The sequence below is a fragment of the Bradyrhizobium sp. ISRA442 genome (assembly GCF_038085055.1).
In the GTDB taxonomy this organism is placed as follows: Bacteria; Pseudomonadota; Alphaproteobacteria; order Rhizobiales; family Xanthobacteraceae; genus Bradyrhizobium.
This window is the reverse complement of sequence record NZ_JALGCN010000003.1, coordinates 265001-321489: the sequence shown is the minus strand read 5'-3', so window position 1 is coordinate 321489 and position 56489 is coordinate 265001. Positions and strand designations below refer to the sequence as shown.

Below are 56489 nucleotides of genomic sequence, written 5' to 3'. Positions count from 1 at the left end.
AAGAGACGCGAGATGCGTTCCCTCCCCCCTTGCGGGGGAGGGCTAGGGAGAGGGTGCCACACGGCACGCTCTCTCTGTTGGACGAATTACGCTGCGTTTTTCGGGAAGACGACGGATACCTTTTGCCGGGCCACCCCTCTCCCCGGCAAGGGGGAAGGAGCGCAGCCGGACGCGCGGCGATAGCGTTCGGCTACGGCAGCTAACTGCCCAGCCCCTGCAGCACCAGCCGGTTCAACCGGGTGGCGAAGGCGGCTGGGTCTTCCGGTAGTTCGCCGTCGAGGATCTGTGCCTGCTCGAGCAGCAGCAGGCTGAGGTCGTCGACCAGCTTGGAGCCGGCCTGGGCCCGGGTGATCGCCGCAACCATCGGATGGCGCAGGTTGATCTCGAGGATCGGCTTGGTACGCATGCCGCGGTTCTGCTGCGCCAGGATACGCTCGAGCTCGCGGCTCGGGCCCTCGGTGCTGGCGACGAGGCAAGAGGCGGAGGCGGTCAGGCGCGTGGACGCCTTGACGTCGCTGACGCGCTCGCCGAGCGAAGCCTTGATCACGGCGATGGTGGCAGCCTCATCGGCGGCCGGCTCGTCCTTCTTGGCCTCGTCTTTCTCGTCGACGCGCGGGATCAGGTCGAGGTTGAGATCGCCCTGGCTCAGCGACTTTAGCGGCTTGCCGTCGAACTCCATCGGCATCGAGGTCCAGAAGGCATCGACAGGATCGGAGAGCAGCAGCACCTCGATGCCCCGCGCAGTCGCCGCCTCGAGCCGCGGACTGGACTTCAGCCGCTCGATGCTGTCGCCGACGAGATAGTAGATCTCGGTCTGGTTGGGCTTGAAGGCGGCGACGACGTCCTTGAGCGAGCGCTTCTCGCCGGAGGTGGTGGTGAAGCGCGACAACGCGAGCAGCTTTTCGCGGCGCTCGAAGTCCTCGTAGATGCCCTCTTTCAACACCGCGCCGAAGGCGTCCCAGATCTTGGTGAAGTTCTCCGCGTCCTTCTCGGCGAGGCTTTCGAGCTCGTTGACGACGCGGGTCGCCACCGCCTTCCGGATCTGCGCGAGCTGCGGATTGTTCTGGAGCATCTCTCGGGAGATGTTGAGCGGCAAATCCTCGCTGTCGACGACGCCGCGGATAAACCGCAGATAGCCGGGCAACAGGTCGGCATCATCGGTGATGAAGACGCGGCGGACATAGAGCTTGACGCGGCCCTTGCGTGAGGGCTCGAACAGGTCGAATGGCTTTGTCGACGGCGCGAACAGCAGTACCGCGTAGGAATAGCGGCCCTCAGCGCGATAGTGCAGCGTCATCGCGGGATCGTCGAAAGCGGGCGCGATTTGCTGATAGGCCTTCTTGTAGTCTTCCGCCGTCAGCTCGGATTTCGATCGCTGCCACAGCGCGCTCGCCGAATTAATCTGGCGCGGCTCGCCCTCTTCCGGCACGAGCTCGATCGGAAAGAGGATGTTGTCGGAATAGGCGCCGACGACGCGCTCGATCTCGTAGGTCTCGAGGTATTTCTTGGCATCGTCCTTCAGGTGCAGGACGATCTCGGTGCCGCGCCTCACGCGGGCGGCGTCCTCCTCGCCCGCACGGGCGATCTCGAAGCCGGAGCCGCCGGAGGACGTCCAGGTCCAGACGTCGCTCTCGCCGGCACGGTGGCTGATGACGACGATCTTCTCGGCCACCATGAAGGCTGAATAGAAGCCGACGCCGAACTGACCGATCAGCCCGAGGCCGTCCTTGGCCTCTTTCAGCTTCGCTACGAAGGCCTTGGTGCCGGAGCGGGCGATGGTGCCGAGATGGTCGATCAGCTCCTGCCGCTCCATGCCGATGCCGTTGTCGGCGATCGTGAGCGTCCTGGCGGTCTTGTTCGGAACAATGCGGATCTTGAGGGCGTCGCCCTCGCCCAGGAGCGCCGGATTGGCAATCGCCTCGTAGCGGAGCTTGTCGCAGGCGTCCGAGGCGTTGGAGACGAGCTCGCGCAGGAAGATGTCGGTCTCCGAATAGACGGAGTGCACCATCAGGTGCAGGAGCTCGGAAACCTCGGCCTGGAAGGGCTGCGTATGCGCAGCCGTATCTGTGGTCGTCATGCGTTTACCCGGTCAAATCGAAGAGGAGAAAACCGGGATATAGCGCGAGGGGACGGGGGATCAAGAGGATGTGATGAGGAAGCTGCCCCTCCCCCGCCCCCGGCCGGCGGCGCCCGCCCATAGAGGACCGCGGCCGGGCCATGTAGCGCAGGCGACAGGACGCCTGCGCGGTCGTATCGCAAGCCGGACGATCACGCCGGCTGAAGTAGCCGCTCCTCGCGTCGCGGCGAGAACACCAGCGCCACCAGCACGGCCGCGAGCGCGACGCCGGAGGCACCGAGATAGAGCCAGGCATAGCTATTGTTGGCATCGAAGATGCGCCCGCCGGCCCAGGGGCCGAAAGCCATCCCGATCGCCGAGACCATGGTCATGGCGCCGAACACGGTGCCCATGATGCGCTGGCCGAAAGATTCCCGCGCCAGCACCGCATAGAGCGGCATCACGCCGCCATAGGCCGTGCCGAACACGACGGCGATCGCATAGAACGCCTCGAGCCGGTTCACGAACAGATAGGCCGCGATGCATAGGGATTGCACCAGGAGCCCCGAGATCAGCACGGGCTTTGCACCGAAACGATCGGCGAGCAGACCAAGCAGCAGGCGCCCGCCGAGTCCGGACAGGCCTTCGACGCTGTAGATCGACACCGCCGCGAGCGGAGCGATGCCGCAGCCGATCGCGTAGCTCACCATGTGGAAGATCGGACCCGAATGCGCGCCGCAGCACAGGAAGAAGGTGAGCGCGAGCACGATGAACTGCGGCGAGCGCAGCGCCTCTCCGACGCTGAGCTTGGGCTCGTCGACGGCGCGCGCTGGACCTGATGCTCGCTCCACCGGTGCGCGCCGCACGAGCAGCGCGGTTGGGATCAGCAGGACCCACGCGGCGATGCCGATCGTCATCATCGCCGTGCGCCAATCATAAGTCGAGATCAAGTAGCGTGCGAACGGCGAAATCGTCATCGGCGCAACGCCCATACCGGCGGAAACCAGCGACACCGCAAGGCTCCTGCGCTTGGGCTCGAACCAGCCGGTGGCGGCTGCGATCATCGGCGCGAAGAAGGCGCCGGCCGCAAGCCCGACCAGCACGCCATAGGTGAGCTGAAACGAGATCAGCGACGTCGTCCCGCTCGCCAGCACGAGGCCGAGCCCGAGCAGGCACGCGCCGGCCAGCGTCACCGCGCGCGGGCCGATGCGATCCGACAGCGCGCCCCAGCCGAAGCCGGCGGCGCCCATCACCAGGAAGTCGATCGTCATGGCACTCGAAATGCCGGTCCGCGACCAGCCGGTGTCGACCGACATCGGTTGAAGATAGACCGCGAGCGAGAACATCGCGCCGATGCCGACGCAGGTCATCAGGGCCCCGCAGGCCACGATCACCCAACGATAGGAGCTCATGTCGTTTCCCCTTTTGCAGAAGTTGCGCTGGCTGCAAGACGAACGGGGTTGCGGGAAATCGACAGGTCGATGCGCGAAATTTTTCGTCCCCGAACGAGCCGGGCCTGCGTTCACGCAATCGCTACTCGGATAGGGCGATCGTTGCCGCTAAAAGCAGCGCCCCTGATTCCAAACGCCATTTTTTGCGATGAAACCGTCGGTCAAGGCGAACCTCGCCGCATTTCAGCACGATGCCCGGCTCTATTTGACGCTCGGGATTGCCAACTGGTCGATTTTCATCGACCACATCCCGAACAATGTTGCCAACCTGCTGACATTGCGTAATTTCGGCTTCAGCGGCGCCGCCGACCTTTTTGTGTTCGTGGTCGGCTATGGCGTTGCCATCATCCACGCCAAGATGGCAGTGGAACGCGGCTACGTCGTCGCGGTGACGCGGATCTTCCGCCGCGTCTGGCGGCTCTATGCCGCCTATGTCGTGCTGTTCGTGATCTACATCGACGCCATCGCCTATGTCGCCTCGCAATCGATGGCGCCGGAGATCATCCACGAATACAACATCTCCGGCATCCTTGAGCATCCGCTGCGAATCCTGGTGCGCGGGCTGGTGCTGCAGGAGGAACCGCTGAACCTCGACCTCTTGCAACTGATGATCCCGCTGATGGCATTCTTTCCGCTCGCGTTGTGGGGTCTGTTGCGGCGCCCGAACCTGATGCTTGCCGCTTCGGTCGCCTTGTATGTCGCCGCGCGCTGGTTCGACTGGAGCTTTCGCCTCTATCCGGACCAGGAATGGACCTTCAATCCGTTCTGCTGGCAGATGCTGATGGTGCTGGGCGGCTGGTTCGCCGTGACCGGCGCGCCCAGCCGCGCACTGCACGGCATGGCCTGGTTGCGCGTGCTCGCGGGCGCCTATCTCCTGTTCGCGATGGCGGTAATGCTGATGCGGCATTCGCCGGCGCTTGCCGCATACCTGCCGGATGTCTTGCTCAACGGCATCACGCTGACCGACCGGGAGAACCTCGCGCCTTACCGCGTGGTGCATTTCCTCGCACTCGCCTTCCTCGCCGCGCATCTGGTGCGGGCCGACCATCCGGCCTTGCAATGGAAGTCGCTGCAGCCGGTCATCAGATGCGGCGAGGAGTGGCTCGCGGTGTTCTGCGTCGGCGTGTTCCTGTCGTTTGCCGGCCACCTCGTCCTGATCACCGGGCCCAATCTGGTGGTGATGCAGATCGTGGTGAGCCTCGCCGGCTTCGCCGCCATGACCGCGGTCGCCTATTACATCTCCTGGTCGAAGCGGCAGGACCTGCCCGCAGCCTTGCGGCAGCGCGCCTAGCCGCAAGGCTTCGCGATTTCCGCTAGGCCGGGCGCAGCGGCTGCGCTATGCCGAGCGGAGCGGCCGCAGCGCGACGGCGGCGCCGCGCAACAGGACCGGGCGAGGCCATGGCGAAAGGCACGAGTGAAGCGGCTGACACGGCGCCGCGGCGTGGCCGCCCCCGCTCGGTCGAGACCACCAATGCCATCCTCGAAAGCGCCTACACGCTGATGGCGGCGACGGGCCTTGCTGCCACCACCATCGACGCGGTCGCGCGCCGCTCCAACGTCTCCAAGATGACGATCTACAAATGGTGGCCGTCGCGCGAAGCGCTCCTGATCGACGCCTTCCTTCACCACGCCGCGCAAATGCTGCCACTGCCGCCGGCGACTTCCGGCACGCACGCGGCGCGAGCCCGTCGCCATGCTTCGGCCTATGCCGAGGCGTTGCAAGGCGAGTTCGGCAAGGTGCAGCTCGCGGTGATCTCCGAATGCATCTCGAAGACCGGATCGGCGGAGCTGTTCTATGCACGCTATCTGCAGTTCCGCCGCGATGCGTTGGTGGAGATGATCGCCGCAGGCCAGGTGGACGGCAGCATCATGGCCGAAGGTCCGGCCGAAGACCTCTACGATGCCATCTACGGCAGCCTGTTCTACCGCTACGTCTTCGGCATCGCCCCGATCACGCCGGCCTATGCGCGGAGCCTGGTCGATCTGGTGTTGAGGCCGCGTTAGGCCGCCCCCTGTGAAAATCTGAAAAACAACCCCATGCAAAGTAGCTTGGCAGAGCGGAACGATGCCTCGCGCGCCCGCAAAACCGTTTGACACGTCGGGCAAAACAGCGGCAACGGGTATTCGTCGCGCAATCCCGCCTCACCCCTGCCGCTGCCCGCGAAACCAGGCCCAGGTCTCGCGCGTCGTCCTGATGTAGCCGCGGCCGCGATAGATGATCTCGTCGTCGACGATGCCATTGAGCTTCGGCAGCGCGTGAAACGGGATCGTGGGATAGGCGTGGTGCTCGACGTGGTAGGGCATGTTCCACGCGAACCATTTGACGATGGCGCCGGTATAGGTGGTGCGGGTGTTGTGGAAGGCGCTGCGGGTGCGCTCGCACCCGGTATGCTCGGCATAGAGATACGGCCGCAGGAAGAATTGCCCGATGAGCAGCGGGATAATCCAGACCCGGAGCAGCAGCGCAGAGGAGAACCACAGCGACATCGCGAGCAGCGCGATATAGAGCGCGAGATAGGCGCGCGCTTCGAGAACGATGATGGCGCGCTTGTTCGCTGGGATCCAGGGCACGGTGACCTTGCCGGTGACGGCATGGCCGAGCATCAGCCGGAGACGGCCGGCGACCTGGAGCAGGCCGCTATAGGCGATCGCGAGCTGCGTATCGGATGTCGGCTTTACGCCGACGATCAGCTCCGGATCCTTCTCCGGATCCTGGGTGTAGCGATGGTGGTCCCAGTGAAACAGGCAGTAATATTCGTAAGGCAATCCGATCGTGAAGGCCGAGAGATAGCCGACCGCGAGGTTGAGGCCGCGACTCCTGAAAGCCGTCTTATGCGCGGTCTCGTGCACCGCCATGAACAGGAAGGCGACGAAGTAACCCTGCACCGCCATCAGCGGCAGCGCCCGCAGCACACCATAGCTTGAATCGACCTTCCAGATCAGCGCGCCGACCAGCACGATCACGCCATAATGGCCGAGGCTGCGCACAGAACCCTTGAGGTTGGAGCGGACCGACAATTCACGCAGCATCGCCGGCGTCAGCGGCTTCAGGCGGTGGCCGGGCTTTGAGACGGTTGCGTCAGTCATGATCGGCGCCTCGCGTTACTTGCGGAGAAGCTCGGCAATCTCCGCCTTGATGAAGGCGTGATCGCGCGGATTGTTGACCGGATTGCCGGCGCGATGGCCGTGGATCGACGGGATCGGATGCAGCACCGCGGAGCGGGCGCCCGCGAGCCGGCCGAGTTCGTCCTCATTGTCGCGCACATCGAAGTAGCCATCGGTCGCGCCCGGCATCAGCAGTATATGCGCCTTGATCGCCGCGAGCGCGCGGTCGAAATCGTCGCCGAAGGCGGCGCAGCGGCCGATGTCGCCGTTCTGCCAGATATCGATCTGCGCCAGGAGATCGTTAGCGTCGCGCCGCGCGAAGGTGCCGTCCCAGGCGCGGACGAGATAGTCTTCCAGCGAGGTGAAGCCGGCCTCGCGCCAGACCTCGTCGCGATAGAAGCCGTGCGACATCGCCCAGCCGGCATAGACCCGCCCCATCGCGCGGAAGCCGGCGACGGGTCTTTCGACGAAGCGGCCATCGCGGAAGGCGGGATCGGCGGTCAGCGCGGCCTTCACGCCTTCGAGAAAAACATGATTATAGGGCGCGCAGCGGGCGCTGCCGCAGACCACCGCGGCGCGCTCGACCATATCAGGATGAGAAGCTGCCCAATGATAGGCCTGCATCGCACCCATGGACCAGCCATAGACCAGCGCGAGCTTTGAGATGCCGAAGCGCTCGGTGAGCAGACGGTGCTGGACCGCGATCGCATCGTGATAGGTCAGTTTCGGGAACGGCGCGGCGGAGTTCGACGGCGAGGACGACAGGCCGTTGCCGAACAGGTTCGGAATGATGATGAAGTAGCGCTCGGGATCGAGCGCGCCGCCCACCTGGATCAGCCACTCGGTGTCGTAGTGCTGCGCGCTGAACGAGGTCGGATAGAGGATGACGTTGTCCCTCGCCGGGCTCAACGTGCCATAGGTCTTGTAGGCGAGCCTCATCGCGGGGAAGACTGTGCCCGACTGAAGCGTGACGTCGCCGGCCTCGAATATCTCGTAGTCGCGCTGCGTCATCATGCGCCCAACTCCCGCTCGCGCGGCCACAGAACGCGCCGCTGAAACGACGATGCATCGATCATGCCTAACCAGCAAACGCATCGTTGCGCCGCGCTTAATAACTGTACTATTAGTACAGTTATTTGGCGAAGGCAAGACGCATTCTGATCCACGCGCGGCTTTAGGCGATGGCCGCGATATATCGCTCCACCGATGCCACGAACGCGGCCTTGGCGCCTTCAGCGATGTTGCGTCCCCACCAGGCGCCGTAGATGCGGTCGAAGGTGAGCGGCGCGACCGCGGCAGCGATGCGGTGCACCGCGGCGGCATTGAGCGGCATGTAGTTCGGATAGGAATACATGAAGCTGACGAAGCGGCGGTCCATCGTCACCTGCGCGATGTCGCCGGTAAGCAGCGCGCCTTTGCCCTCCGCGCCGCGTGACCAATGCAGCATGGTGGCGCCTGCGAAGTGGCCGCCGGTGCGCAGGAGCAGCACGTCGTCCGAGATGCGATTGCTATTCCCGGTCCAGTGCACGATCGAGGCATGGGGGCGCGTCACCCATTGGCGATCATCCGCGTGCAGATAGACCGGAATGCCGCCGAACGCCTCGCTCCAATCGGCAAGCGCGCCATAGTAATGCGGATGCGATATCGCGATCGCCTTCAGCCCGCCGAGGGTGCGCACCTGCGCGATCGCCTCCGGCGTTGCCAGCGGCACGCAGTCCCACATCACACAGCCGTCGCCGAGCGGCACCAACAGCGCGCGCTGGCCAATCGCAAAGCTCGGCTCGAGCGCGAGGCCGGTGAGGCCGAGATCGTCGCGCCAGACCAGGCGATGGCGCTCGGCCAGCGTCTCTCGGGTGAGGAAGGTCTGTCCGTTCCAGTTCACGAACTGCCGCTCATCTTCGCAGATCGGACAGGAGGTCGGCGGCGTCCCGCCGTTCGGGAATTGCGCGCCGCAGGTTTCGCAGGTCCAGAGGGGCATGGCGTGATCCGAAAGAGACGACGGGATAGCAATGAGGTGACACCGCGACGCCGTGACCGCAAGGGGGACGGAACCAACGCGATCACCGCCGGTTAGGTCTTCGTCCGCGCCGGCGCGATCAACTGAAGCTCGTTATCACCATTGCACGAGACCAAATTCGATTTGACAGTATCACGTTCAGCGTTTCGATGACATCGCGCTCCCCCTCCCCGCTACGCCTCTGGCCGCTGTTCGCGCTCAACTTCTTCATGGCCGACATGCAGTCGGGCATCGGGCCGTTCATCGGCGTGTTCCTGCAGGAGCGCGGTTGGGCGAGCGGACTGATCGGCACGGCGATGACGATCGGAAATGTCGCGGGAATGCTGATCACGACGCCGGTCGGCGGCTTCATCGATGCCAGCCGCAACAAGCGGCTGTGGGTCGTCATTCCCGGCATCTGCGTGGTCGCCGCTTCGGCGATCATCCTGATCTCCCAGAATTTCTGGGCGGTCACGTTCTCGCAAGTCGCACAATCGCTGGCAAGCGCCGCCATCGTTCCGGCGGTGACCGGCATCACGCTCGGCATCGCCAAGCAGAAGGGCTTCAATGCGCTGAATGGACGCAACCAGGCGTTCAACCACGCCGGCAACATGGTCGGCGCGGCCTTGTCGGGCTATCTCGGCTACAAATTCGGCTACGGCGCCGTGTTCGTGCTGGCGGCCGCGTTCGGCGCCATCGCGATTGCGTGCATGCTGATGATTCCGGCCAAGGCGATCGACAACCACGCCGCGCGCGGTTGTCGGGAAGACGACCCCGACAGCCCGCCGAGCGGCATGTCGGTGCTCCTCAAGCACAAGCCGCCGCTCGTCCTGGCACTGGCGCTCGCCCTGTTCCATCTCGGTAACGCCGCGATCGTGCCGCTCTACGGACTTGCGGCGGTGGCCGAGAGCCAGGCCAACGGGCCGAGCTTCGTCGCCACCACCATCGTGGTCGCGCAAGGCGTGATGATCCCCACCTCGCTGATCGCCATGCACGTGGCGGGCAAGCGAAACTACTGGCCGGTGATCCTGGTCTCGTTCATGTTCCTGCCCATCCGCGGCGTGCTCGCGTTCTTCGTCACGGGATGGTGGGGCGTCGTGCCGATGCAGGTGCTCGACGGCATCGGCACCGGACTTCAGACGGTCGCCGTCCCCGGCATGGTCGCGCGATCGCTCAGCGGCACCGGCCGCGTCAATCTCGGCCAAGGCGCCGTCATCACCGTGCAGGGCGTCGGCGCGAGCTTAAGCCCTGCACTCGGCGGCTGGATCGCGCAATGGGTCGGCTACGGTCCCACATTTCTGCTACTCGGCGGCTTTGGGCTGGCATCGGTGGCGCTGTGGCTGGCGTTCGGGGCTGCGGTGAAGAAGTATTGAGTTCTTCCTCCTCTCCCCGCTTGCGGGGAGAGGCGAACGATACCGCGACCTCGGAACAGGCGCATCACGTTCCGAAATTCTTCTGGATCGCCTTGTCGAGCGTCTCGCCGCCGACGAAGCGTTGGCGTAGCTCGCGCTTGAGCAGCTTGCCGCTGGGGTTCTTCGGCAGGCTGTCGACGAAAATGACACGCTTGGGCACCTTGAAATGTGCCATCTGGCCGGCGCAGTGCCTGATGACGGCGTCCTCATCGAGCGTCTCACCGGCCTTCACCACGACGATCGCGGTCACCGCCTCGATCCAGCGCGGATCGGGCAGGCCGACCACGGCAACCTCCGAGACCGCCGGAATGCGGTAGACCATCTCCTCGACCTCGCGGCTCGCGACATTCTCGCCGCCGGTCTTGATCATGTCCTTGACGCGGTCGACCACGGTGATGTGGCCCTCGGCATCGACGGTGGCGAGATCGCCGGAGTGAAACCAGCCGCCCGCGAACGCCGCGGCGGTCTTCACGGGATCATTGTAATAGCCGGACAGCAGATGCGGCGAGCGGTGCACGATCTCGCCGACCTCGCCGACCTTGACGTCCTCCATCGAGGTATTGACCACCCGCGTCTCGACATTGAGCACGGGCTTGCCGGCCGAGCCGGCCTTGCGAAGCTGGTCCTCGGGCCGGAGCACGGTCGCCAGCGGCGCGATCTCGGTCTGGCCGTAGAAATTCCAGAACTTGACGTTCGGCAGCCGGCGCTGAAGCTCGAGCAGCACCTCGACCGGCATGATGGAGGCGCCGTAATAGCCCTTCTGCAGCGTCGACAGATCGGTCTTGTCGAAATTCGGCGAGCGCAGCATCGCGATCCAGATCGTCGGCGGCGCGAAAAAGGAGGTGATCCCGTGCGCCTGGATCAGGGCCAGGATGTTGTCGGCGGTCGGCTTGCCCGTGATCACGCCGGAGGCGCCAAGATAGATTTGCGGGCCGAGGAAGACGTCGAGCTGGGCGCAGTGATAGAGCGGCAGCGCGTGCAGATATTTGTCCTCGGCGTTCATGCCGCCATCGATGATGCAGCTCACATACTGCCACATCACCGCCTCATGGGTCAGCATCGCGCCCTTGGGCAAAGACTCCGTGCCGCTGGTGTAGACGATCTGCGCGAGGTCGCGGCCGTCGATGGAGGCCTCCAGGAACGCGCTGTCGGCATGCAGGAGATCGTCGAAGGTGGTCAGGCCCGCGGGCGCCGTGGCGGGATCCTCGCCCGGCAGCCAGATCAGCTTTTCGACCGAGCAATCCCTGGCGCTTGCGGCCCGCGCGGGCTCGACGAAATCCGGACCGGTCGCGAGCAGCTTTGCGCCGGAGCTCTTCAGGATGAAATTGATCTCGTCCGGATTGAGCATGAAGTTGATCGGCACCAGCACCGCGCCGATCCGTGCCGCCGCAAAGCGGAGCGCCGCGAACGCGTGCGAATTGCGCGAGAGCACGGCGAGGCGGTCGCCCTTCTTCACCCCGAGGCCGAGCAGGCCGCGGCCGAGCCGGTTGCAGATCGCGTCCAGCTCGGCAAAGCTCCAGCTCACATTGCCGCAGCTCACCGCGAGCTTGTTCGGCTCGCGGCCCGCCGAGCGGCGCAGGAGATCGCCGATGGAATGCTCGCGGGCTTTCGAGATGGTCGCTGCGATGTCGCCGGTCATGTGTCCCTCCGTTACTTTGTTTATTTGTTGAAATTCCAGGGGCGCTATCTGCGCCGCGCCGCCTGCGCATGCTCCATGTACATGTGCTCGACCGAGCGATCGAGCGACGCGATCTTCTCGAAACCGCGCCGCCAATCCTGCAAGTGACGACGAGCCCAGAGCACGCCGGCCTCGCGGTCGCGGCGGCGGATCGCATCGATGAGATGGCGGTGGGCGGCGACCAGGCGTGGGCCGCCCTCGGCAACGCCGGTCACGATCATCTCGGTCGTCGGATAGAATAATTGTGCCGCCGGCTCGCGCGCGAGCTGGAGCACGCGGTTCTGCGATGCTTTTGCGACCAGGACGTGGAATTCGGCGTCGCATTCGGCCAGCGCTGCGGGATGGCCGACCACCGCCTCGCTGCGCACGAGATTGTCGGTGAGCTCGGCGATATTCTCTTCCGTCGCCCGCTCCACCGCGCCTTCGATGCTGGCGACTTCGAGCGTCATCGAGGCCTCGTAGAGTTCTCGGAACGTCACCTCGTGCAGGACCAGCGCTCGGCTGAGGCGACTCGCGAGCTTGCTGTAGCGCGGCAGACAGGCGTGCAGGCGGCGCGAGGAATCGCGCTTGATCAGTCCGCCCTCCTCGAGCACGCGAATGCCTTCGCGAATGGTCGAGCGATTGACGCCGAACTGCCGCACCAGATCGTGCTCGGTGCCGATGGGATCGCCGGGCTTGATCCGGCCATTGACGATCTCGCGTTCGATGGCGTCGGCGACCTTCTGATAGGCCGGCGCAACATCGATCGGACGAAACAGCGGCGCGACGGGCAAGACCTGCCTCCAATGGCGATTGTCCGACAAAGTATAGGGGCCGACCGGAATGCGCGTCAAATGGCGAATGCTATGCCGCAGGCCCAGCAAATTGACTCTGTCGGAACCCGACCCTAACTTTGTCGGACAAAGGGGGCAGGATAGTCCCGCGCAAGAGGAAATGCTTCAATGAGACCTATCGCAGCACTCGTTTCTGCGGCCGGCCTGCTGTCGGCCGCCCTGATCACCCCCGCGTCCGCCCAGCAGGCCCCGCTCAAGATCGGTGTGCTCTCCGACTTCTCCTCGGTCTATTCCGACATCGGCGGCATGGGCAATGTCGAGGCCACCAAGATGGCGATCGAAGATTTTGGCGGGCAGATGTTCGGCAAGCCGATCGACATGGTCAGCGCCGACGTGCTGAACAAGCCGGACGTCGCCGCCTCGATCGCGCGCAAATGGTGGGAGACCGAGGGCGTCGACATGATCATCGACCTGCCGACCTCGGCCACGGCGCTGGCCGTGATGGAGCTGTCGAAGCAATATGAGAAGGTGATGATCGTGACGGATGCGGCGAGCTCCGACATCACCGGCAAATCCTGCTCGCCTTACACCGCGCACTGGACCTACGACACCTATTCCAACGCCCACACCGTCGGCAGCGCCATCGTCAAGAATGGCGGCGACACCTGGTTCTTCCTCACCGCGGACTATGTCTTTGGCCACTCGATCGAGCGCGACACCGGCGAGGTGGTGAAGGCCGCCGGCGGCAAGGTGCTCGGCAGCGTCAAGCATCCGCTCAACACCGCGGATTTCTCCTCGTTCCTGCTCCAGGCCCAGGCCTCCAAGGCCAAGATCATCGGGCTTGCTAATGGCGGCGGCGACACCATCAATGCGATCAAGCAGGCCGGCGAGTTCGGCATCGTCGCCGGCGGCCAGAACCTCGCGGCGATCGTGATGTTTATTTCTGACGTGCACAGCCTGGGGCTGAAGCTCGCGCAGGGGTTGATCGTCACCGAGGCCTATTACTGGGATCTCAACGATAAGACACGCGCCTTCGGCAAGCGCTTCATGGAGCGCGTCAAGCGCATGCCGACGATGAACCAGGCCGCGACCTACAGCGCGACGCTGCATTATCTCAAGGCGGTGCAGGCCGCCGGCACCAAGGACACCAAGACGGTGATGGCCAAGATGCGCGAGCTGCCGGTGCGCGACGCCTTCACCGACAACGGCACACTCCGCGAGGACGGCCGCATGGTGCACAGCATGTACCTGTTCCAGGTCAAGAAGCCCGAGGAATCGAAAGGGCCGTGGGACTATTACAAGCTGCTCGCCGAGGTTCCCGCCGACCAGGCGTTCCGGCCGCTGAAGGACGGCGGCTGTCCGCTGGTGAAGTGAGGTCGCGGGCACGCGAGGCAACGTCCCGCGTGCCTGAACCCACGCGGGATCGATCTCGGAGCTTGTGCCCTTTCTGGCGCAGCGCCTCGATCAGGCGCTGCTTCAATTCGTCGGCGGCCTTCTGGCTTACGTCCTGGCCGATCTGCGCGCTCGCTTGCGTCAGCGCATCCGACTTCGCCAGGAATTTCTGCCCGGCCGGCTGGGCATAGAACGCCTCGATCTGGCGCAGCTCGTCGACGGTGAAATTGGCGGCGTAAAGGGCGGCTATCTGATCGATCATCGAGGCGAAGAACGGGGAGTAGATTCCGGCGCCCGGCGCCGTCATCGCATCGTAGTCGCGCTCGATCTCCAGTCTGCCCTGCGCGACCACCGGCCTGAGCTTCAGCAGGAGCTGCGGCAGGAGCGCACGATACTGATCCGCGATCCTCAAGGTCACGACGAGCTTGCGCGCCGCCCCTCGAAATCAACAACGATCCGGCCTTCGATCTCGCCATCCCGCATACGCGCGAACACGTCATTGATGTCGTCGAGCGATGCCGTCGATACAGTCGCCCGCACCGTGCCGGCGCTGGCGAAGCCAAGCGCTTCCTGCAAGTCGAGCCGTGTACCAACGATCGAACCGCGCACGGTGATCCCATTCAGGACGGTAGCGAAGATCGAGAGCGGAAAGTCGCCGGGTGGCAAGCCCGTGAGCGATACGGTACCGCCGCGGCGGACCATCCCCAAGGCCTGCTGGAATGCCTTGGGCGAGACCGCGGTCACGAGTACGCCCTGCGCGCCGCCTATCTCCTTCTTGATGACGCCGGCCGGATCTGCCTTCAGTGCATTTACAGTAAATGCCGCACCGAGCTTGTCCGCCAATTTCAATTTGGCATCGTCGATATCGACTGCCACCACGTTGAGTCCCATGGCTTTGGCGTACTGCACGGCCATATGTCCCAATCCGCCGATGCCGGAGATCACCATCCAGTCGCCCGGTTTGGTGTCCGTCACTTTCAAGCCCTTGTAGACGGTCACGCCGGCGCAAAGCACCGGCGCGATCTCCACGAAGCCAACGTTGGCCGGCAGGTGACCAACGTAGTTGGGATCGGCCACCACATATTCCGCAAAACTCCCATTCACGGAATAGCCCGTGTTCTGCTGCTGCTCGCAAAGGGTTTCCCATCCCCCCAGGCAATGAACACAATGACCACAGGCCGTGTAAAGCCACGGCACGCCAACGCGATCACCTTCCTTTACGTTCGTAACGCCGCTCCCGACGGCCGCAACTTCCCCAACGCCTTCATGTCCGGGGATGAAGGGCGGCTTTGGCTTGACTGGCCAGTCCCCGTTTGCGGCATGAAGATCGGTGTGACAGACGCCCGTAGCGGCAATCTTGACGGTGACCTGCCCCGGCCCGGGTCGCGGAACTGGCACTTCCTCGATAACAAGGGGCTTGCCGAGCTCGCGGACGAGCGCTGCCTTCATGGTATTCTGCATGACCAACTCCAGCTCAGTTCGCTGCATAAAGAACGGAAGCTCCTGGGACCCGTTTTGCCGATCCGGAAATCTCAAGGAGCAACCAATTTCTTGCGGATGGCATACCGGACCAGCTCAGCCGTCGATGACATCCCGAGCTTGCGCATGGCCGACGCACGATGGGTCTCCACGGTCTTCACGCTCAGCTTCAGTATGGAGCTTATGGACCGGTTGGTGTGCCCTTCCGCAATCAACTGAACCACGCTTTGCTCGCGCGACGTCAGCAGCATGCCCGATCTATTCTGCTTGTTGACCTGGTATTCGTGGAGCAGTTTCTCCAGCAAGACGCTGGTGAAATAGGGTCTTCCGTCGAGCAACGCCTCGATCGCGGAAATCAGGTGTTTTCGGGCATCCGATTTGAACAAAAACCCGCGGACGCCCGCCAGAATGGCTTCAGTCAGCAGTTCCTCGTTTTCGTGCATCGTCAGGATCAACACCTCGGTCCGCAAGTGCAGCGCCCGGAGGCGCCGGCTGACCTCCAGCCCGTTCATGATCGGCATGGAATAGTCGACGATCACAATGTCCGGCCTGGTCTCCAAGGCCAATGCGACGGCCTGCTCGCCGTTGGTCGCCTCTCCGCTCACGATCCAGTTGGAGCGCGTTTCGACGATCGCACGAAGCCCGGAACGTACGACTTCATGATCATCCGCAATCACGATGCGTTTCACGGCGTCGTTCCCATATGCGGCTCTGACCTGTCGCGATCGACGGTAATACGGTCAGTCAAGTCGAATGATCATACTGATCGCAGTTGGAAGGGTTATCCCACAAAACCCTGAGAGACCCCGGCGAATGTACTGACGTGGCTGTCGCGGTCCACCCCGGTCATTGTCATGCCTCCACCAGCCCGGCCCGAACCGCGTATCGGACCAGGCCCGCCGTTGAATTTACGTCCAGCTTGCGCATCGCGGCCGCCCGATGTGCCTCAGTCGTCTTGATGCTAAGATTCAGGATCGCGCTGATGCCCTTATTGCTGTAACCCTCCGCGACCAGCTTGACGACGAGCTGCTCGCGCGGCGTGAGCCCGTGGTGCCGATCTCCATCAACCGATCCCGGATCCAGTTCATTCAACCAGTTTCTGATGCCGAACGGCCTGTGCAGCAGGAGCGACTCGACGGCGGCCAGCAGCAGCTTGTTCGCGTCCGACTTGAGCAGGAACGCGCGCGCGCCAGCCTCAAACGCCTGCTGGGCAAGCAGGCTGGAGTTGTGCACCGTAAAGATCAGTACTTCCGTTTGGAGCGGATAATCCCTGATCCGTCGTGCAACCTCGACTCCGGTCATCCGCGGCATGGAGAAATCGACAATGGCCACATGAGGCCGGCTCTCGATTGCGGCAGTCACCGCTTTGCTACCGTCGGTCGCCTCTGCGACGACCTCCCAATCCGCGCGCTGCGTGAGCACCGCGCGCAGACCTGAACGCACCGCTTCGTGATCGTCGGCGATAAGGATACGCTTCATGACAGAGCACTCCAGGTTCGTTGACGCGGTGGCACGCGACGAGCCCGCGGACGATGTCCGCTCGCCACCGGTGTCAGTGTTTTTCCTTTAGTGTGCGCCTGCGTGGGCCCTCATGATGGTCGTAACCTTTCGCCGGTTGCGCCTGCTCGCCGCACGACCATGCGGGAACACTGCGCACAGAACAGTGCCGGAGCGCCGCTTTGCCGGGTCGGACTGGATGTCGAGCGTACCGCCAAGCTGCTCAAGTCTCGCCCTCATCGCGGGAATGCCAACGCCGATCGAGATCGCTTTCGTGCCGTGCTTTGCCGAGTTGACTGGAAAGCCGCGCCCATTGTCGCTGACAGTCAACCGGAAATGGCTGTCGGTCTCATCGACAACGATTTTGACCTCCGTCGCCTTTGCGTGGCGAAATACGTTGGTGAGGGCTTCCTGAATGACCCGCAGCAACGAACGCTGGTTCTCGTAAGGCAATCGATCGACGATGGCCGAAATCCTGGTGCTAACCCGCAACGACGTGCGCGCCGCGAAACCCTGGGCATATTGCTCGATCGTCGCCTTCAACCCGCCGACGGTCGGGTTCTGGGGATGCAGTACATAGGCCAACGTACGGATTTCCCTCAGCGCCTCGTCAATCGACGCATCGATGCCATCGCAAAGCCGCTCGGCCTCGGCCGGATCACCGAGGCGACAGCGGATCCGCATCAGGCCAAGGCTCGCGGCGATCAAATGCTGACACGTCGAATCATGGAGCTCAGACGCAATCCGCTGCTGGATATCCTCCTGCATGGAGGCCAGGTTGAGGCTCATGTGGGTGTCGCCAGCCCCGTTAGTTGCATCTTCAGGAGACTCCCTGCGCAGGATCCGATGGCTGCCGATCAATTGGACGACGATGCCGGCCATGGGATCGACGATTGGAACGACGGTCGTCTCCATATTCTGCCGCGAGCCGCCAAGTGCGAGACTATGGCGGATTCTGACCTCCGCCCCTTCCGCAAGACACGCCCTCAGGGCTTCGCAAACGGACTTGGCGTCTTCTCTTGCCAGGCAGTCAGAGACGTCGAGTTCCTGGATTTCCCGCGATGAAATTCCGAGGAGAGCCTCGAAGGCCGGGTTGATCCCCTCGTACGTGAAACGCTCTTCATGCGAAGGGCGTACCACGAAGAGAAGATCCTCAGCGTAGTCCCAGTACAGCCGGTCGCTGGCCTCTTTAGAGCCAATCTGCAACCATTCCCTGGCGCTGGCTCTCGTAGACTCGCAGGCAGGAGAATTGCGTGGCTTCACGGTACGCACTCACTCTTCCCAGCAACTCTCGAAATCGAGCCTTAACGGTCAGTATCGAAGCTGCCTCCCTGCGGTGCGGCACCCGTCATCGGACTGCAAGACGCACCCCTAGGATGCACCGAGTATACACCGCTTGGCTCTGCACACCATAGGTAGTATTCTCCTAGGATGGAAATCCCGCGTTGGTGAAATAGATCCTGGCATACGACACTATGCAATTTGTGCCGCCATTCGCCGCGAGTTCCCTCGCAGCGACGCGCCAAGTAGTCATAGGAGTCGTCGACGCCGGTCGTCACCGCGTCTGCAAAATGGAACTACCCGACCGTCCGCTAGCGATTGCTGCCGCTGCGCGCGCTGGACTTCTTCTTTCCCTTCTTGGTCGGCGCAGCCTGCGGGGTGGGAGCAATCGCGAGGGGATGGAAGATATCTCAAGGCGGTTCGTGCGGACATCGTCCCTCAGGGCATCGGTGTCCAAACGCCGACCCCGGTCAACGGAACCACGAGGGTCCGCAGGGACGGGCGAAGCTGCCGGTACGGCAATGACAGCCCCATCAGCACGAATACGCGTCCCATCATCTTTGCAGATCTTTCAGAAGGCAAAATCAAGTCTCGGGCCGATCCGAAGGTCCCTGTAATTTCGTACCAGAACGTTCGATGTTCGCACCACGTACAGCACTGTGGTCCCAAGCGACAGATTGCCGGCGAAATTGTACTTCAGACCGATATCGGCCGAATAGAGCTGGTCGTGCCGGCCGGAATTCAGGCCATCGGTGAACCAATAAGCTTCGAACAGCGGCGCGCTCACGATCGACCATTTGGGGGTCGAGCTGAACCTCGATCCCGAGAACGGCGTCGAAGCGCCAGGGCGGCTGCTCCATTGCCGCACCGGTCCGCCCTAGTAATCCACCGCATCCCGGATGATCGGGCACGTCATGCAATGACCGCCGCCCCGCCCACGCCCTAGCTCAGCACCGACGATTGTGATCACCTCGATGCCTTCCTTACGCAGCAGGGTGTTCGTGTAGGTGTTGCGGTCGTAGGCGAAGACGACGCCTGGCGATGCGCAGACAAGATTGGCCCCGCTGTCCCACTGCGTTCGCTCCCGCATATAGGCGTTGCCGCCGGTCTCGACGACACGCAGCTTCTTCAGGCCAAGGGCTTCAGCCACAACATCGACGAACGGCTTTTCATCCTTGCGCAGTTCGAGACCAGCGGAATTGTTCGCCGGCCGGTAGGAAAATGCCGTGATGTTGTAGACGATGTCGGGATAGAGCAGCACGCAGTCTCGGTCGGCGAAGGTGAAGACGGTATCGAGATGCATTGCCGCACGCAACTTCGGCATCGCGGCCACGATCACGCGCTCGGCTGCGTTTTTCTTGAACAGAGCCGCGGCGACCTGGCTGATGGCCTGCCGTGAGGTTCGTTCGCTCAGGCCGATCAGGACATTGCCCTTGCCGATCGGCATCACGTCGCCGCCCTCGAACGTGGCAAGCCCGTGGTCCTGGGTCGGGTCGCCCCACCACACGTTGACCTTGCCGGCGAAATCCGGATGGAACTTGTAAATGGCAGTCGCGAGGATCGGCTCTTCGTGCCGCGCCGGCCAATAGAGCGAGTTCAGCGTGACGCCGCCATAGATCCAGCATGTCGTATCCCGCGTGTACAGCGTATTCGGGAGCGGCGGCAGCAGATATTCGGTCATCCCTGCGGCCTCACGGACCAGCTTGAGCATCTCGCCGCCATGGGCATCCGGAAAGTCATGAGTCGACACGCCGCCGATCAGGGTTTCCGCAAGATCGCGCGGCTTGAGGCTTTCCAGATATGAGCGAAGCTCGTCGACGAGACCAAGCCCGACCTGGTTGGGCACGACCTGGTTGTCGAGGATCCACTTCCTGGCCTCGGGGATTGCGACGGTCTCGGTGAGCATATTATGCATTTCGATGACGTCGATGCCGCGGTCGCGCATCTTCTGCACGAAGTCAAAATGATCGCGCTTGGCGTTGTCGACCCACAACACGTCGTCAAACAGCAAAGTATCGCAATTGGAGGGCGTGAGGCGCTGATGAGCACGGCCCGGAGAGCAGACCATGACCTTGCGCAACTGGCCGACCTCCGAATGAACGCCGAAGGGACTCGCGGGTTCCGAAGCGTGCTTTGCCATGGGAGGTACCTCGGGAAATGCCTTGCCTAGATGGTGATGTAGCCGGTAGCTAATCCGTGAATCCCGACGACCGCGCCGATCGCAGCCGCGATGAAGATGACCCACTCGACCGGCGTGAAGACCTTTGCTTTCTGTTCGAAGCGCGCCCAGAAATACAGCACCGTGCCGGGTGCGTAGAGGATGGCGGACAGCAGCAGGAATTTCATTCCGGCGGCGTAGATCAGGAACAGCGTGTAGATGACCGCGATACCGGCGAAGATCAGGTCACGTCTGCGCTCGGTGAGGCTCTTCTCGTACGTGTCACCGCGCCTGACGAGCAGCAGCCCGTAGGCCGCGACCAGGAAAAACGGGATGAGCGACATGACGCTCGTCAGATTGAGCATCAGCGAGAAGGCATCTTGCGACCAGTAGGTGCTGATGACGAAGAGCTGGACGACGGCATTGGTCAGCCAGAGCGCGGCCGCCGGCACCTTGTTCGCGTTCTCGGTGCCGAACAGCGTCGGCATGTCGTTGGTCCGACCGGCGGCCGAAAGCACCTCGGCGCAGATCAAGGACCAGGCGAGATATGCCCCGAGGACCGAGATCAGCAGTCCGACGCTGACGAAGACAGCGCCCCAATGTCCGACCACGGCCTCCAGGACCGTCGCCATCGACGGCTGCCGCATGCCCGCAATCTCTGCGCGCGCAAGCACGGCATAGGGCAGCATGGTCACGAGCACCATCAGGCTCGTGACGATCACGAACCCCAGAACGGTCGCGGCGCCAACATGGGAGCGTTCCTTGGCGTAGCGCGAATAAACACTTGCGCCTTCGATTCCGAGAAAAACAAACACCGTGACCAACATGGTCGCTCGGATCTGCTGGAACAGGCTCGCGTCTGGCATGCCCTCGCCGCCCCAGAAATTGGTCCGGAATAAGTTGGCCTTGAATGCGAAGATCAGGATGACGATGAAGACTAGGATCGGCACGATCTTAGCGATCGTGACGATGGTGTTGATCGCGGCCGCCTGCTGCACCCCGCGCAGGATCATGAAGTGAAACAGCCAGATCCCGATCGAAGCGACGATGATCGCCGTGACGGTATTGCCGTCACCAAACACGGGAAAGAACGCGCCCAACGTCGACTTGATCAGGACCCAATAGGACACGTTGCCGATACAACTCCCGATCCAGTAGCCGAATGCCGACAGGAAACCGGGATAGTCGCCAAATCCTTCCTTCGCATAAGCATAGACACCGGCGTCGAGATCAGGCTTCCGTTCGGCCAGCGACTGGAACACGCGAGCCAATGTGTACATGCCGCCTCCGGCGATGCACCAGGCGAAGATGGCGCCGAACGGGCCCGTTGCGATGCCGAAGGTCCGCGGCAACGAGAAGATTCCCGAGCCAACCATCGATCCGACCACCATCGCGGTCAGCGCAAACAGTGAAAGTTTTTGAGTTGATGGCGTCGCAGTCATCTGGAGGCCTCGAACCGGAGCGGCAAGCAACGTCGCGGCCACTCTGCTCTTTCACGGCCGAAACCATGCGCCCAGGGAGGAGCGCGGCATATCGGGTGATTACCTAGTCCAGGGTCGGGATTCTCCTCGCCGGCGGTTGCGATCGCGGTCTCTTTGCCCGGCGATGATGCAGGCGAACCCACCCTTTATGGTCCGCGAACCATCCGAACATTCATCCCTCGGGCCCAGGGTTTTCTCTGATGTCGGGTGCACCGGCGACCCGCTAGCGTCGACGCAAGCGTCCCATAAACGGCCCCTCCATCGAGCCGAACGGGACTCCTATCAGGAGGTTGCAATGTCCGATTTAGTGGCGATCGTGTATCCGTCCGAGGCGAAAGCCGAAGAGGTGCGTCAGCGGTTGCTCAAACTTCAAAAAGAATACCTCATCACGATCAGCGACGCAGTGATCGCCGTGAAATCGGATTCCGGCGACATCAAGCTCAATCAACTCGTCAATACCACCGCCATGGGCGCGATGACAGGAAGTTTCTGGGGACTTCTGATCGGCGTGCTCTTCCTGAATCCGATCCTCGGTGTCGCGGTGGGCGCCGCATCCGGCGCGCTCGGTGGCGCGCTCTCCGATTTCGGCATCAACGATTCCTTTATGAAGGAGCTATCCGCGAGCCTCCAGACCGGCAACGCGGCCTTGTTCGTCCTGATCAAGCACATGACCGCGGACAAGGTGCTCAAGGAAATCAAGGATGCCGGAGGGGTCGTTCTGAAAACATCCCTGGACGAAACCAAGGAAAAGGCCCTGCGCGACGCGCTCGCGAGTGCCGCGGAGCGGCCGGCGGCCTGAAGGGCCGCCGTCGCCTCTTAGCGTCGACTGCCGGCAAGGCGCAGCATCATCATGAACAGGTTGATGAAATTGAGATAAAGCGACAGCGCGGCGATCACCGACTTGCGACCTGCCGCGGTTTCATCGTCCCTGCCGTCGTACATCGCCCTGATCCGCTGCGTATCGTAGGCCGTGAGGCCTGCGAAGACGCCGACGCCCACGATCGAGATCAGCCAATCCAGCGCGGTCGACCGCAGGAACAGGTTGACCAGGCCTGCGATGATAATTCCGATGAGGCCCATGAACAGGAACGTACCGAGCCCGGAGAGATTGCGCCTGGTCGTGTATCCGAAGATGCTGAGCGCCCCGAAAGTCGCGGCCGTAATGAAGAATACTCGGGTGATCGAGGAACTGGTGTAGATGTGGAGCAAGATCGAGAGCGATATGCCGACGAGCGCGGCATAGACGAAGAACAGAAGCCGCGCCGTTGGCGCCGACAGCGTGTCGATGCGCGAGCCGATGAAGAACACCAGCGCGAGCGGCGCCAGGATGAAGATCCACATCAGCGGGCTTTGCAGCAATTCAGGACCGACAAACTGATAGGTCATCCACGCGACAACGGCGGTCACAGCGACGCCCGTAGCCATATAATTGTAAATGCGCAGCATGTAGTCGCGTAATCCGACGTCCACCGCGATCGTGCCACCACCGGCCGCGCCAGAGGTCGTCAGGTTCTGATCATAGTTCGACATCGCTTGCCTCCTCTTGACCCCGCGGAATAGACGATCCTATCCCCCGGGCTCAGGACGCGGCATCAGACAATCACCTGAGTGCCGGCGGTGAAGCACCCTACTCCGCCGCAGTTTCCGGAGCGCGTACCCGGCCATTCGCGGCGGCCACCAGCACTTTGCAAGATGGCGAGCATCCGGTCGCGACCAAAGCACGACCGCCCCGTTGGAAGGACCTGACGGCGGCCCCTAAAGCCGCGGCCCTCCCGATTTCCTGCCCGTGCCTCCTACAGAGAATCCCTGATGTGCGAGCGAGAACGGTGCCTCTAAGGTCTTTGTTTGGAGTTGGCCGGCAGCCGTGCCCGCCTCATCTCGGATTGGAAGGCCATCTTCTGTCATGGCTCCTTCGTCGAACGAGGCCGATCAAAAGCTCTCTCGCAATGCGCTCATCGCGCTTGTGATCGGCTCGATGGTCGGTTCCGGCATTTTCGCATTGCCTGCATCTTTCGGACGCGCAACTGGGGCGCTCGGAGCGATGATCGCCTGGGTTATCGCAGGCACCGGCATGCTCATGCTGGCGTTCGTGTTCCAGTCGCTGTCACGCCGCAAGCCTGACCTCGATGCCGGCATTTACGCCTACGCCAGGGCCGGATTCGGAGACTATATCGGCTTCGCTTCAGCCGTGGGCTATTGGATCGGCTGTTGCCTCGCCGACGTCGCCTGTCTCATTCTGATCAAGGCCACGCTCGGGCAGTTCTTCCCGGTCTTCGGTGATGGCACGACACCGACCGCCATCGCTTCGGCATCCCTGCTTCTGTGGGGTGTTCACTTTCTGGTGCTGCGCGGCATCAAGGGAGCAGCCGCTCTCAACTCGGTCGCGACCTACGCGAAGATCGTCCCGATATTGCTATTCATCGTCGTGGCTGCGATTGCCTTGAACGGCGAGCTGTTCTCGCGGAATTTCTGGGGTACGGAGCAGCCGAACCTTGCGGATGTGTTCACCCAGGTCCGCGGCACCATGCTGCTTACCGTATTCGTCTTCGTCGGCATCGAGGGCGCAAGCGTCTACTCCCGCTATGCCAGTGATCGCGCCGACATCGGCATCGCAACCGTCGGGGGCTTTCTGGCCGTTCTCTGCCTTCTCGTCCTTGTGACGCTTCTGTCCTACGGCGTCCTGCCACGACAGGAGCTCGCGGGTCTCCCGACACCGTCGATGGCGGGCGTGATGGAATCGATGGTCGGCGGCTGGGGCGGCGTGTTCGTCAGCGTCGCACTCTTGATCTCGATCCTGGGCAACTACCTGTCCTGGTCGCTGCTGGCGGCCGAAGTCCTGCATTCTGCGGCGGTCCACCGCACCATGCCCTCCTTTCTCGCCAGCGCGAACGCGCACGCGGTCCCCGCAGGCGCGCTCTGGCTGACCAACTGCGTCATCCAGATATTCCTGCTCGTCACCTGGTTCGCCGAATATGCCTTCACGCTCGCCTTGAAGATGACGAGCGCGATGACGCTGATTCCCTATTTCTTTGTCGCGGCGTACGCCTTGAAGCTCGCGTGGGCCGGCGAGACCTACGCGGCTGGTGAGCGCGCCCGCATCGTCGACGGAATCCGCTCTTGCGTCGCGACGCTTTATGCGGCCGGCATGATCTATGCTGGCGGACCAAAATTTCTTCTGCTGTCGTCAATCCTCTATGCGCCCGGAACGCTGCTGTTCCTTCTCGCAAAACGCGAACGCAAGGAGGTCACCTTCAGACCGTTCGAAGCCGTCATGTTTGCAGCGATAACGATCGCCGCGTGCGCCGGCGTCTACGCGCTGGCTGTTGGAGCCATCTCGATTTGAGTCCCTGTCCATCTGGAGGCGAATATGAACATCCAGGCTGTGTGTAGCGCCTTGATCCTGGGCGGAGTGGTGGTGGCGGCCACCGCACCGTCAACCCTGGCCCTGGCGCAGTCGAAGGACAGCAGCATGGCCACGCCAAGGGAAGCCGGCACGCCCGCATCAAAGAGCGCAACGCCAAATACCAATACAAATCCGACGAAGCACCGCTACTGGCGTCATCGCGGCGGCAAGCATCCGCACTATGGCAGTCGGCGCGTTCGCACCTAGCACGCCGCAGAGGATGATCTCATTCCTGCAATTGGAGCGATTGATGAGCGATCCCAGGATAGGATCGGAGAGACTCCGCGAGGTCGTTCTCAGCGATGATCCTGCCGATCAAACCAAGGATACAGGACAGCGCAGCATTCTGGCGACCGGCGTCACTTTGCTCGCCACGTGCGTTGCCCTATTCCTGGTTTGGCAGACGGTTTCGAGCCTCCTCATTGTGTTCGCAGGTGTGTTGTTCGCGGCATTTCTGGACGCTTCTGCGAGGGCGCTAGCTCCCGTTCTTCCTCTGAATCGTGCCTATCGGCTGACGCTCGTTCTTCTACTCTTTTCCGCTCTGTCGGGATTTGGACTCGACTGGGGCGCAGGCAAGCTGCCGGAGCAGACGCGCCTGCTGCTGAAGGTCATGGACACCCAGCTCGACATCTTGCAGGAGCACCTCCTGTCATACGGTGTCGACCTGCTCGGTCCGGAGTGGGGCCGAGACTTCGCGCAGTGGCTGTTTTCCGATCAGGGTCGGTTTCTCAGCCATGCCCAATTCCTGCTTGGCGGAGCCTCCAGTCTTCTGACGGGCGCACTCGTGATCCTGTTCCTCGGGATCCTCTTTGCCTTCGATCCGACCAGCCACCGCGAGAGCCTGGTCATGCTGGTGAAACAGTCCTACCGCAAGCGGACGAGAGCCGTCATGGACGAGATGGGCAGCGTCTTGCGGCTGTGGTTGGTCGGACAGCTCATCCGCATCATACTCATGACGCTGTGCGTGTGGGTCGCACTCTATCTCATTGGCCTCCCTGGTCCTTTCGTGCTTGGACTACAGGCGGGTCTATCGAATTTCATTCCCTATCTCGGGCCGATCGTTGCGGCGCTTCCAATCGCGCTCGTGGCGATGCCGCTCGGCGCCTCTCTGCTCATCTGGGCCGTCGTCATCTACACCATCATCCAATCGATCGAAGGATATGTGATCGGCCCGCTGATCCAACGCCAGGCGGTCGAAATCCCTCCGGCCTGGACATTGGTCGCGATCGTCCTCCTGGGTGCGCTATTCGGCGTCATGGGGATCGCGCTCGCCATGCCACTGGTCGCCATCGGTCGGGTCGCGATCATCAGGTTCTATGTCGAGGACTACCTTGGCGACGATCCCAAGCGAACAGCAGCGGACAAGCGTGAGTAGATCGGCCATGAGCGAAATTCATCCGCAGCGAAGCGACGACCCTGAGCCTCCATCGAGGCAATCGGGGATGCCCCACTTCCTCTTGCAGCAGCTTCCCTATGTGGTGGCGCTCGTGCTCGCCATCGCAGGCGTCGCCTATGCCAACGTCTCGCACCAGCCTCTCGTCGGCTACTGGGAATTCTTGGCACTTGCCATCGGCGTGGTATGCGTCGTCACGAAATGGCCAGAGACCGAAGGCAAGGAGGCGCAGCTTCGATTGATCTGGACACAGACGCTGCACTGGATTGCCGTCCTCGTCACGATGAACATCATGCTGGTCTCCGGCGTCCAGCAGTTGCTTCCAACACCGGCAACCGGCCTGGTCCTCCTGACATTGCTCGCGCTCGGCACGTTCCTCGCGGGTGTCAGCCTTCTTTCGCTGCAAATCTCCTTCCTCGGCCTTGCGATGGGCGTTGCAGTCCCGGCGATATCCTGGCTGAAGCAGTCCTTCTTCTTCTTCCTGCTGGGCGCTGTCTTGCTCATTGGCCTCGGCATCACGTTTTGGCTTCGGCAGGACCGACGGCCCGCAGCAACCTCTGCGGACACGAAAAACCAAGTGGAGGCTTGAATGCGAATTGTGCGGCTCCTTGGGTCCATCGGCACATTTATCTTGCTTTGCACGGCCGCCTCGCCGGCCCGCGCGGAGACGTTCAGAGTCGGCAGACTATTGTGTTTCAGCACGCCGCGCGTCGGACTGGTGCTTGGATCCGCGCAGTCGCTGCGCTGCGTATTCTATGCACAACGGCCGCAGCGACAATACATCTATGAGGGACGCATCAGACGCGTCGGTCTTGACCTTGGCGTAACCTCGGCCGGTACCTTGTCGTGGGCTGTGTTCGCCAAGAACTCGCGTGTCGGTCCGGGCACGTTGCGGGGCAGCTATGTGGGAGCGAGCGGCAATGTCGCCCTGGGCCCCGGCCTCGGAGCCAACGTCCTGATCGGCGGCTCGCGCCGAAGTGTCATGTTGCAGCCGGTATCGGTCGAGCGCTCAATCGGGCTCAACCTCGCCGCCGGCGTGACCAACCTGACGCTGGGACCAAGAGGACGGCGATAGGCGCGGGGGCGCCGCGACATCGACAGGGAATATTTCCGCCCCGTTGCTCAGGGTTTCGTCGGATGTCGGCGTTGCCGGTTCGAAGCTAGCATCCCACGCGTGTCAACCAAACCATCGCCGATCAGGAGGATCGCATGACGGTCTTTGACAGCAGAACCGGCGTTGAAACCCTGGTTGCCCCGCCGCTGTGGGTCTGCGCTCTTCTCGGTATCGTACTGATTGCCGCCGGCATGCTCGCGCTAAGCGACGTCGTGTTCGCGACCATCATCAGCGTCAAGCTGATTGGGCTGACCGCCATCGCAGCCGGCGGATTTGAGATCATCCACTCCTTTTGGACCAGGGGATGGGGCGGTTTCCTGTGGCAGATCCTTCTCGGCGCGCTCTATCTCGCCTTCGGAATCGTGCTGCTCACCCAGCCGGAATCCGGCGCGCTGATCTTGACCTATTTCCTGGGCGCCGTGCTGTTTGCATCGGGCATCATTCGATGCGTGCTGAGTTTCGCCCATTGGCGACAGAACGGCTGGATGATGCTGATCTCCGGCATCGTCGGACTGCTCGCCGGTGTGCTGATCCTGTTCAGTTTCCCCACTATCAGTGTCTGGGCCCTTGGATTCCTGCTCGGCGTCGACCTGATTTCGCACGGCCTGGCGTGGCTGCTCTACGCACTTCAGTCCGTACGGAGAACTGCGTAACAAAAAGAGGAGAAGACAATGAGCGCTCCCACCCGCCGCGCGTTCCTAGGCTTTGCCCAGAATGCCGTTGCCGCAGCAGCGATCGGCGCCATCGGCGTACGCTTGATCGAAGCCGCGGAAGCAATGCCGATCGCTCCCGATCTCGGCCTGGCCGGCAAGCCGGAAGACCTCGTCACGGCTCAATGGTGGGGGCCACCGCCTGCCCCCGGTTGGGGGCCCGCTCCGGGCTGGGGCCGGCCGCGACCGCCCTGGTGGGCGCCGCCGCCCGCTCCCGTTTGGGGACCAACGCCCGGCTGGGGCCGCCCCCCACTCACCTGGCGCGCACAATGGTGGGGATCGCCACCGCCGCCACGCCCGGGCTGGGGCCGTCCGCCGCCGCCGCGGCGCAGGCGGCGCTGGGTCTGCTGGTGGCATCGCGGCCGACGCCATTGCGGGTGGCGGTGGACTTAGCACCGCCTCTCGCAGGCCCGTAACCCAGCGATGGAGGAGACAGTGCGTACCAAGAACCAATGGCTCCTTGCGGCGGTGCTGGCCGTCCTTCTCGTTGTGGCCACCTGGTATTGCGTAGCGGTATGGCAGGCGACACCCATGCCGCTCTACGGCAACATCATCCTGGGAGCCGCCGCCATCCTCGTGCTGGTGTCGGGCTGCGGCCTGATCGCGCTGATGTTCTACAGCCATCGCAAAGGTTACGACGAGCCTGCACGCAGCAACCGGACAACACAGGAGTGAGCGAGGCCTGAGCCACTCATCCCAGGCCTGGGGCAAGGAGCGGACGATGGACCTTGCTGAAGTCTCGGCCAGACTGCTCGTGGCAAGCCTCATGACGATCATCATCCGTGGGACAGCCTGGACACAGCCTGCTCCCGCCGGTCCTCCTGCGGTCGGCATCGTGGAAGCGACCCGGCGGCCGATCACCGAAACCAGCGAGTTCATCGGACGGATCGAGGCGATCAATCGCGTCAACGTCGTCGCGCGTGTCACTGCCTTTCTGGAAAAGCGACTGTTCGTCGAAGGCGCCGAAATCAAGACCGGAGATCAACTCTATCATCTCGAACGCGGTCCCTTCGAAGCTGACCTCGAGTCGAAGCAAGCACAGGTGGCGCAGCTCCAAGCGACGCTCGAGAACGCCAAATTGACGACCGAGCGCGCGCGGACGCTGCTCGGCGGACCGGCCGGGCAACAATCGACCTATGATGCAGCAATCGCGAACCAGCGCAGCCTCGAAGCCCAGGTGCAAGCCGCGCAGGCGCAGGTCGAGGCGTCCCGGATCAACCTCGACTACACCGTGATCAGCGCGCCGATCAACGGCAAGATCGGGCGAACGGCGGTCACTGAAGGCAATGTGGTCAGTCCGAGTTCAGGCGTGCTGACCACCATCGTCAGCCAAGACCCGATGTATGTCACCTTCCCGGTGCCGCTGCGCCAAGGGCTGGAATTGCGCGAACGTTACGGCCCGAAAGGCGGCCTGGAAGCCGTGGTGATCAGGTTGCGGCTCCCCGACGGCCGCATGTTTGGCCAAGCCGGCAAGCTGAACTTCGTCGACAACACCATCGCGCAGAACACCGACACGGTCACCGTGCGCGGCGAGATCGCCAATCCGATCCTGCGCGCGCCTTCGGCCGCAGGCGTGACCGTACACGAACTGACCGACGGCGAATTCGTCACTGTCGTGCTCGAGGGCGTCGAGCCGATCGAGGTGCTGGCGATTCCCCGCTCTGCGGTGCTGTCGGACCAGCAGGGTGACTATGTCCTTACTGTCGGTTCCGGCAACAAGGCTGAGCAGCACCGCATCAAGCTCGGACAATCCACGCCCACCATCGCCGCCGTGATCAGCGGCCTGTCTGCCGGCGACAAGGTCATCGTCGAGGGCCTCCAGCGGGCGCGTCCCGGCCAGATCGTCGCGCCGGGGCCGGCAAGCCCGCTGATCCTGTCGGACATGAAGGCCGCCACGGGCGACGCCGGCCCTTCCGGCAAAGCCACGGACACCAAGCCATGATGTCCGCGGTCTTCATCGATCGTCCGCGATTGGCGATGGTGATCGCATTCATCATCACCATCGCCGGTGCCCTGGCGCTGGTGCAGATCCCGGTGGCGCAGTTTCCGGACATCGTGCCGCCGCAGGTCACGGTCTCCGCCACCTTCCCCGGTGCGTCCGCGGAGGTGGTCGAAAGCAGTGTCGCCCAGCCACTGGAGGCGCAAGTCATCGGCGTGGACCGCGCCCTCTACATGAAATCGACCAGCGCCAATGACGGCACCTATACGCTCACCGTTTCCTTCGCGCTCGGCACCAATCCCGACATCAACACCGTCAACGTCAACAACCGCGTACAGAGCACCCTGTCGCAGTTGCCGACGGAAGTCCAGCAGCAGGGCGTGACGGTGCGCAAGCGGTCCTCGGCGATCCTGCAATTCCTGGTGCTCTACAGCGCCGACGGACAGCAGGATCCGCTCTTCATCACCAATTACGCGATCATCAACATACTTGATGCCCTCGCCAGCACACCGGGGGTGGGCCAGACCAATCTGTTCGCCAAGATGAATTACTCGATGCGGATCTGGTTCGATACGCAGCGGCTGACCAGCCTCAACCTGACCCCGTCGGACGTCATCGCTGCGATCCGCACCCAGAGCGTTCAGGCGCCGGTCGGCCGCATCGGCGCGCGGCCGATCAGCGACGACCAGCAGTTCCAGTTCAATGTGCAGACTCTCGGCAGGCTCGCCACTACCGATCAATTCGCCAACATCGTGCTGCGCGCCAATCCGGATGGCTCCTCGCTTCTAGTGAAGGACGTCGCACGAGTCGAAATGGGCGCGCAAAATCTCGACAGCGAGGCGCGGATCGATGGACGCGCTGCCGTGCCGATCGCGATCTATCTCGCGCCGGGTGCTAATGCCGTGACGACCGCGAAGGCGGTCGCGGCCACGATGCAACGTCTCTCCAAACGTTTCCCAACCGGGCTCAGCTACCTCGTGCAATACGATTCCACGAGCTTTGTGTGGGATACGATCACCGAGGTCTTGCGGACGCTTGCCGAGGCCTTCGTTCTGGTCGTGATCGTGGTGTACATTTTCCTCGGCAATCTCCGCGCCACCGTGATCCCGGCGGTGGCGGTTCCGGTAAGCCTGGTCGGCACTTTCGCCGTGCTGTTCATGCTCGGCTATTCGGCCAACACAGTGTCGCTGCTCGCGATGGTGCTCGCCATCGGCATCGTGGTGGACGACGCCATCGTGGTGGTTGAGAACGTGGAACGTGTGATGGAGGAAGAGCCGGCGCTGTCCCCGATCGAAGCTAGCAAGAAGGCCATGACGCAGATCACGGCGCCAATCTTTGCCATCACGCTGGTGCTGCTCTCCGTATTCGTGCCGATCGCGTTCATTCCAGGCATTTCGGGCACGCTGTTTCGCCAGTTCGCGGTCACGATCAGCGCGGCGATGATGATTTCGGCCCTGAATGCGCTGACGCTGTCGCCTGCGCTCTGCGCCTTGTTCCTGCGTCACACCGGGCCGCGGCGCGGCATCATCGGCCGCGTGCTTGGCGGCATCGACTGGTTGCGCGACCGCTATAGCGGCGGCGTCCGCCGGCTAGTGCGCGTGGCCGGACTCTCCCTCCTGCTCGTTGCCGTATTCGCCGGCGGAATCTTCGGCATGTCGCGGATCACGCCGACGGGATTCCTGCCCGAAGAAGACCAGGGCGCCTTCTTCACCTCGGTGCAACTGCCCGACGGCGCCTCGGTGGCGCGCACCAGCGACGTCGCCCAACAGATCGAGGACATTCTGAAGCAGATGCCGGCCGTCGATCACGTCCTCTCCGTGATCGGCTTCTCCCTGCTGGACGGCGCGTCCGAGCCAAACAGTGCGCTGGTGGTCACCCGGCTGAAGCCCTTTGCCGATCGCAAGGCGGCCGCAGATTCGGCGCAGGCAATGATCGCGAAAACCTTCGAAGCCGGCGCGCAGATCCCGCAGGCGAACGTGCTGCCCTTCAACATGCCGCCGATCATCGGCCTCTCCACCTCCGGTGGGTTCGAATACCAGCTCGAGGCGCTGGAGGGACAGAGCCCCGCCGCGATCTCCAGTGTCACGAACTCGCTGATCGGCGCAGCCAATGCCGACGCGCGGCTCGCCCGCGTGTTTTCGACCTTCACGGCCACCAACCCTTCGATCTTCCTCGACATCGATCGCCGCAAGGCGCAGGCGCTCGGCGTCCCCGTGAGCGACATCTTCACCGCCTTGCAGGCGACGCTCGGCGGCATCTACGTCAACAATTTCAACCTGTACGGCCGCACCTGGCAGGTCAACGTCCAGGGCGAGGCGTTCGATCGCGCCGACATCTCCGACATCTGGCGGATCTACTTGCGCAACGACACCGGCCAAATGGTGCCGATACGCTCGCTGGCCGGCATCAAGATCGTGACCGGACCGCAGGTCGTTACCCGCTACAACAATTATCGCTCGGTAACGGTGAACGGCAGCCCGGCGCCCGGCATCTCATCCGGCACCGCAATTGCGGCAATGGCGGACATCTCCAACGCCGTGCTGCCCGCGGGCTACAGTTTCGAATGGACCGGCACGGCCTATCAGGAGCAGCAGGCTGCCGGCCAGACCGGCATCGTGCTGATGCTTGCCGTGTTGTTCGCCTATCTGTTTCTGGTCGCGCTCTACGAGAGCACGGTGATCCCGATCCCGGTGCTGCTCTCGGTCGTTGTCGGTGTCCTCGGCTCCTATGTCGGCCTCAAGATCGCCGGCCTCAGTCTCGATCTCTATGGTCAGATTGGCCTCGTGGTCCTGATCGCGCTCGCCGCCAAGAACGGCATCCTGATCGTCGAATTCGCAAAGGAGCAGCGTGAGGCGGGCGTGGCACTCGCCGATGCCGCGATCCAAGGGGCTCATATGCGCTTCCGCGCCGTCATGATGACGTCAGTTGCGTTCATCCTCGGCCTCCTGCCGCTCGTCATCGCAACCGGCGCCGCTGAACTCAGCCGCCGTGCCGTCGGCACAGCCGTATTCGCTGGCATGCTCGCTGCAAGCTCGATCGGGATCTTCATGGTGCCGATGCTCTACGTGACGTTCCAGCGCCTGCGCGAGCGGGTGAAGACGAAATCCCAATCAACCTCCCGGCTGACGCCGCCTATCGATGAAACGGCCTAGACCATGACGCGCAATCGAAAACGCTGGCTGATCGCTCTCCTCGTCGTGGCGCTCGGCGCGGGCGGCTACTTCGCCTGGCAGAAGCTGGGAGGCGACAGCCTTACGGCGGGCTTCGCCAGCGGCAACGGCCGCATCGAGGCCGTGGAAATCGATATCGCGACCAAGACGCCCGGGCGCATCAGGGACATCCTGGTGCGGGAGGGCGATCTGGTGTCGGCCGGACAGGCGCTCGCGCAAATGGATACCGTGCAGCTCGAGGCACAGTACCGCCAGGCCCAGGCGCAGTTGCGCCGTGCCACGATCGGGATCGACACCGCCAAGAGCCTCGTGACCCAGCGCGAGGCCGAGAAGAAGACAGCGACCGCTGTGATTAACCAGCGCAGCGCGGAGCTCGATGCGGCCGATCGAAAGCTGCAACGTTCCGAAACATTGATCAGAACCAACGCTGTGTCCCAGCAGGTGCTTGACGACGACCGGGCGGCCGCCAACGGTGCGCGCGCCGCTGTGGCCGCTTCGGAGGCCCAGCTCGCCGGCTCGGAAGCTGCGATCAGCGCCGCCGAAGCACAAGTCGTCGATGCGGAAGCTGCCGTCGAGGCGGCGAAAGCCGCCATCGAGAGCATCAAGGCCGATCTCAACGACTCGACGCTGCGCGCGCCTCGCGACGGACGCGTCCAATTCCGCGTGGCCCAGCCGGGCGAAGTTCTCTCCGCTGGCGGACGCGTGCTCAACCTCGTCGACCTCGGCGACGTCTACATGACGTTCTTCCTGCCGACGGCGCAGGCCGGCCGCGTCGCGATCGGCTCGGAGGTCCGCCTCGTGCTTGACGCAGCACCGCAATGGGTCATTCCCGCCAAGGCGACGTTCGTCGCCAGCGTCGCACAATTCACGCCGAAGACCGTCGAAACCGAAGAGGAGCGGCAGAAGCTGATGTTCCGCGTGAGGGCGCATATCTCACCGGACCTGCTGCGGCGGAACATCGAGCAGGTCAAGACCGGCTTACCCGGCCTGGCCTTCGTCCGGCTCGACCCTGACGCCGAATGGCCGGCGCAATTGACGGAACATCTGGTCAAATGAGCGATACGTCGAACGGCGATCAGTTACTCTCTCCGGCGCCGGTGATACGCCTCGAAGCGGTCGGGCTGTCCTACGACAAGACTCGTGCGCTGGATGGCGTCACGCTCGACATTCCCTCAGCACGCATGGTGGGCCTAATTGGACCTGACGGCGTCGGCAAGTCCAGCCTGCTCTCGCTAGTCGCAGGCGCCCGCGCCATCCAGGATGGACGGATTCAGGTGCTCGGCGGCGATATGGCGGATAGCACGCACCGACGGCGCACCTGTCCGCAGATCGCCTATATGCCGCAGGGCCTGGGCAAGAATCTCTACCCGACTCTCTCTGTCTTCGAGAATGTGGATTTCTTCGGCCGCCTGTTCGGGCACGACCAGTGCGAGCGGGAGGAACGCATACGGCAACTCCTCACGGACACCGGCCTTAGTCCCTTTACCGATCGACCAGCCGGCAAGCTGTCGGGCGGCATGAAGCAGAAGCTCGGCCTCTGCTGCGCGCTGATTCACGATCCTGATCTCCTGATCCTCGACGAGCCCACGACGGGCGTCGACCCGCTCTCGCGCCGGCAGTTTTGGGAGCTGATCGAGACGATCCGAAAGGATCGTCCGGGCATGAGCGTCGTCGTTGCGACCGCCTATATGGAGGAAGCCGCGCGCTTCGACTGGCTCGTTGCGATGAAGGACGGGCGAGTGCTAGCGACCGGCACTCCGGCGAAGCTGCTGCAACAGACCGGCGCCGACAATCTCGATGCAGCCTTCATTGCCCTGCTGCCTGAGGAGCAGCGACGGGGTTACAAGGAGGTGGTGATCCCACCGCGCGCAAGCGATCATGACGACATCGCAATCGAGGCCGAGCGGCTGACCGTCAGGTTCGGCGACTTCACGGCCGTCGACCATGTCAGCTTCCGCATCGCCCGCGGCGAGATCTTCGGCTTCCTTGGCTCGAACGGCTGCGGCAAGACCACGACGATGAAGGTGCTGACTGGGCTTTTGCCGGCGAGCGAAGGCGAAGCCAGGCTGTTCGGGCACGAGGTCGATCCCAATGACATGGATGTCCGGCGGCGCGTCGGTTATATGTCGCAGGCCTTTTCGCTCTATTCCGAGCTGACGATTCGCCAGAACCTGAAGCTGCACGCGCGGCTGTTCCGTCTCGCGCCTGACACCATCGAGGATCGTGTCCGCAAGATGGTCGACGACTTCGACCTCACCCATGTCATCGACGCATTGCCCGACGCGCTGCCGCTTGGCGTGCGCCAGCGCCTGTCGCTTGCGGTCGCCATGATCCACGCGCCCGACATCCTGATCCTGGACGAACCGACCTCCGGCGTCGATCCGGTCGCCCGCGACGGCTTCTGGCAGATCCTGTCCGATCTGTCACGGCGCGACAATGTCACGATCTTCGTGTCCACTCATTTCATGAACGAGGCGGAGCGATGCGACCGCATCTCTCTGATGCATGCCGGCAAGGTGATGATCAGCGACACGCCGGCAGGGATCGCAGAGCGTCGCGGCGGCGGCAACCTAGAAGAAGCCTTCGTTGCCTACCTGAAGGACGCGATCGCCGCGACCGACGCGAGCGTGGCGCGTGCCACGCCGCATGTGACCGAAGCCGCCACCGCCAAGACGCACGGGGCCATGCACAGCGCCTTGAGCTTCTTCGATCCCCGACGCATGTTTGCCTACACACAGCGGGAGGCGCTCGAGCTCAGGCGCGATCCGATCCGCGCCACGCTTGCCATTCTCGGCAGCCTCATCCTGATGTTCGTGATGGGCTACGGCATCAACATGGACGTCGAGAATCTTTCCTTCGCCGTCATGGACCGCGACGACACCACCATCAGCCGCGACTACGTCCTGCAGATCGCAGGGTCCCGCTATTTCACCGAGCTCGCGCCGATCGCCGACTATGATGATCTCGACCGCCGCATGCGCAACGGCGAGCTGAGCCTCGCGATCGAAATCCCGCCCGGGTTTGGACGCGACGTCGCGCGCGGCAGCAACGTTCAGATCGGCGCCTGGGTCGACGGCGCGATGCCGTCGCGCGCGGAGACGGTGCGCAGCTATGTCCAGGCGATGCACGCGACCTGGCTCGCGCAACGGACCCGGCAGCTCCTGGGCAATGCCGCAACCACCGGCGACTACCAGCTTGAGGTCCGCTTCCTCTACAACCCCGATATCAGAAGCATCGTCGCGATGGCCCCCGCCGTGATACCGATCCTGCTCCTGATCATCCCGGCGACCGCCCTATTTCACGGTCCCGCGGCTGATCCCGCAATCGGACATCATGGCACGCATGGATGCCGGGCTCGACACCTTCGCTCTCAACATCCCGCCCAACTTCCAGCGTGACCTGCTGGCGCAGAGATCGCCCGCCATCCAGCTCAACGTGGATGCGACGCGCATGTCGCAGGCTTTCACGGGAAGCGGCTACATCCAGTCCATCGTCAGCGACGAGGTCGGCGAGTTTCTGTCCCGCTACCGTTCGGCCGCGCCGCTGCCGATCGATCTGGCGCTACGCGCACGCTTCAATCCGGAACTCAACAAGAGCTGGTTCGGCGCCATCAACAACATCATCTCCTCCATCACGATGCTGTCGATCATCCTGACCGGCGCGGCACTGATCCGCGAGCGTGAGCACGGCACGATCGAGCATCTGCTGGTCATGCCGGTGACGCCGTTCGAGATCATGGCCAGCAAGATCTGGTCGATGGGTCTTGTCGTTCTTGTTGCATCCGCTGTCTCCCTCGTCTTCGTTGTGCAGGGCTTGCTCGCGGTCCGGATCGGCGGCTCGATCCCGCTGTTCCTGTTCGGTACAGCACTCTATTTGTTTGCAATGACAAGCTTGGGCATCTTTCTGGCGACGGTCGGCGGATCCATGCCGCAGTTCGGCCTGCTGATGATGCTTGTGTTGATGCCGCTTCAGATGCTGTCTGGAGCCACGACGCCACGGGAGAGCATGCCCGAGATCATCCAGAATATCATGCTGGCCGCGCCCAACACCCACTTCGTCATTCTCGCACAAGCCGTGCTGTTTCGCGGCGCCGATCTTGCTGTCGTCTGGCCGCAGATCGCTGCCTTGCCGTTGATCGGAGCAATCCTGTTCCTACTTTCGCTTCGACGATTTAAGCAGTTCTTGCGGTAGCAGCGCTTGGAGCAGGTGGTCGTTGCGGATGCGGACACCGCTATCGAGGTCCGGCTCGGTGAGGGCGAGCGCAACGCGAATATGTCGGATGACGAGGGGGTCAAGATTGGGGACAACATCTGGTAAGACCCGCATTGCAATCTAAACGAGTCTTGTTGCCTGCACTGTTGGAAATCAAATGGAGGAATGGCAATGTCGCTCCCATGCAAGTTCGAACGGAGCATCCTCAGCCACGAAGAATACGAGACGATCCGCCTCACGCACCATCCCGCCATCTATGATGTCGAAGCGACGGAGCTTCAGGCCATGCGGCCTCGCTTGCGCAAGATGCGCGATAAGGAGAGAACGCTCAGCCGGCAAAAGCGGCGAGAGACACGGAGAAAAGGTGAGGCTCGCGGAGCAAGCTTCCCCGGGACCACCGAGTATCCATCACAACGCAGGCAGGTCTTCGCCGCTGCGCTGAAGCGGGTGAACAACGAGCTCAGGCGTCTTCACAACCTGGCAGCTCGGACCGCACATGTTGAAGCGGCTCAAAAAGCTCTCGCGCTGCGTCGAGCCGCGAACTTCATTCCTTATCCCCCTGCCGGAGCCACCGCGAGCGAAGGCATGGCGCCAAAGGAAAGCAGACGCCGGAGAACGGTCGTTGCGGGCGCAAAGATCGGACGAGTTTCGCAAGCGACGAAAGTCGCTCAAGCAATACGCGATGCACGAGGTGCATGAGCTTGGGCGAGGAACCGGTCTCCCGTCCCGTGCCCTTGAGCGCCATCACGCATATCGCTTCTTGGAGGACAAAGACTAGAGGAAGAAATCGCGAAGACGCTGTACGCCATCCGCTATTAGCCTCTCGATCCTTGGGCTGTTCTGCATGCTGCGTCAATGCTCACCCGTATCGGCTCGCCTAGCTTCGCGATCCGGCATTGGCCAACGACGACTCGAAGCAAATCCACTCCGGAGTTCGGTTACGGTCTGCCCTGCCGCTGGCGCCCAGACGCATAGCGCGGGTTGATGCCGCAGGACGAATTAGTGCCTGAGGCAGCCGCCCTGCACTGCTGGAAAGTCGAGAACTGGCAGTTGCCGGGATAACCCCAATGGCGGCCCTGGAGACAGTAGCGGGCCGCGACCGCGGGCGAGACCGAACTGACCGCGGCCAGAATCAACACTGCGGAAACAGCGGCGAACAGAAGACGGCACATCAGAGTCCTCTGCCTATTGGGGGTACGTGCTATACGCGTTGCCGCCTGTCGTCGCCAACGCTCCGGCAACAGGAGCGAGCTGATGGTACCATCGGCGCTCAAAAAGGGTTATCCGACAAAACCCTCAGAATCCGCGATGGATTTACCTGAGGACCCGCCTACCCGGCCGACCAATCGGTTTATGACAAACCGGGCCGGTCAAGATGCGCACAGGAGGCTGGGCCGTCCATAACCTCAGCAGCCTGAGCGCTGGATTGTTCGGTTAGGAGCCACACGACGATGTAGGCGTCGACAGCAGGAGGATAACCCAATACTCTCCGCAGCTCCTCGATCAGCGGCGCGCGGAACACTGCCGGGCTGGACCTCGCCCGGCCGTTTAAATATCCGTCCCGGTGGTTAGACCGGGACGGCGAGCGAGTTACAACAAAAGTGGTTGCGGGGACAGGATTTGAACCTGTGACCTTCAGGTTATGAGCCTGACGAGCTACCGGGCTGCTCCACCCCGCGTTAAACCGTTGCATGCCTTCACCAGAGTACCGGGGACGGTGGATGAGGACCTGCGCTGCTCGCGCGGTTTTCATCGCGTCCCAACGGCTTCCTTGGAAGGCTACCCGGGGCGAAACCCATCGGGTGCGGGGGGTATGTATCAACCCGGGCCGGGTTTGGAAAGGCCCGCGGCGACGTTTTTTTCGACTTTATGACAGGCAAGCGGGCCGATGCCCGGTTGGCGCGCTCTTGCCAGAAGTTCCGCAAAAGCGCCAGCTTGCGGCAACAAGATTGAGGGGAAACGCCATTTTGAGGGGAAGCGCCATGGACAAATCCCTGACGAGCGCCCCGCTGCGGGCGCTGGAGGACGCCTTCCAGGCCATGGTCGCGCGGTCGCGGGCCGAGCCGGCCCCTGACCTCGCCGAACGCCTCGACCGGCTGGCGCGCCTGCGCGCCGTGGTCGCCGACAACGAAGAACGCTTCCAGCAGGCGATCTCAACCGATTTCGGCCACCGCTCGGCGGTGGAGACCACCATCGCCGAGACGCTTCTGGTGTTCAGCGAAATCCGGCACGCCACCAAACACCTGAAGACCTGGATGGCGCCGCAGCGCGTAGCGACCGCGCTGCAATTCCTGCCCGCACGCAACCGGCTGATCCCGCAGCCGCTCGGCGTGGTCGGCATCATCGCGCCTTGGAATTACCCGCTCCAGCTCACGCTCGCACCCGCGATCGGCGCGATCGCCGCGGGCAACCGCGTCATCATCAAGCCGAGCGAGCTGGTCCCGCATTTCTCCGCGCTGCTGAAGCAGGCGGTCGCGCAGAAATTCGACGCCACGGAAGTGCTGGTCACCGGCATCGAGGATGAGGTCGCAAAGACGTTTGCGACGCTGCCCTTCGATCACCTGGTATTCACCGGCTCGACCCGGGTCGGCCGGCTGGTCGCGGAAGCCGCGGGACGCAATCTGACGCCGGTGACGCTCGAGCTCGGCGGCAAGTCGCCCGCGATCATCGACGCATCGGCCGATCTCGACGAGGCGGCCGAGCGCGTCGCCTACAGCAAGCTGCTCAATGCCGGACAGACCTGCATCGCGCCGGACTATTCGCTGGTGCCGGAGAATTTTGTGCAGGCCTTTGCCGAGAAGGTGCGTGCGCAGATGCGGCGCATGTTCGGCACCGATCCCGCAAACAAGGACTACACCGCTGTTATCTCCGATCGGCATTATGCGCGGCTGGAGGGCCTCGTGGCGGATGCGGCGACTCGCGGCGCAAAGATCCTGCAGCCGGCAAAGCCCGACGATCCAAACTGGAAGGCACATCGCAAATTCCCGCCGACGCTGGTGGTCGGCGCCACCGAAGAGATGGCAGCGATGCAGGAGGAAATCTTTGGTCCCGTGCTGCCGGTGCTGGGCTATCGCGATCCGACCGACGCAATCGCCTTCGTCAACCGGCGCGACCGGCCGCTCGCGCTCTACTGGTTCGGCAAGGATCGCACTGCCCGCGACGAGGTGTTGGCGCGCACCGTCTCCGGCGGCGTCACCGTCAACGACTGCCTGTTTCATTTCACGCAAATCAACCAGCCGATGGGCGGCGTCGGCGCATCCGGCACCGGCGCCTATCACGGCGAATGGGGCTTTCGCACGTTCAGCAAGTTGAAGCCGGTGTTCTATCGCTCGAAATTCAACCGGCTCGCCGACCTCTACCCGCCTTATGGCGGCAAGATAGCGCGGCTGGAGAAGATGATGCGATTCATGTCGTAGCAAACATCAACACCGTCATTCCGGGGCGCCTCGGGACGACGCCTTAGTGAGCCTCGCCGCCGAGAAATGCGGCTTCAGTTTAGTAAGAACCCGCCATCAACCGTCACAACGCTCCCCGTCATGTACCGCGACGCCTTCGACGCCAGCAGCAAAATCGCGCCGTCGAGATCGGACTCGGCGCCGACGCGGCGCTGCGGGATGCGTTTTGTCAATCGTTCCCCCGCAGGCGTCGACCAGAAATCGTGATTCATCTCGGTATCGATGTAACCGGGTGCGAGCGCGTTGATGCGGATGTTCTGGCCGGCAAGCTCGAGCGCCATCGCCTTTGTAGCCTGGATGATGCCGGCCTTGGAGATCGCGTAAGGCGAGACGGCCTTCAAGACGCCGGTGCCGAGCACGGAGGCGATGTTGACGATGTTGCCTGACTGCTTGCGCGCGATCATGCGCCGCGCAACTTCGGTCGCGAGAAAATAGGCGCCCTTGAGATTGGCGCCGATCACCGCGTCCCAATCGGACTCGGTCTGCTCGGTCGCGAGCTTTTCGATCGCGATGCCGGCGTTGTTGATCAGCACGGTGATGGGACCAAGCGCCGCCTCCGCGGCATCGACGGCGCCGGCGATCGAGGCGGTGTCGGTGACATCGAGGGCGACCGCGGCCGCGCGGCCCCCCTTGCCGCGGATCTCCTCTTCCAGGCTCTTCAGCTTGCCGGTCTGCCGTGCCGCGAGCGCAACGGCCGCGCCATGCGCCGCCAGAACACGGGCAAATTGCCGCCCCAGCCCCTGACTCGCGCCAGTGACGAGAATGGTTTCTTTACTGACGTCGAATAGGTCTGACATGACGATTTCCTTGGGCGATTTCCCGGAGCTTTTGCAACCATCAATACAGACGATCTTGGCAATCTGAAACGGGAATGATCGGCTCGCCGCTCATTCGTTCCATCGAGCGACCGCTGTTCTCGGCGGTCGGACAGATCGGCTTCAAGTCGCTGCCGCCGGAGGCCGCCGCCGCAATCGACCGCCTCAAGCAGGAGCGACGGATCCGATCAGGCGCATTTGCATCGCCGCAGCGCCACGCCATGCGTTTTGATGCGAGCACCTCCCTTATCAGCGGCGCCGAGGTTGGCTAATGTAGCGCCTCTAAACCTGCCTGACATCACGGGAGTGAAACAGTGGATCTTGGGATCAAAGGTCGCCGCGCCATCGTCTGCGCATCCAGCAAGGGCTTAGGCCGCGCCTGCGCCATCGCGCTTGCCGATGCAGGCGTTCACGTCACGCTGACCGCGCGCGGCGCCGAAGCCTTGAAGAAGACGGCGGACGACATCCGCTCAGCCCATCCGGACGTCACGGTCACCGAGATCGTCGGCGACATCACGACGCCTGCGGGCCGCGAGGCCGTGCTGACGGCCTGCCCCGATCCGGACATCCTGATCAACAATGCCGGCGGCCCGCCGCCCGGCGATTTCCGCAACTGGACCCGCGACGACTGGATCAAGGCGATCGACGCCAACATGCTGACCCCGATCGAGCTGATCAAGGCGACCGTCGACGGCATGATGGCGCGCAAGTTTGGCCGCATCGTCAACATCACCTCGGCCGCCGTGAAGGCACCGATCGACATTCTCGGTCTGTCCAACGGCGCGCGCGCCGGCCTCACTGGCTTCGTCGCCGGCCTCTCGCGCAAGACCGTGATCAACAACGTCACGATCAACGGCCTGTTGCCGGGCCCGTTCGAGACCGATCGCCTGCGCGGCACCGCCAAGGCCGAAGCCGAGAAGCGCGGCATCACGCCGGACCAGCTTTTGGCCGAGCGCGCCAAGCTCAACCCCGCCGGCCGCTTCGGCCATCCCGACGAGTTCGGCTATGCCTGTGCCTTCCTCTGCGGCGCCAAGGCCGGCTTCATCACGGGACAGAACATCCTGCTCGACGGCGGCGCCTTCCCGGGCACGCTGTAAGACTCTTCTCCCTCTCCCCGTTCTTACAGGGAGAGGGTTGGGGTGAGGGGCTCTCTCCGCAAGCACGATGAGAGTCCGACTCGCTGAAGCTCCCCCTCACCCGGAATTCAAGCTGCGCTTGAATTCCGACCTCTCTCCGCATCCGCCTTCGCTGAAGCTTCGGCGGACAAGGGCGGGGCGAGGTGAGATTACTCAACGCCGCTTCGTCGGCTCGTCTTCATCCCGCTCGCTGGGATCGGAGGAATCGGCGGTGAGGCGCTCGTCGGTCCAGTCGATGCCGAACGCATCGAGGCCGTCCGCCAAAAGGTCGCCTAGCATCGGGTCGCCGAGCAGATATTGCACCGTTTCCTGCCGGGGCCTGCGATACTCGCCCCGCGCCTCCACGGCACGGGCGCGCAAGTCGTCCCAGTCCTCGATCGTGCCGTCGCCGCGACCGAGCCAGGTCAGTGCAACGAGATCAAGCTGCTCGTCCTCGTTCAAGGCGGCAATGAAGCCGCCGAGCTCGCCGCCGACGGGATCGGAGCCGTCATCTTCCAGGACGTCGACCGCGTCGTCATCGGTGGGGTTGGAGCCCGAGTCCGGATCGGAATCCAGTTCCTTGACGTCGAATTCACGCGCCTTCTCGATGATGAAGGTCACTTTCTCGGCGGAAATCGCAAGCTCTGGCATCGCTCCCTCCCGGGGTTCCCGCAATAACGCCGCATCGCATCAGATGATCCATTGCGCCTGCTGGCTGAAACCCGCAATGTCTATCCAAAGTGCCCGTTCAGCCGTCATTCCGAGGCGATGCGAAGCATCGAACCCGGAATCACGAGATTCCGGGTTCGGCACTTCGTGCCGCCCCGGAATGACAATGGATACCGATAACAAGATGGGAATGCGCCGAATGCAGTGGAAGGTGGGCAGGGTTGTGATCACCAAGGTGGTGGAATTAGAGACGGTCGGCTCGACGCGCTTCATTCTGCCGCTCGCCAGCAATGAGGAAATCCGGAAGCTGCCTTGGCTGATCCCGCATTTCGCCACCGATGAAGGCCGACTGAAGATGTCGATCCATTCGCTGGTGGTGGAGACGCCCTCGCAGCGGATCGTCGTCGACACTGGCCTTGGCAACGACAAGCAGGGCCGCAACGTCCCGACCTGGAATAACCGCACGAGCCCGTTCCTGGAGACGATGACGGCGGCGGGTTTTACGCCAGACAGCATCGACATCGTGCTGTGCACGCATCTTCACGTCGACCATGTCGGCTGGAACACGAAGCTCGTCGGCGGCGAATGGCTGCCGACTTTTCCGAAAGCACGCTACGTGTTCGGCAGGACCGAATATGAACATTGGCGCGACCACTCCACCGAGCCGGACAAGCAGGCGGTGTTCAATGATTCCGTGAAGCCGATCGTCGATGCCGGCCGGGCCGAGCTGATCGCGAGCAACCATCGGCTTTGCGAGGAGATCAGCATGATCCCGACGCCGGGCCACAGCCCGGGGCATATGAGCATCCTGATCCGGTCCGAAGGCGAACAGGGTCTCCTCACCGGCGATGTTGCCCATCACCCGTGCCAGATGGCGCATCTCGACTGGTCCTCGACAGCAGATTCCGACCAGAAGCAGTCTGCCGAAACGCGACGCGAGCTGTTTTCGCGCTTTGCGGATGCGCCGACACTGGTGATCGGCGGGCATTTTTCGGCCGGATACATCAAGCGCAAGGGCGACGCGTTCAGGTTCGAGGCGCTGGGATCGTGACGTTTGCTCCTCATGGAGAGGAGCGCGTCTTCGCCCGTCTCGGACCATGAGGCCCCGCTCTCGCCCGCGTCCATCCTTCGAGACGCCCGCCTTCGGCGGGCTCCTCAGGATGAGGGGGAGCAATGCGCGAACGGCCGCCAGTCGGCGGTTGAATTTCCCGCCGCCCTGTTCCATGAAGCTATTTAACCGATCGGTCCATCTCAGGGAGAAACGAGAATGAAGCTTGTTCGTTACGGCGAAAAGGGTGCGGAAAAGCCCGGCCTGATCGACAGATCCGGTCAGTTGCGCGACTTGTCGGCCCATGTGAAGGACCTGACCGGCGAGGCCTATTCGCCGGAATCCCTCAAGAAGCTGGCTGCGCTCGACCCCGCCTCGCTGCCCGCCGTCTCCGGCAAGCCGCGGTTCGGTGCCCCCGTCACCGGCATCTCCAAGTTCGTGGCGATCGGCCTCAACTATAGCGATCACGCCAAGGAGACCGGCAACCCGATTCCGGCCGAGCCGATCTTCTTCCTCAAGGCGAATACCGCACTCTGCGGCCCGAACGACGCGGTCGAAAAGCCCCGCGGCTCGACCAAGCTCGACTGGGAGGTCGAGATCGCCGCAATCATCGGCACCCGCGCCAAGTATGTCTCCGAAGCCGAGGCGCTGAACTATGTCGCCGGCTACTGCGTCTGCAACGACGTCTCCGAACGCAACTTCCAGATCGAGCGTCTGGGTCAGTGGACCAAGGGCAAATCGCACGACACGTTCGGCCCGCTCGGGCCGTGGCTCGCCACCAAGGACGAGATCAAGGACGTGCAGAACCTGCCGATGTGGCTCGACGTCAACGGCCAGCGCCGCCAGACCGGCTCGACCGCGACCATGATCTTCTCCATGGCCAAGTGCATCTCCTACGTCTCGCAGTTCATGACGCTGCTGCCCGGCGACGTCGTCACCACCGGCACGCCGCCCGGCGTCGGCATGGGCATGAAGCCGCCGACCTTCCTCAATGTCGGCGACGTCGTCACGCTCGGCATCGAAGGCCTCGGCGAGCAGCGTCAGGAGATCGTCGCGGCGTAGGCGGCAATCACCACTGCGCCACGCCGTCATTGTGAGGAGCCAACGGGTCCGGCCTTCGGCCGGCCCGATGACAGGCTCCGCGGCGAAGCAATCCAGATTTTTTCCGCGGAGACAGCCTGGATTGCTTCGCTTCGCTCGCAATGACGCAAATCAATTGCCCGATATCCCGTAGGACATTTCAATGAAACTCTCCTTCTCCGCCGCCTCGCCTTTCGCGCGCAAGGTGCGCATCGCTGCGATCGAGCTCGGGCTGATCGACAAGATCGAGCTCGTCCCCGCAACGGTCGCGCCGGGACAGGTCAACGAGGACTACTCGCGCATCACGCCGCTGAAGAAGCTGCCGGTGCTGATTACCAATGATGGCGACGTGATCCTGGATTCCTACGTCATCGTCGAATATCTCAACGAGATGGCCGGCGGCAGCCTGTTCCCGGATTACGGCCCGCAGCGCTGGAAGGCGAAGACCAATCACTCCCTGATCAACGGCATGCTCGATTCCATGCTGCTGTGCCGCTACGAGAAGATGGTGCGGCCGCAGGGCCTCCAATGGCAGGCGTGGTCGGACGACCACTGGAACCGGGCCTGGACCGGCATGGCACGCTTCGAGAACATGCCGGACGTGCTGAACGGCCGGTTTGACATTTCGCAGATCGGCCTCGTTTGCGTGCTCGGCTATGCCGACTTCCGCTTCGCCGATTGCGGCTGGCGGAAGGCCTATCCGAAACTCGACGCCTTCCATCAGAAGATGCTGGAGCGGCCCTCCGTCAAGATCTCGGTGCCGCCTCCGGCGTAACCCGCGGGAGTTCTCATGAGCCTCAAAATCTCGGTCGGCGATCTCACCATCCACCGCATCATCGAGCAGGAAACCACGTTCTTGCCGGCGCTGGACATGCTGCCCGGACTCACGGCCGAGGTGCTGGCCGAGAACCGCGCATGGATGCGGGAAGCAAACGCGCTGGATGACCAGGATATGTTGATCCTGTGCTTCCAGTCCTATGTGGTGAAGACGCCGCATCACACCATCCTGATCGATAGCTGCATCGGCAACGATAAGCCGCGGCCGCAGCGGCCGAAATGGAACATGAAGACCGACGACACGTACTTGCGCGCGCTGGGCGCCGCCGGCGTCTCGGCTGGCGACATCGACTTCGTGATGTGCACGCATCTGCATGTCGACCACGTCGGCTGGAATACGCGGCTTGAGAACGGCCGCTGGGTGCCGACCTTCCCCAAGGCGCGCTACGTATTCGCCAAGCAGGAGTTCGACTACTGGTCCGCGCAGAATGCGAAGGCCGAGGTGCCGCCCTTCGCGGACAGCGTATTGCCGGTGGTCGAGGCCAAGCGCCACGAGATCGTCGGCAACGACCACCAGATCGGCGATCATGTCCGCATCCTGCCGACGCCCGGCCACACGCCCGGTCACGTCGCGTTCACGATCGGTCGCGGCAAGGACGACGCCGTGTTCTCCGGCGACCTCATGCACTCGCCGTTGCAGACGCTCTATCCGGAGCTGTCACCCAAGTTCGACGTCGATCAGGCGCAAGCCGCAAAGACGCGCCGCAGCTTCCTGGAGCGTTATTGCGACACCGACACGCTGTGCTGCCCCGCGCATTTTCCCTCGCCGTCGGTCGGCAAGATCAGGCGGAAGGGCAACGGGTTCGTCTGTGCGGCGGTGTAGCCGAGATCGAAATCCCGTAGAGTGGGTTAGCCCCGCGGCTGCGCGAAGCGCAGTCCGCTGGCGTAACCCACCATTTTTGTCGCCGAGAGAGAAGAGGTGGGTTACGCTACGCTAACCCACCCTGCGATTTCTGCGCGAGCGGCGCATCAATCAAACAAACTCGGCGTGTGGTTGACGAGCGCGCCTTCGATCTCGAGCATCTTCAGCTTGGTGACCACGCCGCCCTTGGCGGAGAAGCCGCCGGGCTTGTTGCCGGCCGCGAGCACGCGATGGCAGGGCACCACGATCGGGCACGGGTTGCGGCCGAGCGCCTGGCCGACATCGCGCGACAGCTCGACGCCGCCGAGGCGTTTTGCAATGTCGCCATACGTCATGGTCTTGCCCGGCGGGATGGTGCGGGCGATCTCGTAGACGCCGCGGTTGAAGTCGGGAACACCGTCGAGATCGAGCGGGATGTCGGTGAGGTCGTCCGGCTCGCCCGCGAGCAGTTTGACGATGCGGTCGATCGCCTGCTGCACCTGGGCCGTCGGCTCGGCCTCGCTGGCATCAGTGTGGCGCTGGTGGATACGGGTGCGGATCTTGTCCTCGCCGCCCATCGGCAGTTGCGTGCCATTAATGCCGCGCGGCCCCCAGGCAATGGCGCAGAGACCGATTTTGGTTTCGAACAAGGCGAAATGCTGGTCAGTCATGGCTACTTTCCTGGCTTGCTTCCTCGTCGAGGCCCCCGCTTGTGATCTTCCTGCGAAATCTAGGCTTGGAAATAGTTGCGATCCACCCGGTTTCCGGGAATCTTGCACAGGAGTTCCGCTCCTTTCCGCGAGTCCAGAATGCAGAGCCTTCACGTCAACGGATATGACATGCCCTATCTCGACGTGGGCGACGCGAATGCGGGGCCGCCGCTGGTCTGCGTGCACGGATCGCTGTCCGACTTCCGGATCTGGGGCTGCGTGCTCGGCCCGCTGACACAACGGCACCGGCTGATCTGCGTTAGCCTGCGCCACTTCTTCCCGGCGCGGTGGGACGGCATCGGTGACACCTACTCGATCGCGCAGCACGTCGACGACGTCATCGCCTTCATCGAGAAGCTCGACCTCGGCCCGGTCGACCTGATGGGCCATTCCCGCGGCGGGCACATCTGCTTTCGCGTGGCGCAAGCGAGGCCGGATCTGTTGCGGCGGCTGATCCTGGCCGAGCCCGGCGGCGAGCTCGATGCGAGCCTCGATCCCGACTATGCCGGCGGCCCCTCACCGCTGCTGGCACGCTTCACGGCCTCGGCGGAGAAGATCGCAGCCGGTGACGTCGATGGCGGGCTCGCGGTCTTCGTCGACACGCTGGAAGGACCCGGCACCTGGCCGCGGCTGCCAGCGATGGTGAAGCAAAACCTGCGCGACAACGCCTTCACCCTGATCGGTCAGGTCCGCGACAATCGCCCACCCTTCTCGAAGGCCGATGCGGAATCGATTGGGATGCCGACGCTGTTCATTCTCGGCGCGCGGACGAAGGGCCTGTTGCCGCAGGTGCTGCATGCACTCGCGGCGCACGTCCCCTATTCCAAGACGGCGATCATTCCGAACGCGACGCATCCGATGTTCGAGCAGGCGCCGCAAAAATATTCTGAAGTGGTGCTGGATTTTCTGGCGGGCTGATCATGCAGACATTTCGCGTCAACGGTTACGACATGGCCTATCTCGAAATCGGAGAAGGTCCGCCGCTGGTCTGTGTGCACGGCACGCTCGGCGACTTCCGCACCTGGTATTCGGTGCTCGGCCCGCTGTCGCAGAATCATCGCGTGATCTCGGTGAGCCTGCGGCATTTCTTTCCCGAGCACTGGGACGCCGTCGGCGACGACTACAAGATGGCCCAGCATGTCGCCGACGTGATCGGCTTCATCGAGCAGGTCAGCCCCCTGCCGGTCGACCTGATGGGGCACTCGCGCGGCGGACACATCGCGTTTCGCGTGGCCCAGGCGCGGCCTGATCTCTTGCGAAAACTGGTGCTGGCCGAGCCCGGCGGCGATCTCGACGCAACGCTGCCGGTCCCGGCGGGCACGCCTGCGCATCCGCCGCTTGCCGCGCGTACGGCACGCTCGGTCGAGATGATCCGCGCCGGCGACGTCGAGGGCGCGCTGCAGAATTTCTATGAAGGCATCGAAGGCGACGGCTCGTGGCGGCGCGTGCCGGCGGCGGCGAAGCAGCAACTGCGCGACAACGCCATCACCTTCCTCGGCCAGATCAACGAACAGCGCAGGCCCTACACGCTGTCCGACGCGCAGGCGATCAGGACGCCGACGCTTCTTATCGGCGGCGGCGCGACGACGGGCAGCCTGTCGGTGATCTGGCGCGTGCTGGCCGAGCACATCGCCGGCGCGAAGACGGCGGTGATCGCGAATGCCGGCCACTGGATGTTCGAGCAGGCACCGCTGGAATATGGCGAAGCGGTGGACGCGTTTTTGAGGGAGTAGGCCTTTTCCCTCTCCCCTTACAAGGGGAGAGGGAAAGATTACATTCCTCACACCTTCCACGAGCCGACCGGAGCCCTGACCGCGACATTCAGCCGGTTCCAGACATTGATCGTCGCGATCGAGAGGACGAGCGCCGATAGCTCGCGCTCGTCGAAATGCTTGGCGGCTTCGTTCCAGATCGCATCCGGCACCGGGTCTTCACGATCGGCGAGACGCGTGACCGCCTCCGTGAGTGCCAGCGCGGCGCGCTCGGCTTCGGTGAAGTAGGGCGTATCGCGCCAGGCGGCGACCGCGAACAGGCGCTCGTCGGTCTCGCCGGCCTTGCGGGCGAGCTTGGGATGCATATCCACGCAGACGCTGCAGCCATTGATCTGGCTGGCGCGCAGGTGCACCAGTTCCAGGAGCTTTTCCGAGAGACCTTGCTGGTTCACGGCATTCAGGTCCTGCAGCGCCTTCATGGCCTCGGGCAGGACCATCACCGGGTGATTCATACGTGCGTGCATCATGTCGTGTCTCCATGTCAGGAATTTCGACGGCTCCGGTCACATCGGCCGGATTTGCGTCGTCATGGGCATGACGGATCACGCGAAGGGAATGTGACCGATGACTGAAGAGAATTTTCTTAGCCAACAGTTCGAGGCCAATCGGGATCATTTACGCGCCGTCGCGTTCCGGATGCTTGGATCGCGCGGCGAGGTCGATGACGCCGTGCAGGAGACCTGGCTGCGGCTGAGCCGCAGCGACACCTCGGATGTCGCGAATTTGCGGGGATGGCTGACCACGGTCGTCGCGCGCATTTGCCTCGACATGTTGCGGGCGCGGAAATCGCGCCGCGAGGACCCGATGGGCCCGGACGTGCCGGAGCCGGTCGACGATGCGCGCGAGCGCGAGGCCGAGATGGCCGATTCCGTCGGCGCGGCGTTGCTGATCGTCTTGGAGACACTGCAGCCGGCGGAGCGGCTCGCCTTCGTGCTGCACGACATGTTCGCCGTGCCCTTCGAGGAGATCGCGCCGATCGTCGGTCGCTCGGTCGAGGCGTCGCGGCAGCTCGCCAGCCGCGCACGGCGCCGGGTGCAGGGCGCGCCGGTGCCCGAGACGGATCTCTCCCGCCAGCGAAAAATCGTCGAGGCCTTCCTCGCGGCTTCACGCGAAGGCAATTTCGAAGGCCTGCTCGCCGTGCTCGATCCCGAGGTCGTCATGCGCGCCGATCAGGCCGCGGTGCGGCTCGGCTCGCTGCCTGAAATCCTGGGCGCCGATGCAGTCGCGCAGACCTTCAAGGGACGCGCCCAGGCCGCACGGCCCGCGCTGGTCGATGGTGTCATGGGCGTCGCCGTCATCTTCGGTGGCCATCTACGTATCGCCCTGCGCGTCAGCTTCAACGGCGACAGGATCTCCGGGATCGAAGCCGTGGCCGATGCGGAGCGGATCGCGGCGATGGAGGTGGAGGTGCTGGACAGCTAGGCCGCATGGCGTCCGGCGTCACCCGATGCATTTTCGCGAAAACAACCCCATGCAAGGTAGAATGGCAGTCCGGGCCAAGCCCGAGAAAAATGTCGAAAACTAACCTGTTTACAATAGCTTAGTCGACAAATCCGCTGCAGCGGCGTGATGCCCGCTTGACGCCCCCCTTGCCCAGCGGTAGCGTCCGAATACGGAATTCCGTATTCCGAAGGAGTCGCCGGCGTGATCCCTCTCGACCCGCTCCCCAATTTGATCGACCAGGTCTACGCGCGGATCCTGGAGGCGATCTCCGACCGCACTCTTCAGCCCGGTCAGCGCATCCGTCAGAACGAGCTCGCCGACAGGCTCGGCGTGTCGCGTCAGCCGGTGTCGCACGCGCTGCACCTGTTGCATCGGCAAGGCCTGGTTGCCGAGAGCGGCCGGCGCGGCTTTGAAGTCACCCAGCTCGATCCCGCGCGCATTCGTCAGCTCTACGAGGTGCGCGGCGCGATCGACGCGCTCGCAGCCCGGCTCGCCGCCGAGCGCGCGGCAAGCGATGCGGCGGGACGCGAGCGGCTCGCAGCCGCGCTGCGTGCCGGACACGCCATCAATCGGAAGACGCCGCTGTCCGAGCTGATCGTGCTCGATGTCGAATTTCACGGCGCGATCTATCGCCTCGCCGGCAATCCCGTGATCGAGGAGACGATTGCGCCGCAATGGCCGCACATGCGCCGCTCGATGGCGACGGTGCTCTCCGAGCTCGACTATCGCGACAGCGCCTGGGCTGAGCATGCGACGATCGCCGGACACATTCTCGCGGGCAAAGCGCAGGCGGCCGAACGCGCCGCGCTCGCGCATGCGCAGACGGCAGGACGGATGACTGAGGAGAGATTGAAAGCGACGGACGATGCGGCAGCGTAGTCGCAAACGCCGTCATTCCGGGGCGATGCGAAGCGTCGAGCTATGATGCGCAATTGCGCATCGGAGAATCCATCGGGCGAGAGATTGCGGATGACTGGATTCCGGGTCCGACGCTGCGCATCGCCCCGGAATGACAAAAAGCAAAACAAACAGGAGGATACCCCCATGAAACTGACCCCGGAGCAATTGGAGTTCTTCCACCGCGAGGGCTGGCTGTTTCTGCCCGAGCTGTTCAGCCGGGAGGAGGTCGATTTCCTCGCACGTGAGGCGGTCGGCATCTACGACGCTGACCGCCCCGAAGTCTGGCGCGAGAAGAGCGGCGCACCGCGCACGGCCTTCGCAGCGCATCTCTACAACGAAGCATTCGGGGTCCTCGGTGCGCATCCGCGCATGATCGGGCCGGTCGAGCAGGTTTTCGGTGAACCGGTCTACATGCACCAGTTCAAAATCAACGCGAAATCGGCCTTTACCGGCGATGTCTGGCAATGGCACCAGGACTACGGCACCTGGAAGCGCGATGACGGCATGCCCGAGCCGCGCGCGATGAACATCGCGATCTTCCTCGACGAGGTGATGCCGATCAACGGTCCGCTCATGCTGGTGCCGCGCAGCCAGAATGCCGGCGACCTCGAGGCCGCGCATGATCTTGCGACCACGTCGTATCCGTTGTGGACGCTGGACGAGGAAACCGTGACGCGGCTGGTGAACCAGGGCGGCATCGTGGCGCCGACCGGCAAGCCCGGCGGCATGCTGATGTTCCACGGCAACCTCGTGCACGGCTCGAGCGGCAACATCACTCCCTATCCGCGCAAGATCGTGTACCTGACGCTGAACGCGGTCTCGAATTACATCCGCACGCCGACGCGGCCGGAATACATCGCGCATCGCGATTTCACGCCGATCAAGACGGTGGACGACGACGCCCTGCTGCACCTTGCACGTGCGCCAAGGCAGGCGGCAGAGTAGGCTGTCGCTGTCATTCCGGGGCGACGCGACGGGACCGCGCAAAGCGCGGCCCGGGAACGTCGAACTATGATGCGCAATTGCGCATCGGAGAATCCATCGCGCCGCAGAGGACGCGGATGAATGGATTCCGGGCTCGCGACTTTGTCGCGCCCCGGAATGACGAATGTTGGACGTTCGCGTTATCCCGGCAGCAATAGCACTTACGGAAACACCCCCATGAACCTGTTCCGCCTGCTTCAAGCCCGCGCCGCCGCCGGCAAGTCCGTGCGCGTGGCGCTGATCGGTGCCGGAAAATTCGGCTCGATGTTTTTGGCTCAGGTGCCGCACGTGCCGGGGTTAGAGGTGCCGATCATCGTCGACATCGATCGCGACCGCGCGCGCGAAGCCTGCCGCACCGTCGGCTGGGACGCCGCACGCATCGCTGCGACCACCTTCACCGATGACGGCGCGCGCGCGATTGCCGGCGGCGCGATGGACGTCGTGGTGGAGGCGACCGGTAACCCGGCGGTCGGCATCCGCCACGCCCGCGCCGCGATCGCGGCCGGCAGGCACATCGTCATGGTGAATGTCGAGGCCGACGTGCTGGCAGGCCCGCTCCTGGCTGAGGAAGCGCGCAAGGCCGGCGTTGTCTATTCGCTCGCCTATGGCGACCAGCCGGCGCTCACGGCGGAGATGGTCGACTGGGCGCGCGCCACCGGCTTTCGCGTCGTCGCCGCCGGCAAGGGCACGAAATATCTGCCGGCCTATCATGACGTGACCCCGGACAATGTCTGGCAGCACTACGGCCTGACTGCGGGCGAGGCACAGTCGGCCGGTATGAATCCGCAGATGTTCAACTCCTTCCTCGACGGCACCAAGTCTGCGATCGAGATGGCGGCGATCGCCAATGCCTGCGGGCTCGACGTGCCCGCGAGCGGGCTGAAGTTTCCGCCCTGCGGCGTCGACGATCTGCCGCACGTGATGCGTCCGCGCGAGCGAGGCGGCGTGCTGGAGCGGTCGGGGGTGGTGGAGGTGGTCTCGTCGCTCGAGCGCGATGGCCGGCCCGTGTTTCGCGATCTGCGCTGGGGCGTATACGTCGTGCTGGAGGCGCCGAACGATTATGCCGCCGACTGCTTCAAGCAGTACGGGCTGAAGACCGACGCGAGCGGGCGCTATGCGGCGATGTACAAGCCCTATCATCTGATCGGGCTGGAGCTGAACGTCTCGATCCTTTCGGCCGCGCTGCGCGGCGAGCCGACCGGGCAGGCCTACGGCTTCCGCGGCGACGTTGCGGCGGTCGCCAAGCGGCCTTTGCGCGCCGGCGAGATGCTGGACGGCGAAGGCGGCTACACGGTATGGGGCAAGCTGATGCCGGCGGCGGCAAGCCTCGCGGCCGGCGCGCTGCCGATCGGTCTGGCGCACCGCCTTCGGCTGAGACATGACGTCGCGCACGGCGAGGTCGTGCGCTGGAGCGACGTCGAGTTCGATGCCAACAACGAGACAGTGAAGGTGCGCAAGGCCATGGAAGCCGCGTTCGCAGCGCAACATTGAAGCGGGGCACCACCGGCGGCCGGGCGCGCCCTTGATTTGCGCCTGGCCTTTCGTCATCCTGACCGCGATCCTGGAACATTGAATTCCGGACACCAAGAAACGTCGAGCAGCGACGAAGACCAAAGCGACACGAAGATCGTATCCCTCGTCGATGTATCGACAGCAACAGAGGGGAAGCGAATGGAACGTCGTCAATTCCTGAAGGCGGGCGGTCTTGGCCTTGCCGCAAGCACGGTCGCAGCGCCCGCGATTGCGCAATCGATGCCGGAAATCAAGTGGCGGTACGCTGCAAGCTGGCCGAAATCGCTCGATACGTTGTACGGCGGCTGCGAGTATTTCAGCAAACGCGTCGCCGAGATAACGGACAACCGTTTCCAGATTCAGCCATTTGCCGCCGGCGAAATCGTCCCGGGATTGCAAGTGCTTGACGCTGTGTCCAACGGCACCGTCGAGATCGGCAACACCGCGCTCTACTATTATTGGGGCAAGAACCCCGCCTTCACGTTCGGCACCGCCCTGCCGTTCGGTCTCAACACGCGCCAGCACATTTCCTGGCTGATCTGGGGCGGCGGTCAGGAGATGCTCAACGATCTGCTCAAGGAGTACAACGCGATCGGCATTCCGACCGGTTCGACCGGCGCCCAGATGGGCGGCTGGTTCCGGAAGGAGATCAAGTCGATGGCGGATTTCCAGGGTCTGAAATTCCGCGTCGGCGGTTTCGCCGGCACGATCATCGCCAAGGTCGGCGGCGTGCCGCAGCAGATCGCGGGCGGCGACATCTATCCGGCGCTCGAGAAGGGCACCATCGATGCCGCCGAATGGGTCGGCCCCTATGACGACGAGAAGCTCGGCTTCGTGAAGGTCGCGAAGTACTATTACTATCCGGGTTGGTGGGAAGGCACCGGCCAGGGCCACAACGTCATCAACCTCGACAAGTGGAACGCGCTGCCGAAGTATTACCAGGCCGCGATCGAGACTGCCTCGCGCGACACCTTCACCTGGGTCACGGGCAAGTACGATGCCGTCAACCCGCCGGCACTGAAGCGGCTCCTGGTTGCCGGCGCGATCCTGAAGCCCTTCCCACAGGAAGTGCTGGAAGCATGCTATGGCGCGGCGAACGGGATCTACGCCGATCTCGCCAAGAGCAACCCGCATTTCGGCAAGATGTATGCGAGCCTGTCGGCCTATCGCAACGAGTCGCTGGCCTGGATGCAGGTCGCCGAGCTGAGCTTCGACAGCTTCATGATGCGGATGCGGACGAGGACGTAACGCGTTCGAAAGTTCGCAAGGTCAGAAACGACGAAAGCCCCGGAGATGTCTCCGGGGCTTTTGGTTGTAGTGGTGAGCGTTTGGATGGCCGCCGATGCACTCAGCTACACACACTCTCTCCTCATCGCCGGGCTCGACCGGGCGATCCAGTATTCCAGAGACGTTTGTCGTGGAGCTCGCTCTCGCCACCACCGCCGCGGAGTACTGGATGCCCCGCTTTCGCGGGGCATGACAACGCAGGGTGAGGCGCGAGACGGACAATCGTCCCAACAAGAAGCGCCTACGCTTGGCCGACGGGCTCAGTTCTGATCGTCGCCGAGCGCTGCGATCAGTTTGTCGTAGTATTTGCCGACGAGATCG

52 protein-coding genes, 1 tRNA gene and 3 pseudogenes (1 of these 56 cut by a window edge) are annotated in these 56489 nt (G+C 63.4%); 33 read left to right on the top strand and 23 right to left on the bottom strand.

Annotation, left to right across the window (positions count from 1 at the left end; all coding sequences use genetic code 11):
• Positions 1-199: 199 nt before the first annotated feature.
• Positions 200-2077, bottom strand: a complete 1878-nt coding sequence (htpG, locus tag MTR72_RS07800) for a molecular chaperone HtpG (protein ID WP_280968258.1) — start codon at positions 2075-2077, stop codon at positions 200-202.
• A 191-nt stretch (positions 2078-2268) separates the two neighbouring features.
• Positions 2269-3468, bottom strand: a complete 1200-nt coding sequence (locus MTR72_RS07795; protein WP_341510277.1) for an MFS transporter — start codon at positions 3466-3468, stop codon at positions 2269-2271.
• A gap of 187 nt (positions 3469-3655) precedes the next feature.
• Here MTR72_RS07795 and MTR72_RS07790 point away from each other — a divergent pair, with 187 nt between their 5' ends.
• Both MTR72_RS07790 and MTR72_RS07785 read left to right on the top strand, forming a co-directional pair.
• Positions 3656-4798, top strand: a complete 1143-nt coding sequence (locus tag MTR72_RS07790; RefSeq protein WP_280968256.1) for an OpgC domain-containing protein — start codon at positions 3656-3658, stop codon at positions 4796-4798.
• A 107-nt stretch (positions 4799-4905) separates the two neighbouring features.
• Positions 4906-5511, top strand: coding sequence for a TetR/AcrR family transcriptional regulator (locus MTR72_RS07785; RefSeq protein ID WP_280968255.1), 606 nt, complete (start codon positions 4906-4908; stop codon positions 5509-5511).
• 138 nt (positions 5512-5649) lie between these two features.
• On the opposite strand, the gene MTR72_RS07780 is transcribed toward MTR72_RS07785, so the two are convergent.
• The 3 genes from MTR72_RS07780 to MTR72_RS07770 all read right to left on the bottom strand — a co-directional run bounded on the left by MTR72_RS07780 (position 5650) and on the right by MTR72_RS07770 (position 8590).
• The gene (locus MTR72_RS07780) at positions 5650-6594 is read right to left on the bottom strand and encodes a fatty acid desaturase (protein WP_341510276.1); all 945 of its coding nucleotides are present in this window, start codon (positions 6592-6594) and stop codon (positions 5650-5652) included.
• Positions 6595-6609: 15 nt separating this feature from the next.
• Positions 6610-7626 (bottom strand): alpha/beta fold hydrolase, encoded by a 1017-nt coding sequence (locus MTR72_RS07775; protein WP_280968253.1) that lies wholly within the window; start codon positions 7624-7626, stop codon positions 6610-6612.
• Positions 7627-7786: 160 nt separating this feature from the next.
• Positions 7787-8590, bottom strand: coding sequence for an MBL fold metallo-hydrolase (locus tag MTR72_RS07770; protein WP_280968252.1), 804 nt, complete (start codon positions 8588-8590; stop codon positions 7787-7789).
• 188 nt (positions 8591-8778) lie between these two features.
• Between MTR72_RS07770 and MTR72_RS07765 the strand changes: the two genes are divergently transcribed.
• Positions 8779-9981, top strand: coding sequence for an MFS transporter (locus MTR72_RS07765; RefSeq protein ID WP_280968251.1), 1203 nt, complete (start codon positions 8779-8781; stop codon positions 9979-9981).
• 64 nt (positions 9982-10045) lie between these two features.
• On the opposite strand, the gene MTR72_RS07760 is transcribed toward MTR72_RS07765, so the two are convergent.
• Positions 10046-11659 carry an acyl-CoA synthetase gene (locus MTR72_RS07760; protein WP_280968250.1) on the bottom strand — a complete coding sequence of 538 codons (1614 nt, stop codon included), beginning with the start codon at positions 11657-11659 and terminating at the stop codon, positions 10046-10048.
• A 44-nt stretch (positions 11660-11703) separates the two neighbouring features.
• Positions 11704-12471, bottom strand: coding sequence for a FadR/GntR family transcriptional regulator (locus MTR72_RS07755; protein WP_341510275.1), 768 nt, complete (start codon positions 12469-12471; stop codon positions 11704-11706).
• 168 nt (positions 12472-12639) lie between these two features.
• On the opposite strand from MTR72_RS07755, the gene MTR72_RS07750 reads away from it, so the two are divergent.
• On the top strand, positions 12640-13845 hold the full coding sequence (locus tag MTR72_RS07750; protein WP_280968248.1) for an ABC transporter substrate-binding protein: 1206 nt from the start codon (positions 12640-12642) through the stop codon (positions 13843-13845).
• A 58-nt stretch (positions 13846-13903) separates the two neighbouring features.
• Here MTR72_RS07750 and MTR72_RS07745 read toward each other — a convergent pair.
• From MTR72_RS07745 to MTR72_RS07710, 8 genes and pseudogenes are all read right to left on the bottom strand, one after another.
• Positions 13904-14281: pseudogene (locus tag MTR72_RS07745) on the bottom strand (DUF2059 domain-containing protein); the annotation flags it as partial.
• Complete coding sequence (gene adhP / locus MTR72_RS07740; protein ID WP_341510274.1) at positions 14278-15324, bottom strand: alcohol dehydrogenase AdhP; 1047 nt, start codon at positions 15322-15324, stop codon at positions 14278-14280. The pseudogene MTR72_RS07745 and the gene adhP, both read right to left, overlap by 4 nt.
• A 71-nt stretch (positions 15325-15395) precedes the next feature.
• Complete coding sequence (locus MTR72_RS07735; RefSeq protein WP_280968246.1) at positions 15396-16031, bottom strand: response regulator transcription factor; 636 nt, start codon at positions 16029-16031, stop codon at positions 15396-15398.
• A 163-nt stretch (positions 16032-16194) separates the two neighbouring features.
• Positions 16195-16821, bottom strand: coding sequence for a response regulator (locus MTR72_RS07730; RefSeq protein WP_280968245.1), 627 nt, complete (start codon positions 16819-16821; stop codon positions 16195-16197).
• 87 nt (positions 16822-16908) lie between these two features.
• A complete protein-coding gene (locus tag MTR72_RS07725; RefSeq protein WP_280968244.1) occupies positions 16909-18111 on the bottom strand; it encodes a sensor histidine kinase in 1203 nt (400 codons plus the stop codon).
• A 580-nt stretch (positions 18112-18691) separates the two neighbouring features.
• Entirely contained in the window at positions 18692-18907 is a 216-nt protein-coding gene (locus MTR72_RS07720; protein WP_280968243.1) for a hypothetical protein, read from the bottom strand.
• 90 nt (positions 18908-18997) lie between these two features.
• Entirely contained in the window at positions 18998-20260 is a 1263-nt protein-coding gene (gene arcA, locus MTR72_RS07715) for an arginine deiminase (RefSeq protein ID WP_280968242.1), read from the bottom strand.
• A 26-nt stretch (positions 20261-20286) separates the two neighbouring features.
• Entirely contained in the window at positions 20287-21720 is a 1434-nt protein-coding gene (locus tag MTR72_RS07710) for a basic amino acid/polyamine antiporter (protein WP_280968241.1), read from the bottom strand.
• Between the two features lie 334 nt (positions 21721-22054).
• Here MTR72_RS07710 and MTR72_RS07705 point away from each other — a divergent pair, with 334 nt between their 5' ends.
• Complete coding sequence (locus MTR72_RS07705) at positions 22055-22558, top strand: DUF1269 domain-containing protein (protein WP_280970834.1); 504 nt, start codon at positions 22055-22057, stop codon at positions 22556-22558.
• A gap of 17 nt (positions 22559-22575) precedes the next feature.
• Here the strand turns inward: MTR72_RS07705 and MTR72_RS07700 are convergent, their stop codons facing one another.
• Complete coding sequence (locus tag MTR72_RS07700; protein ID WP_280968240.1) at positions 22576-23289, bottom strand: Bax inhibitor-1/YccA family protein; 714 nt, start codon at positions 23287-23289, stop codon at positions 22576-22578.
• A gap of 373 nt (positions 23290-23662) precedes the next feature.
• On the opposite strand from MTR72_RS07700, the gene MTR72_RS07695 reads away from it, so the two are divergent.
• The 14 genes and pseudogenes from MTR72_RS07695 (at position 23663) to MTR72_RS07630 (ending at position 38399) form a co-directional block, all read left to right on the top strand.
• Positions 23663-25102 (top strand): basic amino acid/polyamine antiporter, encoded by a 1440-nt coding sequence (locus tag MTR72_RS07695; RefSeq protein WP_280968239.1) that lies wholly within the window; start codon positions 23663-23665, stop codon positions 25100-25102.
• 24 nt (positions 25103-25126) lie between these two features.
• Positions 25127-25369: a hypothetical protein gene (locus MTR72_RS07690; RefSeq protein WP_280968238.1), complete on the top strand. Its 243-nt coding sequence runs from the start codon at positions 25127-25129 to the stop codon at positions 25367-25369.
• A gap of 43 nt (positions 25370-25412) precedes the next feature.
• Complete coding sequence (locus MTR72_RS07685; RefSeq protein WP_280968237.1) at positions 25413-26537, top strand: AI-2E family transporter; 1125 nt, start codon at positions 25413-25415, stop codon at positions 26535-26537.
• Between the two features lie 7 nt (positions 26538-26544).
• On the top strand, positions 26545-27144 hold the full coding sequence (locus MTR72_RS07680) for a hypothetical protein (protein WP_280970833.1): 600 nt from the start codon (positions 26545-26547) through the stop codon (positions 27142-27144).
• A complete protein-coding gene (locus tag MTR72_RS07675; RefSeq protein WP_280968236.1) occupies positions 27145-27630 on the top strand; it encodes a DUF992 domain-containing protein in 486 nt (161 codons plus the stop codon).
• 134 nt (positions 27631-27764) lie between these two features.
• The gene (locus MTR72_RS07670; protein WP_280968235.1) at positions 27765-28322 is read left to right on the top strand and encodes an HdeD family acid-resistance protein; all 558 of its coding nucleotides are present in this window, start codon (positions 27765-27767) and stop codon (positions 28320-28322) included.
• An 18-nt stretch (positions 28323-28340) separates the two neighbouring features.
• Positions 28341-28772, top strand: a complete 432-nt coding sequence (locus MTR72_RS07665) for a twin-arginine translocation signal domain-containing protein (RefSeq protein WP_280968234.1) — start codon at positions 28341-28343, stop codon at positions 28770-28772.
• Positions 28773-28814: 42 nt separating this feature from the next.
• Positions 28815-29054 carry a hypothetical protein gene (locus MTR72_RS07660; protein ID WP_280968233.1) on the top strand — a complete coding sequence of 80 codons (240 nt, stop codon included), beginning with the start codon at positions 28815-28817 and terminating at the stop codon, positions 29052-29054.
• 46 nt (positions 29055-29100) lie between these two features.
• Positions 29101-30321, top strand: a complete 1221-nt coding sequence (locus MTR72_RS07655) for an efflux RND transporter periplasmic adaptor subunit (RefSeq protein ID WP_341510272.1) — start codon at positions 29101-29103, stop codon at positions 30319-30321.
• Positions 30318-33470 carry an efflux RND transporter permease subunit gene (locus tag MTR72_RS07650; RefSeq protein ID WP_341510271.1) on the top strand — a complete coding sequence of 1051 codons (3153 nt, stop codon included), beginning with the start codon at positions 30318-30320 and terminating at the stop codon, positions 33468-33470. Before MTR72_RS07655 ends, MTR72_RS07650 begins: the two co-directional genes overlap by 4 nt.
• A gap of 3 nt (positions 33471-33473) precedes the next feature.
• Positions 33474-34544, top strand: coding sequence for an HlyD family secretion protein (locus MTR72_RS07645; RefSeq protein WP_341510270.1), 1071 nt, complete (start codon positions 33474-33476; stop codon positions 34542-34544).
• Positions 34541-36886 (top strand): ribosome-associated ATPase/putative transporter RbbA, encoded by a 2346-nt coding sequence (gene rbbA, locus MTR72_RS07640; protein WP_341510269.1) that lies wholly within the window; start codon positions 34541-34543, stop codon positions 36884-36886. The genes MTR72_RS07645 and rbbA overlap by 4 nt, the downstream gene beginning before the upstream one ends.
• Positions 36777-37679: pseudogene (locus tag MTR72_RS07635) on the top strand (ABC transporter permease); the annotation flags it as partial. The gene rbbA and the pseudogene MTR72_RS07635, both read left to right, overlap by 110 nt.
• Positions 37680-37871: 192 nt before the next feature.
• Positions 37872-38399, top strand: a complete 528-nt coding sequence (locus MTR72_RS07630; protein WP_341510268.1) for a hypothetical protein — start codon at positions 37872-37874, stop codon at positions 38397-38399.
• A 239-nt stretch (positions 38400-38638) separates the two neighbouring features.
• Here MTR72_RS07630 and MTR72_RS07625 read toward each other — a convergent pair whose 3' ends face one another.
• Together MTR72_RS07625 and MTR72_RS07620 are read right to left on the bottom strand one after the other, a co-directional pair.
• Positions 38639-38872, bottom strand: a complete 234-nt coding sequence (locus MTR72_RS07625; RefSeq protein WP_280968226.1) for a DUF3551 domain-containing protein — start codon at positions 38870-38872, stop codon at positions 38639-38641.
• A 430-nt stretch (positions 38873-39302) separates the two neighbouring features.
• Positions 39303-39379, bottom strand: a tRNA-Met gene (locus MTR72_RS07620).
• Positions 39380-39682: 303 nt separating this feature from the next.
• On the opposite strand from MTR72_RS07620, the gene MTR72_RS07615 reads away from it, so the two are divergent.
• On the top strand, positions 39683-41116 hold the full coding sequence (locus MTR72_RS07615; RefSeq protein WP_341510267.1) for a coniferyl aldehyde dehydrogenase: 1434 nt from the start codon (positions 39683-39685) through the stop codon (positions 41114-41116).
• A 74-nt stretch (positions 41117-41190) separates the two neighbouring features.
• Here MTR72_RS07615 and MTR72_RS07610 read toward each other — a convergent pair whose 3' ends face one another.
• Positions 41191-41952, bottom strand: coding sequence for an SDR family oxidoreductase (locus MTR72_RS07610; RefSeq protein WP_280968225.1), 762 nt, complete (start codon positions 41950-41952; stop codon positions 41191-41193).
• Positions 41953-42059: 107 nt separating this feature from the next.
• On the opposite strand from MTR72_RS07610, the pseudogene MTR72_RS07605 reads away from it, so the two are divergent.
• Positions 42060-42155, top strand: a pseudogene (locus MTR72_RS07605) (CvpA family protein); the annotation flags it as partial.
• A 129-nt stretch (positions 42156-42284) separates the two neighbouring features.
• Positions 42285-43067 carry an SDR family oxidoreductase gene (locus MTR72_RS07600; protein ID WP_280968224.1) on the top strand — a complete coding sequence of 261 codons (783 nt, stop codon included), beginning with the start codon at positions 42285-42287 and terminating at the stop codon, positions 43065-43067.
• Between the two features lie 192 nt (positions 43068-43259).
• Here the strand turns inward: MTR72_RS07600 and MTR72_RS07595 are convergent, their stop codons facing one another.
• A complete protein-coding gene (locus tag MTR72_RS07595) occupies positions 43260-43736 on the bottom strand; it encodes a DUF3775 domain-containing protein (protein WP_280968223.1) in 477 nt (158 codons plus the stop codon).
• Positions 43737-43953: 217 nt separating this feature from the next.
• On the opposite strand from MTR72_RS07595, the gene MTR72_RS07590 reads away from it, so the two are divergent.
• The 4 genes from MTR72_RS07590 (at position 43954) to MTR72_RS07575 (ending at position 47542) form a co-directional block, all read left to right on the top strand.
• Entirely contained in the window at positions 43954-44805 is an 852-nt protein-coding gene (locus tag MTR72_RS07590) for an MBL fold metallo-hydrolase (RefSeq protein ID WP_280968222.1), read from the top strand.
• A 216-nt stretch (positions 44806-45021) separates the two neighbouring features.
• Entirely contained in the window at positions 45022-45864 is an 843-nt protein-coding gene (locus MTR72_RS07585) for a fumarylacetoacetate hydrolase family protein (protein ID WP_280968221.1), read from the top strand.
• A 181-nt stretch (positions 45865-46045) separates the two neighbouring features.
• Positions 46046-46657, top strand: a complete 612-nt coding sequence (locus MTR72_RS07580; RefSeq protein ID WP_280968220.1) for a glutathione S-transferase family protein — start codon at positions 46046-46048, stop codon at positions 46655-46657.
• A gap of 15 nt (positions 46658-46672) precedes the next feature.
• Complete coding sequence (locus MTR72_RS07575; RefSeq protein ID WP_280968219.1) at positions 46673-47542, top strand: MBL fold metallo-hydrolase; 870 nt, start codon at positions 46673-46675, stop codon at positions 47540-47542.
• Between the two features lie 146 nt (positions 47543-47688).
• On the opposite strand, the gene MTR72_RS07570 is transcribed toward MTR72_RS07575, so the two are convergent.
• Positions 47689-48231, bottom strand: a complete 543-nt coding sequence (locus MTR72_RS07570) for a methylated-DNA--[protein]-cysteine S-methyltransferase (RefSeq protein ID WP_280968218.1) — start codon at positions 48229-48231, stop codon at positions 47689-47691.
• A 138-nt stretch (positions 48232-48369) separates the two neighbouring features.
• On the opposite strand from MTR72_RS07570, the gene MTR72_RS07565 reads away from it, so the two are divergent.
• Complete coding sequence (locus MTR72_RS07565) at positions 48370-49188, top strand: alpha/beta fold hydrolase (protein ID WP_341510266.1); 819 nt, start codon at positions 48370-48372, stop codon at positions 49186-49188.
• Positions 49189-49190: 2 nt separating this feature from the next.
• Positions 49191-50003 carry an alpha/beta fold hydrolase gene (locus MTR72_RS07560; RefSeq protein ID WP_280968216.1) on the top strand — a complete coding sequence of 271 codons (813 nt, stop codon included), beginning with the start codon at positions 49191-49193 and terminating at the stop codon, positions 50001-50003.
• A 47-nt stretch (positions 50004-50050) separates the two neighbouring features.
• Here MTR72_RS07560 and MTR72_RS07555 read toward each other — a convergent pair whose 3' ends face one another.
• On the bottom strand, positions 50051-50506 hold the full coding sequence (locus MTR72_RS07555) for a carboxymuconolactone decarboxylase family protein (RefSeq protein WP_280970832.1): 456 nt from the start codon (positions 50504-50506) through the stop codon (positions 50051-50053).
• A gap of 100 nt (positions 50507-50606) precedes the next feature.
• Between MTR72_RS07555 and MTR72_RS07550 the strand changes: the two genes are divergently transcribed.
• The 5 genes from MTR72_RS07550 to MTR72_RS07530 all read left to right on the top strand — a co-directional run bounded on the left by MTR72_RS07550 (position 50607) and on the right by MTR72_RS07530 (position 56129).
• Entirely contained in the window at positions 50607-51464 is an 858-nt protein-coding gene (locus tag MTR72_RS07550) for a sigma-70 family RNA polymerase sigma factor (RefSeq protein WP_280968215.1), read from the top strand.
• A gap of 222 nt (positions 51465-51686) precedes the next feature.
• Entirely contained in the window at positions 51687-52364 is a 678-nt protein-coding gene (locus MTR72_RS07545; protein ID WP_280968214.1) for a GntR family transcriptional regulator, read from the top strand.
• 165 nt (positions 52365-52529) lie between these two features.
• Positions 52530-53330, top strand: coding sequence for a phytanoyl-CoA dioxygenase family protein (locus MTR72_RS07540; protein WP_280968213.1), 801 nt, complete (start codon positions 52530-52532; stop codon positions 53328-53330).
• 216 nt (positions 53331-53546) lie between these two features.
• Entirely contained in the window at positions 53547-54860 is a 1314-nt protein-coding gene (locus MTR72_RS07535; protein ID WP_280968212.1) for an NAD(P)H-dependent oxidoreductase, read from the top strand.
• Between the two features lie 180 nt (positions 54861-55040).
• Complete coding sequence (locus MTR72_RS07530) at positions 55041-56129, top strand: TRAP transporter substrate-binding protein (RefSeq protein ID WP_280968211.1); 1089 nt, start codon at positions 55041-55043, stop codon at positions 56127-56129.
• A gap of 299 nt (positions 56130-56428) precedes the next feature.
• Here MTR72_RS07530 and MTR72_RS07525 read toward each other — a convergent pair whose 3' ends face one another.
• Positions 56429-56489, bottom strand: partial view of a hypothetical protein gene (locus tag MTR72_RS07525; RefSeq protein WP_280968210.1) — the 3' portion only. 548 nt of this gene lie beyond the right edge of the window; only the last 61 of its 609 coding nucleotides appear in the window; the start codon falls outside the window, past its right edge; its stop codon occupies positions 56429-56431.

Bases quoted from the DNA above. Each gene is read 5' to 3' on its own strand.
- htpG (WP_280968258.1), bottom strand. From the start codon at position 2,077: ATGACGACCACAGATACGGCTGCGCATACGCAGCCCTTCCAGGCCGAG.
- MTR72_RS07795 (WP_341510277.1), bottom strand. From the start codon at position 3,468: ATGAGCTCCTATCGTTGGGTGATCGTGGCCTGCGGGGCCCTGATGACC.
- MTR72_RS07790 (WP_280968256.1), top strand. From the start codon at position 3,656: ATGAAACCGTCGGTCAAGGCGAACCTCGCCGCATTTCAGCACGATGCC.
- MTR72_RS07785 (WP_280968255.1), top strand. From the start codon at position 4,906: ATGGCGAAAGGCACGAGTGAAGCGGCTGACACGGCGCCGCGGCGTGGC.
- MTR72_RS07780 (WP_341510276.1), bottom strand. From the start codon at position 6,594: ATGACTGACGCAACCGTCTCAAAGCCCGGCCACCGCCTGAAGCCGCTG.
- MTR72_RS07775 (WP_280968253.1), bottom strand. From the start codon at position 7,626: ATGATGACGCAGCGCGACTACGAGATATTCGAGGCCGGCGACGTCACG.
- MTR72_RS07770 (WP_280968252.1), bottom strand. From the start codon at position 8,590: ATGCCCCTCTGGACCTGCGAAACCTGCGGCGCGCAATTCCCGAACGGC.
- MTR72_RS07765 (WP_280968251.1), top strand. From the start codon at position 8,779: ATGACATCGCGCTCCCCCTCCCCGCTACGCCTCTGGCCGCTGTTCGCG.
- MTR72_RS07760 (WP_280968250.1), bottom strand. From the start codon at position 11,659: ATGACCGGCGACATCGCAGCGACCATCTCGAAAGCCCGCGAGCATTCC.
- MTR72_RS07750 (WP_280968248.1), top strand. From the start codon at position 12,640: ATGAGACCTATCGCAGCACTCGTTTCTGCGGCCGGCCTGCTGTCGGCC.
- adhP (WP_341510274.1), bottom strand. From the start codon at position 15,324: ATGCAGAATACCATGAAGGCAGCGCTCGTCCGCGAGCTCGGCAAGCCC.
- MTR72_RS07730 (WP_280968245.1), bottom strand. From the start codon at position 16,821: ATGAAGCGTATCCTTATCGCCGACGATCACGAAGCGGTGCGTTCAGGT.
- arcA (WP_280968242.1), bottom strand. From the start codon at position 20,260: ATGGCAAAGCACGCTTCGGAACCCGCGAGTCCCTTCGGCGTTCATTCG.
- MTR72_RS07710 (WP_280968241.1), bottom strand. From the start codon at position 21,720: ATGACTGCGACGCCATCAACTCAAAAACTTTCACTGTTTGCGCTGACC.
- MTR72_RS07705 (WP_280970834.1), top strand. From the start codon at position 22,055: ATGTCCGATTTAGTGGCGATCGTGTATCCGTCCGAGGCGAAAGCCGAA.
- MTR72_RS07700 (WP_280968240.1), bottom strand. From the start codon at position 23,289: ATGTCGAACTATGATCAGAACCTGACGACCTCTGGCGCGGCCGGTGGT.
- MTR72_RS07695 (WP_280968239.1), top strand. From the start codon at position 23,663: ATGGCTCCTTCGTCGAACGAGGCCGATCAAAAGCTCTCTCGCAATGCG.
- MTR72_RS07690 (WP_280968238.1), top strand. From the start codon at position 25,127: ATGAACATCCAGGCTGTGTGTAGCGCCTTGATCCTGGGCGGAGTGGTG.
- MTR72_RS07685 (WP_280968237.1), top strand. From the start codon at position 25,413: ATGAGCGATCCCAGGATAGGATCGGAGAGACTCCGCGAGGTCGTTCTC.
- MTR72_RS07680 (WP_280970833.1), top strand. From the start codon at position 26,545: ATGAGCGAAATTCATCCGCAGCGAAGCGACGACCCTGAGCCTCCATCG.
- MTR72_RS07675 (WP_280968236.1), top strand. From the start codon at position 27,145: ATGCGAATTGTGCGGCTCCTTGGGTCCATCGGCACATTTATCTTGCTT.
- MTR72_RS07670 (WP_280968235.1), top strand. From the start codon at position 27,765: ATGACGGTCTTTGACAGCAGAACCGGCGTTGAAACCCTGGTTGCCCCG.
- MTR72_RS07665 (WP_280968234.1), top strand. From the start codon at position 28,341: ATGAGCGCTCCCACCCGCCGCGCGTTCCTAGGCTTTGCCCAGAATGCC.
- MTR72_RS07655 (WP_341510272.1), top strand. From the start codon at position 29,101: ATGGACCTTGCTGAAGTCTCGGCCAGACTGCTCGTGGCAAGCCTCATG.
- MTR72_RS07650 (WP_341510271.1), top strand. From the start codon at position 30,318: ATGATGTCCGCGGTCTTCATCGATCGTCCGCGATTGGCGATGGTGATC.
- MTR72_RS07645 (WP_341510270.1), top strand. From the start codon at position 33,474: ATGACGCGCAATCGAAAACGCTGGCTGATCGCTCTCCTCGTCGTGGCG.
- rbbA (WP_341510269.1), top strand. From the start codon at position 34,541: ATGAGCGATACGTCGAACGGCGATCAGTTACTCTCTCCGGCGCCGGTG.
- MTR72_RS07630 (WP_341510268.1), top strand. From the start codon at position 37,872: ATGTCGCTCCCATGCAAGTTCGAACGGAGCATCCTCAGCCACGAAGAA.
- MTR72_RS07625 (WP_280968226.1), bottom strand. From the start codon at position 38,872: ATGTGCCGTCTTCTGTTCGCCGCTGTTTCCGCAGTGTTGATTCTGGCC.
- MTR72_RS07615 (WP_341510267.1), top strand. From the start codon at position 39,683: ATGGACAAATCCCTGACGAGCGCCCCGCTGCGGGCGCTGGAGGACGCC.
- MTR72_RS07610 (WP_280968225.1), bottom strand. From the start codon at position 41,952: ATGTCAGACCTATTCGACGTCAGTAAAGAAACCATTCTCGTCACTGGC.
- MTR72_RS07595 (WP_280968223.1), bottom strand. From the start codon at position 43,736: ATGCCAGAGCTTGCGATTTCCGCCGAGAAAGTGACCTTCATCATCGAG.
- MTR72_RS07590 (WP_280968222.1), top strand. From the start codon at position 43,954: ATGCAGTGGAAGGTGGGCAGGGTTGTGATCACCAAGGTGGTGGAATTA.
- MTR72_RS07585 (WP_280968221.1), top strand. From the start codon at position 45,022: ATGAAGCTTGTTCGTTACGGCGAAAAGGGTGCGGAAAAGCCCGGCCTG.
- MTR72_RS07580 (WP_280968220.1), top strand. From the start codon at position 46,046: ATGAAACTCTCCTTCTCCGCCGCCTCGCCTTTCGCGCGCAAGGTGCGC.
- MTR72_RS07575 (WP_280968219.1), top strand. From the start codon at position 46,673: ATGAGCCTCAAAATCTCGGTCGGCGATCTCACCATCCACCGCATCATC.
- MTR72_RS07570 (WP_280968218.1), bottom strand. From the start codon at position 48,231: ATGACTGACCAGCATTTCGCCTTGTTCGAAACCAAAATCGGTCTCTGC.
- MTR72_RS07565 (WP_341510266.1), top strand. From the start codon at position 48,370: ATGCAGAGCCTTCACGTCAACGGATATGACATGCCCTATCTCGACGTG.
- MTR72_RS07560 (WP_280968216.1), top strand. From the start codon at position 49,191: ATGCAGACATTTCGCGTCAACGGTTACGACATGGCCTATCTCGAAATC.
- MTR72_RS07555 (WP_280970832.1), bottom strand. From the start codon at position 50,506: ATGCACGCACGTATGAATCACCCGGTGATGGTCCTGCCCGAGGCCATG.
- MTR72_RS07550 (WP_280968215.1), top strand. From the start codon at position 50,607: ATGACTGAAGAGAATTTTCTTAGCCAACAGTTCGAGGCCAATCGGGAT.
- MTR72_RS07540 (WP_280968213.1), top strand. From the start codon at position 52,530: ATGAAACTGACCCCGGAGCAATTGGAGTTCTTCCACCGCGAGGGCTGG.
- MTR72_RS07535 (WP_280968212.1), top strand. From the start codon at position 53,547: ATGAACCTGTTCCGCCTGCTTCAAGCCCGCGCCGCCGCCGGCAAGTCC.
- MTR72_RS07530 (WP_280968211.1), top strand. From the start codon at position 55,041: ATGGAACGTCGTCAATTCCTGAAGGCGGGCGGTCTTGGCCTTGCCGCA.